43 protein-coding genes, 1 tRNA gene and 1 other RNA gene (2 of these 45 cut by a window edge) are annotated in these 57,671 nt (G+C 32.4%); 25 read left to right on the plus strand and 20 right to left on the minus strand.

What is annotated here, in order from left to right; genetic code table 11:
* Both H7355_RS04125 and H7355_RS04130 read left to right on the plus strand, forming a co-directional pair.
* Positions 1–170: the 3' portion of a tetratricopeptide repeat protein gene (locus H7355_RS04125; RefSeq protein ID WP_222435657.1), read on the plus strand. 1,003 nt of this gene lie to the left of the window's left edge; only the last 170 of its 1,173 coding nucleotides appear in the window; the start codon falls outside the window, past its left edge; its stop codon occupies positions 168–170.
* 130 nt (positions 171–300) lie between these two features.
* A complete protein-coding gene (locus H7355_RS04130; RefSeq protein WP_186645460.1) occupies positions 301–2,088 on the plus strand; it encodes an FAD-binding oxidoreductase in 1,788 nt (595 codons plus the stop codon).
* Here H7355_RS04130 and H7355_RS04135 read toward each other — a convergent pair.
* Positions 1,978–2,850: an SDR family NAD(P)-dependent oxidoreductase gene (locus H7355_RS04135; RefSeq protein WP_186645461.1), complete on the minus strand. Its 873-nt coding sequence runs from the start codon at positions 2,848–2,850 to the stop codon at positions 1,978–1,980. The two genes, H7355_RS04130 and H7355_RS04135, sit on opposite strands and share 111 nt — an antisense overlap.
* The gene (locus H7355_RS04140; protein ID WP_186645462.1) at positions 2,807–3,673 is read right to left on the minus strand and encodes a lysophospholipid acyltransferase family protein; all 867 of its coding nucleotides are present in this window, start codon (positions 3,671–3,673) and stop codon (positions 2,807–2,809) included. The genes H7355_RS04135 and H7355_RS04140 overlap by 44 nt, the downstream gene beginning before the upstream one ends.
* 198 nt (positions 3,674–3,871) lie before the next feature.
* On the opposite strand from H7355_RS04140, the gene H7355_RS04145 reads away from it, so the two are divergent.
* The 3 genes from H7355_RS04145 to H7355_RS16195 all read left to right on the plus strand — a co-directional run bounded on the left by H7355_RS04145 (position 3,872) and on the right by H7355_RS16195 (position 6,620).
* The gene (locus tag H7355_RS04145) at positions 3,872–5,056 is read left to right on the plus strand and encodes a hypothetical protein (RefSeq protein ID WP_186645463.1); all 1,185 of its coding nucleotides are present in this window, start codon (positions 3,872–3,874) and stop codon (positions 5,054–5,056) included.
* 170 nt (positions 5,057–5,226) lie between these two features.
* Positions 5,227–6,090, plus strand: a complete 864-nt coding sequence (locus H7355_RS04150) for a ParB/Srx family N-terminal domain-containing protein (protein WP_186645464.1) — start codon at positions 5,227–5,229, stop codon at positions 6,088–6,090.
* A gap of 455 nt (positions 6,091–6,545) precedes the next feature.
* Positions 6,546–6,620 (plus strand): hypothetical protein, encoded by a 75-nt coding sequence (locus H7355_RS16195; RefSeq protein WP_186645964.1) that lies wholly within the window; start codon positions 6,546–6,548, stop codon positions 6,618–6,620.
* A gap of 197 nt (positions 6,621–6,817) precedes the next feature.
* Here H7355_RS16195 and H7355_RS04160 read toward each other — a convergent pair whose 3' ends face one another.
* A complete protein-coding gene (locus H7355_RS04160) occupies positions 6,818–8,308 on the minus strand; it encodes a fatty acyl-CoA reductase (RefSeq protein ID WP_186645465.1) in 1,491 nt (496 codons plus the stop codon).
* Positions 8,309–8,460: 152 nt separating this feature from the next.
* On the minus strand, positions 8,461–9,492 hold the full coding sequence (locus tag H7355_RS04165; protein ID WP_186645466.1) for a hypothetical protein: 1,032 nt from the start codon (positions 9,490–9,492) through the stop codon (positions 8,461–8,463).
* 243 nt (positions 9,493–9,735) lie between these two features.
* Between H7355_RS04165 and H7355_RS04170 the strand changes: the two genes are divergently transcribed.
* From H7355_RS04170 to H7355_RS04185, 4 genes are all read left to right on the plus strand, one after another.
* Entirely contained in the window at positions 9,736–10,035 is a 300-nt protein-coding gene (locus H7355_RS04170; protein ID WP_186645467.1) for a hypothetical protein, read from the plus strand.
* Complete coding sequence (locus H7355_RS04175; RefSeq protein WP_186645468.1) at positions 10,035–13,313, plus strand: aminotransferase class I/II-fold pyridoxal phosphate-dependent enzyme; 3,279 nt, start codon at positions 10,035–10,037, stop codon at positions 13,311–13,313. Before H7355_RS04170 ends, H7355_RS04175 begins: the two co-directional genes overlap by 1 nt.
* Positions 13,313–15,283 (plus strand): acetate--CoA ligase, encoded by a 1,971-nt coding sequence (gene acs, locus H7355_RS04180; RefSeq protein WP_186645469.1) that lies wholly within the window; start codon positions 13,313–13,315, stop codon positions 15,281–15,283. Before H7355_RS04175 ends, acs begins: the two co-directional genes overlap by 1 nt.
* Positions 15,284–15,401: 118 nt before the next feature.
* Entirely contained in the window at positions 15,402–16,430 is a 1,029-nt protein-coding gene (locus H7355_RS04185) for a terpene synthase family protein (protein WP_186645470.1), read from the plus strand.
* Here the strand turns inward: H7355_RS04185 and H7355_RS04190 are convergent.
* Entirely contained in the window at positions 16,358–17,473 is a 1,116-nt protein-coding gene (locus H7355_RS04190) for an ATP-binding response regulator (protein WP_186645471.1), read from the minus strand. The genes H7355_RS04185 and H7355_RS04190 overlap by 73 nt on opposite strands.
* Before the next feature lie 173 nt (positions 17,474–17,646).
* On the opposite strand from H7355_RS04190, the gene H7355_RS04195 reads away from it, so the two are divergent.
* A complete protein-coding gene (locus H7355_RS04195; protein WP_186645472.1) occupies positions 17,647–19,452 on the plus strand; it encodes a 7TM diverse intracellular signaling domain-containing protein in 1,806 nt (601 codons plus the stop codon).
* A 353-nt stretch (positions 19,453–19,805) separates the two neighbouring features.
* Positions 19,806–20,804: an aspartate--ammonia ligase gene (gene asnA, locus H7355_RS04200; RefSeq protein WP_186645473.1), complete on the plus strand. Its 999-nt coding sequence runs from the start codon at positions 19,806–19,808 to the stop codon at positions 20,802–20,804.
* 71 nt (positions 20,805–20,875) lie between these two features.
* Here asnA and H7355_RS04205 read toward each other — a convergent pair whose 3' ends face one another.
* On the minus strand, positions 20,876–23,251 hold the full coding sequence (locus tag H7355_RS04205; protein WP_186645474.1) for a helicase-related protein: 2,376 nt from the start codon (positions 23,249–23,251) through the stop codon (positions 20,876–20,878).
* Between the two features lie 103 nt (positions 23,252–23,354).
* Between H7355_RS04205 and secG the strand changes: the two genes are divergently transcribed.
* On the plus strand, positions 23,355–23,741 hold the full coding sequence (secG, locus tag H7355_RS04210; protein ID WP_186645475.1) for a preprotein translocase subunit SecG: 387 nt from the start codon (positions 23,355–23,357) through the stop codon (positions 23,739–23,741).
* A 45-nt stretch (positions 23,742–23,786) separates the two neighbouring features.
* Here the strand turns inward: secG and H7355_RS04215 are convergent, their stop codons facing one another.
* The 3 genes from H7355_RS04215 to H7355_RS04225 form a co-directional block, all read right to left on the minus strand.
* Positions 23,787–25,421, minus strand: coding sequence for an SGNH/GDSL hydrolase family protein (locus tag H7355_RS04215; RefSeq protein WP_186645476.1), 1,635 nt, complete (start codon positions 25,419–25,421; stop codon positions 23,787–23,789).
* 200 nt (positions 25,422–25,621) lie between these two features.
* Positions 25,622–26,815 carry an acetyl-CoA C-acyltransferase gene (locus H7355_RS04220; RefSeq protein ID WP_186645477.1) on the minus strand — a complete coding sequence of 398 codons (1,194 nt, stop codon included), beginning with the start codon at positions 26,813–26,815 and terminating at the stop codon, positions 25,622–25,624.
* Between the two features lie 23 nt (positions 26,816–26,838).
* Positions 26,839–29,214, minus strand: a complete 2,376-nt coding sequence (locus tag H7355_RS04225; RefSeq protein WP_186645478.1) for a 3-hydroxyacyl-CoA dehydrogenase/enoyl-CoA hydratase family protein — start codon at positions 29,212–29,214, stop codon at positions 26,839–26,841.
* A gap of 98 nt (positions 29,215–29,312) precedes the next feature.
* Here H7355_RS04225 and H7355_RS04230 point away from each other — a divergent pair, with 98 nt between their 5' ends.
* The 5 genes from H7355_RS04230 to H7355_RS04250 all read left to right on the plus strand — a co-directional run bounded on the left by H7355_RS04230 (position 29,313) and on the right by H7355_RS04250 (position 36,949).
* A complete protein-coding gene (locus H7355_RS04230) occupies positions 29,313–30,371 on the plus strand; it encodes a glycosyltransferase family 9 protein (RefSeq protein ID WP_186645479.1) in 1,059 nt (352 codons plus the stop codon).
* A gap of 213 nt (positions 30,372–30,584) precedes the next feature.
* Positions 30,585–33,578: a PAS domain-containing hybrid sensor histidine kinase/response regulator gene (locus H7355_RS04235; protein ID WP_186645480.1), complete on the plus strand. Its 2,994-nt coding sequence runs from the start codon at positions 30,585–30,587 to the stop codon at positions 33,576–33,578.
* Between the two features lie 15 nt (positions 33,579–33,593).
* Entirely contained in the window at positions 33,594–34,256 is a 663-nt protein-coding gene (locus H7355_RS04240) for a response regulator (protein WP_186645481.1), read from the plus strand.
* A gap of 475 nt (positions 34,257–34,731) precedes the next feature.
* Positions 34,732–35,736: an iron-containing redox enzyme family protein gene (locus H7355_RS04245; RefSeq protein ID WP_186645482.1), complete on the plus strand. Its 1,005-nt coding sequence runs from the start codon at positions 34,732–34,734 to the stop codon at positions 35,734–35,736.
* Complete coding sequence (locus H7355_RS04250) at positions 35,726–36,949, plus strand: hypothetical protein (protein WP_186645483.1); 1,224 nt, start codon at positions 35,726–35,728, stop codon at positions 36,947–36,949. The genes H7355_RS04245 and H7355_RS04250 overlap by 11 nt, the downstream gene beginning before the upstream one ends.
* Before the next feature lie 11 nt (positions 36,950–36,960).
* On the opposite strand, the gene dnaE is transcribed toward H7355_RS04250, so the two are convergent.
* From dnaE to ssrS, 6 genes are all read right to left on the minus strand, one after another.
* Complete coding sequence (gene dnaE / locus H7355_RS04255; RefSeq protein ID WP_186645484.1) at positions 36,961–40,620, minus strand: DNA polymerase III subunit alpha; 3,660 nt, start codon at positions 40,618–40,620, stop codon at positions 36,961–36,963.
* A gap of 22 nt (positions 40,621–40,642) precedes the next feature.
* Positions 40,643–41,242 (minus strand): DUF507 family protein, encoded by a 600-nt coding sequence (locus H7355_RS04260; protein ID WP_130606222.1) that lies wholly within the window; start codon positions 41,240–41,242, stop codon positions 40,643–40,645.
* 105 nt (positions 41,243–41,347) lie between these two features.
* Complete coding sequence (locus H7355_RS04265) at positions 41,348–42,376, minus strand: tetratricopeptide repeat protein (protein WP_186645485.1); 1,029 nt, start codon at positions 42,374–42,376, stop codon at positions 41,348–41,350.
* Entirely contained in the window at positions 42,373–42,942 is a 570-nt protein-coding gene (gene rsmD, locus H7355_RS04270; RefSeq protein WP_186645486.1) for a 16S rRNA (guanine(966)-N(2))-methyltransferase RsmD, read from the minus strand. The genes H7355_RS04265 and rsmD overlap by 4 nt, the downstream gene beginning before the upstream one ends.
* A gap of 10 nt (positions 42,943–42,952) precedes the next feature.
* Positions 42,953–43,837: an aminotransferase class IV gene (locus tag H7355_RS04275; RefSeq protein WP_186645487.1), complete on the minus strand. Its 885-nt coding sequence runs from the start codon at positions 43,835–43,837 to the stop codon at positions 42,953–42,955.
* Positions 43,838–43,917: 80 nt separating this feature from the next.
* Positions 43,918–44,101: non-coding RNA, 6S RNA (gene ssrS, locus H7355_RS04280), on the minus strand.
* A gap of 168 nt (positions 44,102–44,269) precedes the next feature.
* On the opposite strand from ssrS, the gene H7355_RS16120 reads away from it, so the two are divergent.
* Positions 44,270–45,844, plus strand: a complete 1,575-nt coding sequence (locus H7355_RS16120; RefSeq protein WP_186645488.1) for a sigma 54-interacting transcriptional regulator — start codon at positions 44,270–44,272, stop codon at positions 45,842–45,844.
* Here H7355_RS16120 and H7355_RS04290 read toward each other — a convergent pair.
* Positions 45,841–46,497 carry a hypothetical protein gene (locus H7355_RS04290; protein WP_186645489.1) on the minus strand — a complete coding sequence of 219 codons (657 nt, stop codon included), beginning with the start codon at positions 46,495–46,497 and terminating at the stop codon, positions 45,841–45,843. The genes H7355_RS16120 and H7355_RS04290 overlap by 4 nt on opposite strands.
* 220 nt (positions 46,498–46,717) lie before the next feature.
* Here H7355_RS04290 and H7355_RS04295 point away from each other — a divergent pair, with 220 nt between their 5' ends.
* The 5 genes from H7355_RS04295 (at position 46,718) to H7355_RS04315 (ending at position 52,517) form a co-directional block, all read left to right on the plus strand.
* Complete coding sequence (locus H7355_RS04295; RefSeq protein WP_186645490.1) at positions 46,718–48,085, plus strand: hypothetical protein; 1,368 nt, start codon at positions 46,718–46,720, stop codon at positions 48,083–48,085.
* Positions 48,086–48,138: 53 nt separating this feature from the next.
* A tRNA-Leu gene (locus tag H7355_RS04300) sits at positions 48,139–48,225 on the plus strand.
* Positions 48,226–48,354: 129 nt separating this feature from the next.
* On the plus strand, positions 48,355–49,071 hold the full coding sequence (gene rph / locus H7355_RS04305; protein WP_186645491.1) for a ribonuclease PH: 717 nt from the start codon (positions 48,355–48,357) through the stop codon (positions 49,069–49,071).
* 11 nt (positions 49,072–49,082) lie between these two features.
* Entirely contained in the window at positions 49,083–50,450 is a 1,368-nt protein-coding gene (locus H7355_RS04310) for an ATP-dependent 6-phosphofructokinase (RefSeq protein WP_186645492.1), read from the plus strand.
* 39 nt (positions 50,451–50,489) lie between these two features.
* Positions 50,490–52,517: an ATP-binding protein gene (locus tag H7355_RS04315; RefSeq protein WP_186645493.1), complete on the plus strand. Its 2,028-nt coding sequence runs from the start codon at positions 50,490–50,492 to the stop codon at positions 52,515–52,517.
* A gap of 22 nt (positions 52,518–52,539) precedes the next feature.
* Here the strand turns inward: H7355_RS04315 and H7355_RS04320 are convergent, their stop codons facing one another.
* Positions 52,540–52,776 carry a hypothetical protein gene (locus H7355_RS04320; protein WP_186645494.1) on the minus strand — a complete coding sequence of 79 codons (237 nt, stop codon included), beginning with the start codon at positions 52,774–52,776 and terminating at the stop codon, positions 52,540–52,542.
* Between the two features lie 670 nt (positions 52,777–53,446).
* Here H7355_RS04320 and H7355_RS04325 point away from each other — a divergent pair.
* Positions 53,447–54,049 (plus strand): hypothetical protein, encoded by a 603-nt coding sequence (locus H7355_RS04325; protein WP_186645495.1) that lies wholly within the window; start codon positions 53,447–53,449, stop codon positions 54,047–54,049.
* A gap of 98 nt (positions 54,050–54,147) precedes the next feature.
* Positions 54,148–54,675, plus strand: a complete 528-nt coding sequence (locus H7355_RS04330) for an SET domain-containing protein-lysine N-methyltransferase (protein WP_186645496.1) — start codon at positions 54,148–54,150, stop codon at positions 54,673–54,675.
* Positions 54,676–54,700: 25 nt separating this feature from the next.
* On the opposite strand, the gene H7355_RS04335 is transcribed toward H7355_RS04330, so the two are convergent.
* The 3 genes from H7355_RS04335 to H7355_RS04345 all read right to left on the minus strand — a co-directional run.
* Entirely contained in the window at positions 54,701–55,822 is a 1,122-nt protein-coding gene (locus tag H7355_RS04335; RefSeq protein WP_186645497.1) for a M12 family metallopeptidase, read from the minus strand.
* A 405-nt stretch (positions 55,823–56,227) separates the two neighbouring features.
* Entirely contained in the window at positions 56,228–57,577 is a 1,350-nt protein-coding gene (locus H7355_RS04340) for a TldD/PmbA family protein (RefSeq protein WP_186645498.1), read from the minus strand.
* 20 nt (positions 57,578–57,597) lie between these two features.
* Positions 57,598–57,671 carry the final stretch of a TldD/PmbA family protein gene (locus tag H7355_RS04345; protein WP_390808028.1) on the minus strand. 1,372 nt of this gene lie beyond the right edge of the window, so the window shows 74 of its 1,446 coding nt (coding positions 1,373–1,446); its start codon lies off the right edge, out of view; it ends in the stop codon at positions 57,598–57,600.

Below are 57,671 nucleotides of genomic sequence, written 5' to 3' on the forward strand. Positions count from 1 at the left end.
TTCGTGAAGATCCTAAAGACACAAAAGTTCTGTTTAATAAGGCATTGTGTTATATTGATATGAATGAATTTGCAAAGGCAAAAAAAATATGTCAAATGATAATAAAAATTGAACCAAACCATGAAAAAGCAAATAGAAAAATCCGCGAGCTCGATGCGAAAATGAAATAAGTAAATGGAAAAAAAGTAAAAAAATGAATAATTGATTTGAAAATAAAAATACTTTATAATGTCTATTCTAAGATTATCTTTTAAGTGGATTTTCTGTTTATTTATCTAATTTCAGTGGAGGAGAAAATATATGATGAAATGGTGGGGCTGGGGTGATATTAATAAAACATTTCCAATTGAAGATAAACCAAATCTTTGGCCTTGGATAAAAAAAACAATTTCAATTTCAGAGAATAATAAAATCACTGAACCTGTTAAGAGAGAAGATATTATTCTGAGTCCTGCAAATATAAATGATGATTTTTTAAATGCTGTAAAACAATTTTTAAAAATAGAACAAATTAGTTCTTCTGAAGATGATCGATTGCTCCACTCATATGGAAAATCATATGCGGATCTCTTCTATGTGCGCAAAGGAGTCGTAAAAAAATCTCCTGATATTATTATATATCCATCTTCACATGATGAAGTTGAAAATATTATTAAATATGCACATCAATACAATGTGTGTGTCATTCCATTTGGTGGGGGAACAAATATTGTTGGTGGAGTGGATCCTCGTGATCAAACTGTGACTGAAAAAGGACCTCGCTGCGTTGTTTCCTTAGATATGCGGAATATGAATAAACTTATATCAATAGATCCACAATCGCAAACTGCTGTTATTCAGGCGGGTGCACTTGGTCCAAAGTTAGAAAAAGATTTATCTGACAAAGGATGGGCATTGGGACATTTTCCAGACTCTTTTGAATATTCGACTTTAGGTGGATGGCTTGCCACTCGCTCTGCAGGTATGCAATCCGATGCCTATGGAAAAATAGAAGATATGCTTGTTTCGTTAAAAATGGTCACTCCGACAGGAACTATCGTAACAAGAACCACTCCAGCTTCGAGTGCTGGTCCAGATATCAATCGACTTATTGTTGGGTCTGAAGGAATATTAGGTGTTATAACAGAAGCAACAATGCGCATACATAAATCACCAGAAGTTAAAGATTATCGTGGTTATCTTTTCCCAAATTTTGAAAAAGGTGTGGAAGCTATTAGGGAGTGCATCGATAAAAATTGGGTACCAAGTATGATTCGCTTTCAAGATGAAGGTGAAACTCAACTGGCATTTAATTTAAAATCACCAAAAAAAGGAATCGAATCGATTGTCCAAAAACAATTAAAACGAATATTATCTATGACGGGTTACAGTCGTCCTTGTATCATGGTCGTAGGTTTTGAAGGTGATGCAAAACAAGTTCAAATAATTGCTAACGAAGCAACAAAAATTCTTAAGAAACATAGGGCCTTCTCATTAGGAAAAGGGATTGGCAAAACATGGTCAAAAGATAAATTTAACGTTCCTTATTTGCGTGATTTTATTATGGATTACGGTGTAATGGTGGATGTGGCAGAAACAGCAGCAGTATGGTCAAAATTATTGAACGTGCATAAAAAAACAATTGAAGAAATAAATAAATATTTCAAATCACATGGAGACGGTTCTGGGTATATTGGCTGTCACATTTCACACACATATAAAACGGGCGCATGCCTTTATTTTACCTATGCTGCTAAGCAAATAGTTGGAAAAGAAATAGAGCAATATTATGGTTATAAGAAATTAATAACAGATACTTTTATGAAAAATGGGGCAACTCTCTCTCATCATCATGCCGTTGGTTATGAACATTCTCCGTGGATGGAAAGTGAAATTTCTCAAACAGGTATTAAAGCATTGAAAGGTGTGAAGAATGCTTTGGATCCCAAAAATATTTTAAATCCTGGAAAAGTTTTTCCAGTTGATGAAGAATTGCGTTTAGGCGTTTTTGGGATTGACGCCCCTGAAATTGTTAATCAAAGTAAGAGCCGAATTAAGAAAAGAAGTGGGCAGACGAGTCGCAATTTGCACGAAGATTCTATTGGTTAGACCTGGTATACAAATTTTGTCTCCTCGCATAAGAGCTTTGTAACCTTGTTCTGCAACTAGGTCAGGCTCCATCCCTTTTTGATTGAGTTGGCTCAATTTGTTATTAATATTTTGTGCATAGCGCCCGACTTTTGATCTCACTCTAAATTCAGTCTTTGTGATTCCGGGGCATAATAAAGTTACTTTAATTCCGTCTTTTTTAGTCTCATATGCGAGAGAAGATGAAAATGAATATAAAAATGATTTGCATCCACCATAAACGGATTGAAATGGAACTGGAGTGAATGAATAAACAGACCCTACATTTAATATATATCCAGATTTTCTTTTTTGCATGTTCGGTAAAATTATTTTTGTCAGAGCAAGTGTGGTGCTAATTTGTAGATCAACCATTTCAAGCTCTTTATTTATTTCAGTTTCTTGAAAAGCTCCATGTACGCCAAATCCTGCATTGTTTATGAGTACATCAACATCAATGGCTTCTTCTTTTAAATAATTTGCTATTTTAATGATAGCCTCTCTTTTTGAGAGATCTGCAGTTAAAACATATACTTTGGTATTATATTTATTTGATAGGTCATACTCTATTTGATTTAATCTTTGTGTGTCACGAGCAATTAGTAATAAATCATAACCCTCTTTTGCAAACTTGACAGCAAATGAATGTCCTATACCACTCGTTGCTCCTGTTATAACGGCTAAGGGTTTTCTGTGTGTGTCAATTATGCGTGGTGTTCTGCTTTTGATTTCCATAAATTTCATTGCGTTTAATAACTCCTGATTTATGTTTTGAAAAATAAAGTTCTTCTTGCTTTTTAATTGTCTGAGCTATTTGATTTACAATTTCACTACAGCCCTCTTTTCCTGTTAATGCTGTTTGTGGTGTTATAACTTCCATTTTCATATAAAAATTTGAGCCCTTAATCGGGTAATTTGAATAGCTCTCTTGTTTATCTCCTCTAATATAAACGCAGAGAACTCGACATTTGGGGACGCATTGAATAATTTTCCCCACACCATAAGTCAACTGATTTGGATCAAAATTTCCAGTTCTACTTCTTTTCCCTTCAGGAAAAATAGTAACAATTTCTCCTTTAATCAGAAGTTTTTTGCAAATATCTAATATTTCATTGTGATGAATCGGTGAGGCATCTCGGTGAATAAAAATACATTTACAAAGTAATGCAATCAAACGGTAGCGTTTCTTTTTTCCAAAAAAATCTCCAGCAGGTAAATTCCATGAAAAATAATTAAAATGAAATTGATACCAAATGAGTGGGGCCAATGCCCAAATGATAAGGCAAGAATCTATAAAAGTAAGGTGATTTGAACATATTATAATTGGATTGTTACTTTTTGTTATTTCTTTAAATTGTTTACGAATAGTCTTCATTTCATGTATCTTATAGCGCATAATATATTTAAATATGAGAATGATTCCGCCACAAAATGGCATAAGAACAAGGAAATTGATGATTCGTTGAAATTTCAATCGCTCAACAGTATATTTTACGAAAATTGAAGAGTTGGAATCTTTCAAACGAATAACTTCACTAGGAGCTTTCGAACTTTGATTTTCAGTCATATTGACTTCCTCCAAATTGAATTCATAAATTATATTATTTTAAGTGAGATTTTGAGTAAATCATTTTTTAAGATATTTAAGAGATGAATGATCGATCAGACATTCTTAGCTGATTCATTTTATATAGAAAAGTGTCTGATTGTGATATAATTTTTCAAGTCTTCAAGCTGTTTCGAGCGAAGTTCAAAGGAGATAGATATGTTCAAAATGAAGAGTCACTTTATAGCGGTTTTTGTAGCTTTAATTTTTTCTTTTAATAGTGACGCTTTGGAACAAGGAAAAAAGAATGATAAATCAAAAGCAGGAAATTTATATACTTCCATGGATGATATGAGAAAAAATTTGGAAAATATATTTCCATTTTTATTTTCCGAGCAGGACTTTAAAGACCCAAAAAATAGCAAGTTTATTTTGATTAATTTGGTTGCAATAGCAGATGGGGCGAAAAATGCGGAAAGCCATGCGCGGATGAAAGAAAATATAGCTGCTAAAATCAATATAAGTATTTTAGTAGATAATTTAAAAAGAGCAGAGTTTAGTTTTAAAAATAATAGGAAATCAAGTGCCCGTTATGTATTAAAATCAGCTATTCAGTCGTGTATAGCGTGTCACACGGCTCCTTCTGGCAGCCAAAACTATTTATTTAATAATAATGAAAAAATGTTCGCTCAATTAACAGAGAATGAAAAAATAGATTATCTGTATACAACTCGTCAATTTGGTGTTGCGGAGAAGATTCTTATTCAACGAATCGATGATTTTGAAAAAAATAAAATCCCTTGGATAGATATGCAAAAAACTCTTAATTATCTTGCAATTTATTTAGTCCGAGTGAATCCGTCTGCGGAAAGAGGGTATGAGGTTTTCACTAAACTTGCGAATTCCAAAAAGGTACCAAAAGAAGGAAGAGATGAAATACTTGAATGGGCAAAAAGCTTTAAGCAGTGGAATGATGAAAGTAAAAACAGTTTTTCTTTTAAAAGCATCGATATTTTTGCGAAAATTGATCAAGACATAGGAATGGAAGCGCAAGAAAACACTTTGGCTTTTGACCCAGCATTTACAATAAATAGAATGCGTTATTATAGTCTCATATATAGTCAACTTGAAAGTAAAAAAGATACTCCAAAAGAAGTTCAAGCTAAATCTCTTTATTATTTGGGTATTATAAACAATGCATTAGAGCCTTTTGCGTCATTAAATATTGGGGATGCATATTTAAAGGCGTGTGTTATCGTTTATCCTAAGTCGGATATAGCCAAACGCTGTTACTTTGCTTTTGAAGAAAGTACTAAGTTACAGAATTCTGGGTCAGGAGGAGTCTTTTTGCTCCCAGAGGATCTGAAAGAATTGAAAAATTATAAAAACCTATCTGGCCTCTAATTAAAATAAAAAGTAATAATATAAAATATATAGACAAAATTCTTCTTTATAAAATAAAACTTCAAATTTAATTCTTGCTAAATTATGGATAATTTGTCTATATGATTTTCGTAATTTTGTATAAAAATCTACAAAATTGCTGATAGTTCATAAAAAATGGAGTTTCTTGAATGAATATGAAGGCAAAAGGCTTGATTTTATTATATATTTCAGGGGCGAGCTCATTAGGAGCAATAAGTTGTACTGTGCCGACAAGCCATGTCATACAAAAATTACATTCAACACACACAGAGTGTGTTGATTCTGTAACTAACCAAGTAATCACATATCCAAAATGTTCTAATACTTCAGAACCTGGGGAAATCTGTTCTATTGCGTTTGCGGACATTCGTCCGACCCAGTTTACTTACGGTGATTCGTATGTCTTGGACATAAAACAGCGATTTATCGGTAAACCAGCTAAAGCACAAGAGTTTTTATGTGAAAAACCCCCTAGTTTGGTCATTGGCCCGAAAAAAGCTGAAGGTTTCTATTTGACCGATGGTCATCATAGAATGAAACTCGTCGAAAAACTTATGAAAGAAGAATCCAATATATTTACTATCTTAGTGCAGGTTGATAAAAATATTTACCTCAGCAATCCTAATATGGAGCAAGCAGCATTCTGGGATGAAATGTTGAAAAACAATGACGTTTATCTCAAAGATAAAGGAATATTTCGCAGTCCAAAAGAATTGCCAAAAAGAATTTTTGAAGTAAAAAATGACCCCTTCCGTTCTTTAGCTGGATTTATAGCTGATGACAAATCAAAATTCTGCTTCGACACATCATTGCCTTCTTATGGTAATTTTGCTGAGTTTTATTGGGGGGATTATTTTAGAGAAATTAAAGGATTTGAACATTATACTGATGAGAAAAATTATCAGTCTGTAAAGGAAAGAATTCAAAATTATCGTTTGCCAGGATCTGATAAAATCGTAAATATATGTAAAGTTTCTGCAGCAGAGAAACTTCCTGGATATATCAAAGATTAAAAATATAAATTTATAAAATTGCAATCAACACTGGTCTAAGATTTAATAACCTAGGTGCTTAATGAACTGAGGGTATTTTTTTATGAGTCTTATTAAATTTTATACTTTTTTTAAGGTTTAAACAGATTAAAAATCTCTGGGAGTGTTCAGATCTCAGCAGGTTCTTTAAATTGGATATTAAAAAATACGATAGGTATTGAAAAGGATAAATTAATTATAGTTGATCTGCGTGAAGAGGAACATGGTTTTATCAATGGATCACCTGTTACGATAATTAATCAATCACGATCTACGAGTGATTTTAAATCATTTGAAACTAAAAGTTTTTTGTCGGAAGAATCGATGTTGAGAAACTATAAAATTGCATATAAAAGATTTAAGGTGAAAGATCATGAACTTCCATCAGGAGAAGAAATAGATGATTTTCAACTATTTCTAAAAGTATTTATGATACCATGTGGCTGCATTTCTATTGCCATGCTGGAAAAGGAAGAACTACCACTTTTTTAGTCATGTATGATATGCGTTAAAAACGCCAAAAAAGTTTCTTACAAAGATATTATGGAAAGGCAAGGAGCTCACATATTATTGAGGCCAGTTAAATTACATAAAAAAGATCTAGCTAAAAGAAGAGAAAAGTTTTTTAAAACATTTTATAATTATGCTCGGATTAATAACAATAAAACCACTGAAAAATGGTGGGTATGGGTAACTAAGATTAAAGATATTAAGTGAGTTCTTTCTTTTTAGTTGAAAGAGACTTCATTTGAGAAAGACACCACCTATTTAGACCAGGTATATGTATTTCTCTCCAATATCTATCCCAATTTATTTCAGTTGGATTATATGCAAACTCTTTTTCAGCCACACGGTGTGCCATTAAGTTTTCTGATTTGAAAGTATAATTATAGTCGTAAATAAAAGGTTTATAGACATTCATTATAACATCTATGCTTTTTGCTTTTCTTTTTATAATTTCGAGTTTATTACTAATTCCAAATCTTGAAAGCATATAAGATGAATTCTTTTCTAATTTCATTTTATCAATAAAGAAAGAAAATGTTTTTTCTATCTTAGTCAGACTCGGACCAGAAAAAATATGTTTAGGAGAAATAAATTTTATTTTTGGGTATGGAAATAAAATTCCATCTAATCTTTTTCTTTCAAATGTCTTATAATATTGACAAATATAATCAGTTGCCAATGCAACTGATAAAGGATTTAATGCAGAAGTAGAACTATGATATATTTCTAAATGTTTGTGACTCAAAAGTGCTGAACCTGCGATTGTTAAACCTCTTGCAACATAATCAACTGGAATTATATCTAAATTATGATTTGGCTTAGCTACTAAAAGGCGATATCTAGAACTTAACATTTGGATAAAAGGTGCTGTTCCATTAAAATCTTCGTTCCATCCAGGAAAAGGATATTTTTCTGCTGATTCAACAATACTGGGTCGGAAAATACAAAGGCGATCGCGAGGTAATTTTTCAGATAAAAGAATTTCACCAAGAGCTTTGGTATATGTGTAGGTATTCGGCCATCCCAATCGCTCTGCTCTTAAGGTGCCAATTAATTTTAATTCTTTATCTGTTGCACTTCTTGAACGTGCTCCTAGGGATTCTTGCATCCCCCAATTGTACTCATCTTGTGCAGAGAATCTTGCTCCATTTGGAGAAATATTCTTAGATAATTTTTCAGAAACCAATCCATCTGCCATTCCTGCAACGTAACAGGTTGAAACGTGCAATAATTTAGCTTTTTTAGTTGATAAAATAAATTCAGCTATATTGAGCACCCCTCCTGAGTTTGTTTGTAACATTTGATCGAGAGGGGCTGAAAATCTTAAATCAGCTGCGAAATTTACTACGAGATCTGTATCTTCTATTAATTTTGCTAATACAGCTTTGTTGAGTCCAAGTTTTACTGAACAAATATCACCTGTTATGGCTTCAATATTTTTAAGGCTCTCAATATTATTACCAAATTTTTGATGTAATTTAACAAAAGCGGGACTTTTAGCATAAATTTCACTAAATCGTAGATTGCCTTCTTTGCCTTTATTGGGGCGCACTAAAATGTATATTTTTTTTATATCAGGAATGAAATCGACAAGCATGGAAAGCCAAACCTTACCGATAAATCCACTCCCTCCTATGAGAAGTACAGTTTTACCTCCAAAGCTTTCTTGAATGGAGAGATCAGATATCTTCATATATGGAACCCTTTCTTGTGCTTTGAACTTGCTTCATAAGTCTATTCATTGGCAAGATTGATTTTTCAGCCGTCGGTTATAAAGTTTCGCAATATCGTAAAGTTAAAGGTTGTCATAACAGCGATACTCTTTCAAGTACAAGCTGTTTCTTCTTAAAATTGCCAGCTCGCAGCTATGTTGACATAGGGAGATATCCAGTTACGAGCCGGCAAGTCTGCATCAGCATTGGCTGATGTGTTCGTTGAGCTGAAGACTGAGGTTTGTACATCGAGACCAAGAGAGCATAGAAATGCATATCGTCCAGCTTTATCTCCTTGCTGTGATTCAAATGACGAAGTTCCTGCTACGCGAATGCCAAAGTTCTGTTCTTGCTTTTTAAGATTGATGTTATCGTAAACAAAATTTATATTGTTTTGAATATAGAACGGTTCTACATGCGCATAGACACGAATGGGTGCAATCAATCCCGTATCTTCTGAACCCCAATTTGCAACTTCAAGGTCACCCGGAAGAGAAATTTGATAAGTAGGATATTTTTGTGAAATTCTATAAAAATATCCAGCGGACTTTGAAAAATTTGCATGATTTGTTGAGCTTGTTAATATGCTGTTTGAATCCGTTGTTGTAGCGTTGTTTGCTTGGTAAGTCGCAAAAGAAATTCCAAATAAAAATACTGGAGTAATTTGCGCAGAATAATTGACTTTTAAAGAAATTCCTTGGTCAGCAATTGTATTTCCGTTGTTTGAATACGAAATGCGTCTATATCCAATTTGTGCATTCATAAAGCTTTTATTATCGACATCTCTTAATATTTGAAAACCGCCGAAGACATCAATAAGATAAAGATCTCCGCTTTCCCAATTGGGATCAAAGTATTGACGTAAAGGTGCATATGCCATGCCAAAAACATCTCCACCCAAAACGAGTCCTCTGGTCAAACCAAAAGTGCATTGATCATAACTGCAAAGAATTTCTGCTTCATCTGGGAAAGAAGAGGGAGCGAGCTTTTGCGCAGCTAAGGAACGTGGTGCGGATTTTAGGAGAGGGGTAATTGTTTTCGAATAAATTTTATCATTAGGGGTATAAACGGGGCGGCCATCGCTGTTGGATTGAGCAATTGCACTTGAACTGATTGCAAGTGTCAAACCTACTAGATTTATTTTATTAAAGGCAATTAATTTCATATTTTTTCCTTTTTATAATTTAACAGTTTCATGAAAATAACCGAAGTAGCCTTGCTAAGAAGCGGTTAGAAGAATCTTTGCAATCTTATACAGTGATTTTTATAGACTCTCAAATTTAAAGCTTAGAAACTAAGAAAAAATAAGGGTGCATAAGATAAACTCCTATTCTAATAAATTGATTGGTGTTTAAATTTATGTCATAATTGTAAAGTATCATTTAAATGTAGAGGAGATTTTAATAGCATGTTAATATCATTAGATTCCATTTTAAGTCTCAATATACCATATGATTTTGTTCCTTCATTTGTTTTTTTTTATTGGTTAGCAAGTGGTTTGATAATTCAAGCAATATTAATGTTTATAGATATTACCTTACCTCTTGGATTTTTTTCACACTCTAAAGGAACTGTTTTAACACGAAGAATTTTATACTTTGTAGCTGGTGGAGCAATTCTCCCTATGTTATTTTGTATCGTACCGCCTATTCTAATTGCCAGTTTTATTGGTAATTTTTGTGAAGAAAAATTTAATAGGAATAAGTAATGAAGTCAGTAAATGAAGAGCAAAAAAAAAATTGGAACTTTAATATCGATCAATTTCTACACAATTGTACTCTATCTTCTTCACATGCTTTTGAAGGATTAAAAAATCTTCTTCAATATTTGGAAGATCCACAAACTCGAGAAAAAGCAAGAGTTGCTCTGTCAGAATTAAATAAATATTTTTTAAAACTAGAATCAAGTCATGACGCAATAAGTAAATATTATTTTTCTATAGATAAATTAATAACAGATGGAGAAGAAAATAGTCCAAATAGTCTGTTACTTCTTCAATTACCAAGTATTTTTATTCCAGAAGATTGGTCATTTACCTTTTATGAGGGACTCACGCGCTATCCTATATCAGAATTTCATCACAGAACTTTAGCAGAATTAGGCTGTGGAAATGGTTGGATTACAATTGCTCTGGCAAAAAAATGTTTTCCCCAATTTATATATGGGTTAGATATCAATCCAAGAGCAATTGTCTGTGCCAAAATTAATTTATATTTAAACGGACTTGATGAAAGAGGCAAACCTTATATCGATTCTGAGGGCAAAACTCTTTTTGATCGAGTTCAATTTCAAGTTTCAGATTTATTAGAATATTGTTTAAGCAATCACATTCAACTTGATAAAGTGATAGGATGTATTCCACAAGTTTTAGCTCCAGACTCGCATTCATTGCCCAATATTATTCATGATAATGTTGAAGATGAATCTTTGTTTTCATTAAGTAATTACTGTTCAAAACAAGGCTATATAGAAGATCAATTTGGTTTGGGTCTCATAGCAAGAGCTGTCGAAGAGTCTTTAGAAATTATGAAACCCGCTGGTAAAATAATATTAAACTTAGGGGGTAGGCCTGGTAAAGCTGTGCTTGATCGTTTGTTAACTCGGCGTGGATTTAAAACATCTGTCGTTTGGAAAACAAAAATAGAACAAGCAGGAGATACTGATATATTACCATTAGTTGAAATAGAGCAAAGTACATCTCATCGCTTTGAGTTTTATATGGGTGCTAATTCTGAAGAATCCATTTCAGCTCGCACTGCATATATTTATGCAATGAATGGTGGGAATGTATTTCATTCACTGCAAGTTGTAGAAGCAGAAATGCGCGACAACTTAAAAATGAAAAAAATTCTCCGTCTTTTAAAAAAAGAAGATTATATAGCAGCTCGCAGTGGCTTTGATTTAACCTACTCGGATCGCTCTCTCGTAGATGAAAAAATATCATTTTTGGCAAAATTATCTGAAAAATTAAATAATGAAGATGCTATTGAATATCAGGATGTTCGCGGAGAAACTGGTTTTAGAAGACATATCGCTGAGTATTTTCGAACATATTGGCGTGTTCCAATAACTGCAAAGAGTGTTGTTATTGCTCCTTCACGTTATACTTTTGTAAAAAATATATTATCAATGTATAATGTTGAAAAAGCCTTAGTAGACAAAGATTTCTATCAAGATTTACCTGCAGAGTGGTTAGATCTTTCTACTCAAAAATCTAAAAATATGTTTATTTTGGAATCACCAAAACAAAGCGAATTACTTTGTAAATTAATTGTCAATTTTGAACCACAAGTGGTTATTTGTTCTATTTCAGAAGCGGAGTTAAGAAGTCAAGATTCTTTTAGAAGATTAATTGAAACTTCACAAAAATATGGAGTGAGGCTTTTTGTAGATTTTAGCAATGGTATGGAGTTATCGAGTGCTCCTTTGGTCAATGGAATATTTGAATATATTTCAGAACAAAAACTACCTATGCATGTTTCATTATTTTGTGGACTTATTCGAAATAGAATTTATTCCGATTTAGAAATTGCATTTTTAATAAGTGAAAATGAAACTCTCTTATCAGCTTTGTGTAATGTTGCCGAAATGACTTTCAGCCGAGCATCACTCATTATTCAAGAATACTATAACACAATTTTATTTGATTTACTTAACTTCCATGTCAGGAATACGAAACGTGAAAGAACTTATGTACCACGCTTGCCTCAGCCAGAGGGAATCCTATTTTTAGAAAAATTTAGGGGATTTTCAGACAATTGCAATCGATCCTTTCATCACCCTTCTATATTTTATTCTCATCCTGCTTTAGATAAAAATTCAGTCAGACTTGATTATGGTGAAAATGTTTATTCGTCACCAAACTTTTTAAAAGCTGCAATTTTTGAAGGATTTGTTAGACAAAATATTGCTCAACTTGAATTGCAAATGGAGCCAGAAATATTAAATTATATTAATTTTAAGTTCGATCTTGGAGATGCAAAAAATGAAAATATTGTTGTTGCCAATGGGGTTGCCCCACTTTTTTCTGGAATTTCTGAATATTGTGCATTAAATGATCATATCTTATTATTTCCTTCAGGATCCTATGGTTATTTTATTGCTTCTGCGCAGTTTTATGGAACAAATATATTGAGTTTTAAGACTTCTGTAAAAAATAATTTTAAAATTGATACAGGGGATTTAAGAGAAACTTTAATTCAGCAAAACAAAAAAGTTTGGATATTTTTAAATGCACCTGTGGTGAATCCTACTGGAGCAATTTACACACAAGATGAAATATTAGAAATTTTTAAAATTGCTGCTGAGTTTGATTCCGTCATTATTATGGACACTATTTTTTCTGGATTAGAATTTCAAGCAGATTATAATAAATATAGTATTTCTAGAATTATAATGCAAATTGAAAAAGATTTTGGAAAGGATAAATTATCATTTATTTTATTAGGCGGGGTTTCTAAAGAACTTGCAGCAGGAGGATTGAGAGTTGGCTATGGCTATGGAAATAAACTATTTTTACAAACAGCATTAAGAAAGGGGATAACAAATTCTTTGCCAATGAATATTAAGTATGCAATCAAAAGAATTTTTAAAACATTAAATTTACAAAGTGAGCATGTAAAAAATCATTTTGCAAAGCAAAGATCATTTCTTGAAAAAAGAGCTACACGTTTAAGCAGTGTATTACAGCAAACGGGTTGGAAGCCTTTGTCATCAAATGGTGGGTTATTTTTAATTGCAAAACCTGAAAATATAATAGGCAAAAATATTTTAATTAAAAAAGAAAATATAGAAACTAAAACTGCTATTAATGGTAAAAATATTCATGAAATATTATTTAATTCAACAGGACTTCTAATAAATGGTGCGGATTGGATTGAAGTCCCTGAATATTGTCGATTTGTTCTTTCTGTGTCTGATTATGAATTCGATAGTGCAATTGAAAAATTAAAATTATTTTGGAGTTTAATTGCTATGGAGGAATAATGTCTAAGAGTGACAATCAAAAACCATCTATTGAGAATTTGCTACATGAAAATAGAAAATTTAAGCCTCAGAAGAAATTATTTTCTAATTATTTTTTGCAGGATATGTCGCATTATTTGAAATTATATAAAAATTCAATCAAAAATCCTGAGGCATTTTGGGCTAAAATGGCTCTAGAACATTTAGATTTTTTTAATAAATGGAAAAAAATTTTTGAATGGAAAGATTATAAGGCCCAATGGTTTTTAGGTGCTTCTTTAAATGCTTCTTATAATTGTGTAGATCGGCATGTACAAACAGACAGAAAAAATAAAGCTGCCCTTATATGGGAAGGGGAGCCAGGAGAAACTCGCACTTTAACATATTTACAGCTTTTACTAGAGGTCTCGAAATGTGCAAATATGTTAAAAGGAATTGGTTTGCATAAAGGGGATAAAGTTGCAATTTATATGCCGCTTATTCCTGAAGCTGTCATTGCAATGTTAGCCTGCACAAGAATTGGAGTTGTGCATACAGTTGTGTTTGGCGGATTTAGCAGTTCATCTTTACGAGATCGGATAATTGACTCCAATTGTAAAGTACTTATTACTGCAGATGGAGGCTTTCGCAAAGGTTCTGCAGTGAAAATGAAAGAAATGGCCGATGAAGCTCTGAAAGAAACTCCATCAATAAAAAATGTTATTGTTGTTAAAAGAACTAACGAAAAAATAAATATGTTACCTAAACGAGATATTTGGTGGCATGAACTTGCAATGAATTATTCTGATTCTTGTGTTGCAGAAAAATTACCCTCGGAGCATCCTTTATTTATATTATATACCAGTGGGACGACTGGTAAGCCAAAAGGATTATTGCATACCACAGCTGGATATTTATTGGGAGTTACCTTAACAGCTAAATATTTATTTGATCTTAAAGAAACAGATATTTATTGGTGCACTGCTGATGTTGGTTGGGTCACAGGGCACAGCTATCTCGTTTATGGTCCTCTCAGTTGCGGTGCAACAGTTTTTATGTATGAAGGCGCTCCTATTTATCCTGAACCAGATCGCTTTTGGAAAATGATAGCAAAGCATAAAATCACTATTCTCTATACTGCACCTACTGCTATACGGTCATTTATTCGTTTAGGTAGGGAACTACCACAAAAACATGATTTATCGAGTTTAAGATTGCTCGGGACCGTTGGCGAGCCAATCAACCCCGAAGCGTGGATATGGTACTACGAGGTTATTGGTCGAAAAAAATGCCCGATTGTTGATACCTGGTGGCAAACAGAAACGGGTGCAGCTATGATTGCCCCTTTTTCTGGAGTGACACCGACGAAACCTGGCAGCGCGACACTGCCTATGTTTGGTATTGAGCCCATAATTCTTAATAAAGATGGAAGTCCTGCTAAGAAAAAAGATGGAGGGTTTTTATGCATCAAAAAGCCTTGGCCCTACATGGCACGCACAATTTATGGTGATCATGAACGTTATAAAAAAACTTATTGGCAAGAAATTGAGGGAGTCTATTTTACTGGGGATGGTGCTCACCAAGACAAAGATGGTTATTTCTGGATAATGGGCCGGGTTGACGACGTGATCAACGTCAGTGGGCACAGACTTGGGACAATGGAAATTGAAAGTGCAGCGGTAGAGCATCCTTTGGTTGCAGAATGTGCAGTCGTTGGCCGCCCCGATGCAATTAAGGGACAAGGTATTGTTGCTTTTATAACTCTAAAAAAATCAGCAAATATAACTCCCATGCTTAAGGAAGAGATAGCAAAATTCATCATTAAGCAAATAGGAGCTCTCGCACGACCAGATGAAATTCGTTTTAGTGATTCTTTACCCAAAACTCGTAGCGGTAAAATAATGCGAAGACTACTTAGAGAGCTTGCAACAACGGGTGATATAAAAGGTGACACAACGACGCTTGAAGATTTTTCAGTATTGGAAAAATTAAGAGAAAAAGATGAAGATTAGGTATATTATGCCTTTGAGTGATTTTTAACACATCGTGCAATTAATTCTTAGATTCTAACTCTATAAACCTATAATATTTCCGAAATAATTAATTGATATTAATTGTTAAGGAGGTTTAATGAAGATTAATACTGAAAAATTAATTAAAAATGCAAGAGAAAAACTTAATTATCCATTCCCCCATTTAATCAATCCATTTTTGGAATCTGCTGAAAATCCCTCAATCAATTGGCTTAAGGAATATAATTTAATTGAGAATAAAGTTGAATATGATAAAGCTGTTGCATTGCGAGCTTGGGTCGTCGTTTCCTATGCATATCCAAATGCTTCTTTTGAAATGCTGACACTTTTTGCAGACTGGATCAATTGGATTTTCTTAGCAGATGATGAATATGATGAACAACTTTTAGGACAAGATCCGATTAAGATATCAAAGGTTCTTGGAGCATATTTTAATATTATTTGTTTTAAGGAAACAGACTATAATAATAAAATAACAATCGCCCTCAAAAATTTAATGGCTAGATTAAAAGAAAAATCTAATCCTCGCTGGCTTGCTCAATATCAAAAAAGTATGGAACAATATTTTGAAGGATGCTTAAAAGAGTCTTTTTATAGAGCTGCAAAAGAGGTTCCAAATCTAATTGATTATTTAAAATTGAGACTTTTATCTGTCGGAATGTATTCTTTTTTTGATATGATTGAACTAACTATGAGTGGAGAACTTCCTCAATATTTTAAAATTTCGCCTGAATATTTTTTATTTAGAGATATGGCATCAAACGTTTGTGGTTGGGCAAATGATATTTATTCATTTCCTAAAGAATTTCGGCATGGTGAACCCTGTAATTTATTAACTTCACTGATGTCGCATGAATTGATTTCTTTTGAAAAAGCTTTTGAAAAAACTGTTGATTTGCATAATCAAGAAATCAATCAATTCATAGAACTTGAAAAAAGGGTTATAGCGGAAATTATAGATGAAAAGGAAATGCAACTTGTGCAAGAATGGATCGACGGATTAAAAAATTGGATGGTCGGGGCTTGGTGTTGGACACTTGAGTCAGGTCGTTATCAAGTTGATTTAAACGATGCGACAAATCGTGTATTTTTTGAAGACTCATCGAGTGAGAGAGTTCCTTCGTGAGCTTCAAGAATTCTTTTACTTAGACTCAAGCCTACTCCTGTACCTTTTCCTCTATCTTTGGTTGTAAAAAATGGATCCATAATACGATTTCTTACATTTTCAGGAACCCCACATCCAGAGTCAGTAAATGCGATTTCAATATTATGACCATTTTTACAAACGTCGATATGAATCCACTTATCTGGCGACTCAATTGAGGAAAGAGCATCGCAGGAATTTTGTAGCAAGTTTAAAAAAACCTGCATAATTTGTTCTGGAAAGCATTTAATATAAATATCATTATCGCAATTTATAATATATTTTATCATGCCTAATTTAAGATTCTCTTCAAGTAAATCAATTGAACTTTGAATAATAGACATGAGACAAACATTTTCTTTTTCGTCCTCAGAATGGTTTTTTCTTGCAAGCATTTTCATACTTTTAACTATACGATAGGTCATAAGAGCGTGCGCATGTATTTTTTCTGAGATTTGAATCATTTTTGCATATTTATCGTTTTCGTCATTTTCTTTTTCCAAATATTTTTTGAGAACGTAAGAGGAGGTTGTTATGTATGAAATATGATTATTGATATTATGTGAAATACCTGTTGAAAGTTCAGCAAGTAAGGTCAATTGGGCATTTTCTGAAGTTTTTATCTCATTAATTTTCTTCTGTTCTTCTATTTGACCATGTTCTTCTTTAATCTTAGAAAATTTTTTAATCCCTCCTAAAATATCCTTCATTTGGAATGGTTTTTTGAAGAGTGCATCCACACCCAGATCGTAGGCTGTTCCAATTGTAACATCAGAATAAGCAGTCATATAAAAGATCACTGGGTTATAATCCTTATTTTCCTTAATCTGTTGAATAAATTGAACTCCATCGCATTTTGGCATTTTAATGTCGGAAATTATAATATTAGGGAAGTGTTCTTGACAGATTTTAATACCCTCAAGGCCATTCTGAGCGCTGTAAGTTGTATATCCTTCATTGCGGAAATGCATTTCAAGGTAAGTACATATCATCTCTTCATCATCAACTATAAGAATGGATGTCATATAACTTCCTTATATTAAAAGAAAAAGAGATGAGGTTTCACTCTTTTTTGATTAATCTCTCTTCTTTTCGGAAGATTTAAAGCTAAATAAAGATGATTTTTATAAAAATATCTTAATTTATTTAATATTATTACGAAAATATATAAAGCATATATTCTATCAAAGGCTTATGAATGAATATTGATATAGAATCAATTCTTCAAGTTTTAAGCAATCCATATTTAAATCCAGATATGGAAAAATTTATTTGGATTTTTATTGGCATAACTTTTACTGTTGCCATTTATTCTTTTAATCTTTTTATTGTTATGAAAGATTATAATTACTTAAATTATTTTCTACATATATTGTCTATCAATTATATAAATTTTTCTATAACTGGTTTTGGTGAAAGATATATCTGGTTTAATTACCCTGATTTTACGAAATTAAGTTTACTTTTGTCCCATGGATTAAGTGTGATTTCAGTTATTGTTTTTACAGATTATTTTCTGAACTTAAAAAAGAATAGTAAATTAATTCATAATTTTTTTAAATACTATCTCATTCTTCCTGTAAGTATGATGATAGTAAGTTTTGTTAATTTTAATTTATCTCTAATATTTATACCTTTTATGGGTATTTCACTTTCATTGGCTCTCATTTATATTCCAATTGTTGCAATAAAATATAAATTACCTGGTTCTGTCTTTTATTTATTATCTATGTTTTCTATCTGCACGGGAGGGGTGCTTTATTCTATGCAACTCTTAGGTGCTTTTGAAGGAAACATATTTGTTAAGTGTTCATTGCAAATTGGGGCAATAATTGAAGCGCTCTTTCTTTCATTTGCATTGACAGCAAGAGTGCGAGCTTTACAAAAAGAAAAAGAATTTATTGCAAAACAATCTGCAATACAGTCGAAAAAAATACAAGAATTGGTTGAAGTTAGTTTTGATTGTTACTGGGAAACAGATAAAAAAGGGTATTTTAGATATTTATCTGAGAATATCTATGAACAACTTGGATATGGTAAACGAGAAAAAGTCATAAAAAAACCTGAGGATTTATTTGCAGAAGGTGCACCATCAGAACTTAAAGATATATTTATAGAATCTATTAATGCTAAAAACCCTTTTCGTGAAATCGAAATTTTAACCCAGACAAAAGAGGGTAAGTATCTATGGTTGAAGGCAAATGGCACAGTAAAATTAAATGAAAAAAATGAATTTGATGGATTTATTGGTGCATTTATAAATGCGACTGAATCTAAAAATAAGCAATATGAGGAGTATATTTCAACCAATACTAAAAGTCTTGCGCGCGTTGCAGGTGCGATAGCGCATGAAATAAATAATCCTCTAGCTTTTTTACAACTCTGTATAGATTTAATGATGTTTAAAAATCCAGTAAAAAATGCGAATAATGAAAGTGAAAAAACTTTTATAGACAATTTAAATAAGATGCGAAATAGTACGATCAGGATTTCAGAAATAATCAGTAAGATTCAGAAAATGGTAGTTGATGAAGCGAGTGTTATGCCTGGAAAGCATTTACTTTCTGAGTCTGTAAATGAAGCGCTCAAATTTTGTGATGGAGAATTAACTGCAAACAAAATAAAATGCGAATTTAAAACTCCTAAATTTGAGAAAGAAATTTATACTAAAAAAGATGATATTACCAATGCAATTATTCATATTTTGCAAAACTCAATTGAAGCATTAACTGAATCCATAAATCCGGTGATAAAGATTACATTAGAAGAAATAGTAGAAGAGAAAGAAATGGTATTAACAATATATGATAGTGGGAAAGGTATACCAATTTCATTGCGTTCTAGCATTTTTGAACCCTTTTTTACTACAAAAGAATTCAAAAATTTGGGCTTAGGGCTGTCTCAAGCTATGAATTATATTGAAAGAAGTGGTGGGTCATTGACTCTGGACCCTCTTTCAAAAGAAACCAAATTTATCATAAAATTCAAAATCCCGAACAGTTAGGCAATTTTAATAGTAAAGTGCTTGACAGAAGTACATTCTTCTTTTATGACAAGAGAGCCTCATTTTTTTTCGAGGTAAAACTGTGACCTATAAAGGTAATTGCAATGAAACATTTTAAAATTAAATTAAAACGAGATTGTGTAAGCACTTTAAAATCTTGTTCTTTTACAAACTTCATCCCTTCTGTTTCTTCATTAAATTGCAATTCTAATAATAATCAAATCAATTCTAATAATAATTAATTTAAAATTTATTTAAAAATATTTATAAAAATTTAATTGAATAAAATATATTTATTCACATTAATATCTGTGTGACTTAATTAAAACAATTTTTTTATTTGAGGTGTTTCTATGTCTCTTAGTGTTATTTCGTGCTCAAAATCTCCTTTTTCTGCTGTTGAACTTAAAAAAACAGAAAAGCAAATTCATTTTCTGAAGACTTTTTTCGCAGAAACTCTTGCTGAGACATTACATTTGTCTAAAGTTTCTTCACCACTTTTTGTAGAAGCAGGTACAGGAATTAACGATGATTTAAACGGTGTAGAAGCTCCCGCTTCATTCTATATTCCAGAATATAGCCCAACAAAAAGAATTGAAGTTGTACAGTCTCTTGCAAAATGGAAAAGAATGATGCTTAAACATTATGAATTTTCTGTGGGAGAAGGCCTTTATACAGATATGCGAGCTATTCGTCCTCAAGATGTAATAGATGCAACACACTCTGCATATGTGGATCAATGGGACTGGGAATTATGTATTGCAAAAGAACAGCGTACTCTCGCTTTTCTTAAAGAAACAGTGAAAAAAATATATACAAGTATCAAACAAACTGAAGCACGTTTTGCAGCGGTTTTTCAAGATACTAAGCCTATATTACCAGAAGAAATTACTTTTATTCATACTGAAGAACTTGAAGAAATGTACCCAACTTTGAGTGCAAAACAGAGAGAACATGAAATATGTAAAAAACACGGTGCCGTTTTCTTAATTGGCATTGGTGGTGCTTTAAAAAGTGGTTTACCCCATGATGGGCGTGCACCTGATTATGATGATTGGACAACACCATCCACCGAGAAGTTCAAAGGTCTGAATGGCGATATTTTAGTTTGGCATCCCGTTTTAGAAACTGCATTCGAGCTTTCTTCTATGGGAATTCGTGTCGATATTGAGGCATTACAAAAACAATTAAAAATAACAGGTCAAGAAGAACGTTCTAAACTTTTATTTCATTCAATGTTGTTACAAGGAGAGTTACCATTTTCATTGGGAGGCGGAATTGGTCAATCGCGTCTTATGATGTTTTTACTTAGAAAAAGTCACATATCTCAAGTACAAGCAGCGGTATTTTAATCATTATTAAAATAACGAAAAAGGGGAGATAAAAAAGTAAATTTTATCTCCCCTTTTTTTTAACTAGAAAATTAGTGATCATTCTTTTCTAATTCATTTTGCTTTTCGTTCGGTTTTTTAAGAATTTTAAACCGATCTAACATAAGCGAAAGGGTTGGAAGGTTCTGTTGAATATTTGTTGCAAGTGAATCTTTAGCAGCTTGTGCAGCAGACTGAACAGCATCTTGAACCAAAGTAACAGCAATTTCAAACAGACCAGCACGTTTTGGCATCGATTGGGATTTTCCAGTGAACTTTTCATTGCGCTTATCTGAAGCTGATTTAGCTGCCATTTTAGCTGCATTGATAGCTTCTTTTGCTCGTTCATCGCGACGAATGTATTTGTCATTCGAACGATTTTGGCTGTCAAAGGAGCCTTTACGTTGTTCAAAGCCTTTTTGTTGTGGAGCTGTGAATTGAGGTTTCTGTTGGCTCGTTTGAGATAGATTTTCATCTCTCTTTTCAGGTGCTTTACGAGGCTGTAATTTAAGCCCTTCTGTGCTTTGTCCTGCTTGAGCTGCACTTTGTTGTAAATCAACTGATGAAGCCGTTGTAGGAGCAGTTTGAGCAGCAGTTTGAGCAGCAATTTGAGCAGATTTTTGTGAGAAGCTCACAGTTTCAAAACGTTCAATTGGTTTTGTTACTGCTGGACGAGTTGAAACGTCTCTATTTGTTTGAACAGTAGGAGCTTCTTCCTTAGCTGTGCGTTCGTTTTCATATACGACACCAATTCTCTTCACTTTTCCGTCTGCTTCCAGAGGATAATCCGAAGTGTCTTTAATATTGAAGTAATTTTTATCGGGTTGAGCGATATGAATTTTAAACCCAAGTGAATCTTCAATTGCTCCCATGTTGTACCCATAATCTTCACAAATAAAGGAAACCGATATTGGGTTTTTAGATGCTTCTATCCGACAGAGGCGATCGACAAATGTTTTCGGTGAGTCGGGTAGATCGAAATTGTAAATGCAATTGAGTTTTTGAATGCCTAAACTCTTGGAAATACAATCGGTTGCAACGATAATTTGCACTTCGTTTTGTTTGATTGAGTTCAGTAAAGCGATCTTTTTTTGCTGACTCAATTGGTTTGTAATGAGCTCAACTTTAATTCCGTTCCCATGCAATTTATAAGCAATCCATTCTGCTACAGGTTTCGTATTTGCAAAAACCACAGCACAATTTGGTTTGTGATTCTTTAAATGGCCCAAAAGAACTTGAAATTTTTGCGTCGCTGATAGTGCATGAGCAAATTGTTTAGGTGAACGTTCTTTAATTTGTGATGGGATCAAAGATACATATTCTGGATCTTCAAGGAATTTGAATGCAATTTCTCTTACGCTCGGTGTATTTTCGTTAGCAATAATAATTTTCTGTGTTCTTTCTTGTGGGAGAGAAGACAAAATTTTCTCTAAATCATCTGAAATATTTTCATTGGCAAAACTGTTTGTCGCCATCATAAGACAGAGACCGACGTTTGATATTTTTAAGAAGTTTAGATCTTTTGCTTTAGTGAGCATTTTTGGGGTAGCAACCAGCACATCGAGTTCTTTGCTCAAAATTTCACTTAGATTTTCATCTGCTTGATTTTCATTGAGCTTTAAAAATGAAATGCCTAGTTGTGCAAAAATCACTTTGCTTGCAGCAAAAATTTCGTCAACCTTCTTTTGTGAAGGGCAAATAAACAATACGGAAGGCAACTGAGGAGAGCCTTTTGGCAAACTTTCTGCAAGAATTTTGCTCGCAGCAGTTACGACTCCTATGATATAGCCGTCGCTTTCCTCGAGTTTGGTTAAGAGGAGATCGGAACCTCGCAAGGCTGCAGGGAGTGCGTTTTGCATGGTTTCTGAAGGCTCTGATATTCCTAATTTTTTTATAGCTTCTATGATAGAATCATTTGCTATAAGGCTTTCAAAGCGAACTTTCTTTTTTTCTTCAGATAAAGATGAAGGTAATGTGTATTTAGGAGCCTGCGTTTTTTCAGGCACGAGTATTTGTGTTTTACTCTCTACCCTCTTTTGCGCTGGTTCTTTAATTAACTCTACTTCAATCTTTTTAAGCTCTTTTGGGTTCTCTGCCTCAATTTTTTCAATATCTGAAAAAAGTGTTTGAACAGGTAGTTCAATAACTTTTTTAACCTGAGATTTTGCCTTTTTGGCAGTTTTGGCCGGAGTTTTTACTTTTACGGCTTTCTCTTTCTTTTCTGAAACAGTTTTTGCTTTTGGAGAAGTCGCTTTTTTAGGAGCTGCTTTTTCCACTTTTGCACGAGAACTTGATGTTTTCTTCTGCTTTTGAAGAGATGACTCTGCCTTTGGAGTTACTTTCTTCGACCTTATTCCAGAGGACTTTGGTTTCACTGTTGCTTCGACTTTAGATTCTGAAACTTCTTTTTTTTTGGTCATGCGCGTCATTTAATAAACCCACTTGGTGAATCGAACTTGAGAATTCTTCATTGCTGTGCAATACATTTCTATCTTGAGCAGGCATGCAGCCTTCTACATTGAGGATACTAAGATGATTTCAACACTTCTGACAACTCTTTTAATCATAGATGCTTTAGTTTTGATAGTTCTTATCATTGTTTTGCAGCAGGGCAACGAAGGTGGCCTTGGTGGAGCCTTCGGTGGTGGGAACTCAGCAGGTTTTTTTGGGGCAACAGGGGGCGTAAAACTCATTGTAAGAGCCACTTGGGTTTGTGGGATTCTCTTTTTTGTTTTAGCAATGTCATCATCTTGGATAAGAACAAGTAACAAATATGAACTCAATAAGCTCTTAGAAAAGTCTTTGACAGCTCCAAGCGTTCCAACTGAGGTGCCAACAGCAAAAACGGAACCTATTTTGCCTACACCGCAACCGCTCGAAGAAAAATCTCAAAAAGTGCCAGCAAATCCTGCAAAATAGAATGAAGACCTCAGAATTATATGCTTTAGAGGTCTTTTTTCCCCATCAATTGTACTTAGCTTTTAAAATTTCTAAACAATAATTTTTATAGTTTTCAAGAGAAGGCAGCTCTTTGGGTATCAATCCTTTGTCTTCAAGGCCTTTTCTTGCCATAAAGCTGATCCAGCAGTGTGCATAGCTGCTTGGATGTGGGTTATTCCAGAAAATGGTTGTAGGGCTTATTTTATCGAGCCCATCATATTCGCTTTCATTTTGCTTATGACAAGAATTTTTTAAAGCAAAAGAATTTGCACTGTAGTCGCTTTTAGTCAGTGCTTTTGCTGCTCCAATATAGCCACCTGTATAGCATTCTTCTTGAATAAATTTATTTGTTCCAGGAATTGGATATTTTGAATTTAAAAGTTGCACACCATAGTTAAAATCACTTCCATCAATAATGCTTTTACCATCAATGAAAGCATTAAAACCTTTAAAAATATCAATGAAAGTTATATCTATTTCTTTATTGATTATTTCAATGTCTTTAATTTTTGAGCTTAAATATTTATTATGACTTTCTATGACTTTTGTTATCTTTTTTGAGAACGAAATTTTATTAGCTTCATCAGTAGGATTATCAAGATCTTTTATTTTATAGCGTGCATCTAAAACAACTGGTGTTCTCCCAAAATCAGGAAGATTAATTATTAAGAAATGCCGAGCGCCTTGATTATAAAGTAAATTTATTTGTTCGATAACATCTTCAACAGAGCGTTTGTAAACAGTGTTTGATCCTCCAATATTATTTGGGTTATCAAAAAACTCTTGAGTCAAAATTGGACTTTCAAGTTTTGATATATAATCATTTGCACCAATCCAAATAACGTAAAGGATATCATTAGGGTTACTTATTTCTGGAGATTTAGCCTGATAGGAGTCTTGGGTTAAATATTTATTCAAGTAATTATTTATATAATCTTTTGAACTGCCTGTGACAAAGTTTCTACCAAGAGAAGACATATAGTTTTTCAAGTTTTTAAAATAAAAATCGTTTGTCCCATCAGATTTTGCTCCGCCATATGCAAAATTTAAAACAGGATATTTAGGGCCTTTATTGGGTTGCATATCTGCAAGAAAGTCAATCCAATTGTAAAAATCAGTAAAGCGGCCAAAAAAACCAGGATAACCAGGCATATATTTTGTCCAGCGCTTTAAATTCCCCGTGTCTGATAAACTATCACCAAATAAAACAATTTGTTTAATTCGTGCAAAGTTATTATTATCCTTTAAAAAGCGAATTGGATATTCGAATCCATCAAAATTTGAAGTGGCCGCTTTGAAATCTAAAAGCTTATATGTACTTTTACTAGGCCACAAGAAAGTTCCTTTTTTGACAGCGTTTTGGCAGTATTGGATGGCATTTGTGCGTGATAAAGTGTCTTCAATAAAAAAACCATCTATCACGGAACCGTTTAGTTTTACATATTGATTATCATTATTTAAAGCCCAAAAATAGTTCGTATTTGCCCCGATATAAAGTTTACTAGGAGTCATAAGAGAAGAGTTTTTATTATATGGTCCTTTGTCAGAATCATAATAATAGCATGCAATATAAAATGAACTCGCAAAGGAGAGGCAAGAATAATAAAATAATGAAATTATAAATAATAATTTCAAAATGCGAAGAGAAAATAAAAACATAATTTATCTCCAAAACATCTATACTTAAACTCTTTTTTACGAGTCAAAATTGCAAAAATCATATACATTTTTGCAATTTGCATGGCGTATAAATGAATCGGATTAAATTAAAAAAAATAAATTTGTTTTTATAAAAGAAAGATTAAATTATAAAAAAAATCCCCCGATTGGGGGAGTCTTAATTATCTGAAAAGATAGCACTAAACCATTTCTATTAAACCAGCAGCACCCATACCTGTCCCTATACACATAGTGACCATACCGTATTTCTTTTTATGTCTTCTCATACCATTGACAATGGTTGCTGTGCGGATTGCACCTGTTGCTCCGAGCGGATGGCCAAGAGCTATGGCCCCTCCGAGGGGATTCACTTTTTGGGGATCGAGTCCTAAATCATTAATAACGGCAAGGCTTTGGGCAGCAAAAGCTTCATTTAATTCAAACCAGTCAATTTGATTTTGTTTAATTCCTGCTTGTTTTAAGACTTTGGGTATAGCTTCTTTTGGACCAATACCCATAATTTCGGGGGGGACTCCGGCAACTGCAAAACTGACAAAACGTGCAAGGGGCGTAAGATTGTATTTTTTAATTGCTTTTTCGCTGGCTAAGAGAATAGCTGCAGCTCCATCACTCATTTGTGAACTATTTCCGGCTGTTACACTGCCTCGTGCTGCGAAAACGGGCTTAAGCTTAGCCAGTGCTTCAAGAGTGGAATCGGAGCGTGGTCCTTCATCGTTGACGATTAGTTTATTTTGTCGAATGATTTCGCCAACAGCACCTGGTGAGTTTTCAAAAACTTGGTAAGGGAGGATTTCATCTTTAAATTCACCATTTTTGATAGCTTCGCTGGCTCTTCTATGACTTTCCAAAGCAAATTGGTCTTGCGCTTCCCGAGTGATTTTCCATTTATCAGCGACTTTTTCGGCTGTGATGCCCATTCCGTATGCGATTCCTACATTTTCATCCGTAAAAAAACTTGGATTCATAACAACCTTATGACCCATCATTGGAATGAGACTCATGCTTTCTGTGCCCGATGCAATCATAAGATCGGCTTCACCCAATTTAATTCTATCAGCTGCCATTGCAACAGCTTGAATACCTGAAGAACAAAATCGATTTATTGTCATTCCTGGCACAACATTTGGTAGACCTGCTAAAAGTAAAGAAATACGGGCAACGTTCATTCCTTGCTCAGCTTCTGGCATTGCGCAACCTGTAATCACATCGCCAATTTCTGCAAGGTTTAAATTTGGAAATTTCTGAATAATTCCTTTTAGACAATGTGCGAGTAAATCATCTGGTCTTGTTGTTTTGAAAAAACCTCGAGGCGCTTTTCCTACAGGAGTTCTTATTGCTGCACATATATAAGCTTCTTGAATTTGTTTTGACATATTTGACTCCTTTAAAGAGATAATTAATTTCTAAGAGGTTTACCATTTTCCAGCATATATTTAATACGCTGTTGTGTCTTTTCTGTTCTTAATAATTCCATAAAGAATCTAAATTCTAATTCAAGGAGCCATTCATCTGTAACAATGTTACCTTGATCAATGTCGCCACCGCCTAAAATTGTTGCTACATATGAGCCAATTTTATGGTCATGTTCTGAGATAAATCCTCCTGCAAGCATATTCACAAGAGCTGCTTTAAATGTTGCTGTTCCGCCTTTACCTGTTACGAGAATGTCTTTTGTTTTGAGGGGTGGACGATAGCCAGCTTCATATAAAGATTTAACTTCTTGAGTTGCTACATACAAAAGTTCATTTGGATTAAAAACGATTGTATCGGATGGACGGAGATACCCCAATTCCTTTGCATCTTCAGCGCTGCGGGATACTTTTGCCATTGCAATATTTTCAAAGTATTTTTGTAAAAATGGAAAAATATTTCCACCTTTAGCTTCTTTTGCTGCCCGGAGTGTGAATTCTTTACAGCCTCCGCCTGCCGGTAAGAGCCCCACGCCCACTTCAACAAGCCCCATATAAGTTTCAAGTGCAGCTACAGCCTTGCTACAGTGCATGACAAATTCACAGCCTCCACCCAGTGCAAGTCCTTGAACAGCGGCCACGGTGGGAACGAGCGAGTGTTTTAAAGCCATTGATGCATCTTGAAAGCGTTTCACCATTGTTTCTAATGTGTTAAAATCATTTTCTTTTAGTGCTTGTGTGACTTGTGCAAGATTTGCTCCAGCACTAAAGGGAGCTTCTGTTTGCCAAAGGACAAGGCCTTTGAATTTTTCTTCAGCAATTTTTACGGATTTTATCACGCCCTCAAGTACGTCTGAACCGATGGCGTGCATTTTACTTTTGAAAGACAAAATCGAAACTTCGTTGTCTTTTGTCCAGAGTCGAACTCCATCATTTTCATAGACAGTTTCACCATAAGTGGCTTTTTCGCCCAGAACTCTTTCTGGATAAAATTGACGTTCATAAACAGGAAGCTCTCTCCTAGGTTCTTTCTTTTTCGTGCTGGGTGAATAGCTCCCATCGGGGAAGTGAACTTCGCTCCGTCCATCAGTCACCCAAGCAGGCAATGGAGTTTTGGCCACAGTTTTTCCAGCGGCTATGTCCTCATTTATAGCGTCGGTAATAAACTTCCAACCAGCTGCTTGCCATGTTTCAAACGGTCCCATTGCCCAACCGTAGCCCCAGCGGACAGCTAAGTCGAGATCGCGTGCATTATCAGCAATCTCTTCGAGTTGAACAGCACAATAGTGAAATAAATCTCGGAAAATAGCCCATAAAAATTGTGCCTGTGGGTTTTGTGAGTTTTTCAATTGCTTAAATTTTTCACTAGGGTCTTTTAATTTTAATATAGCTGCAACGTCAGAATCGACTTCAGGTTTGCTCAATCTATATTCTTGTGCTTTGAGATCGAGTACATGAATCTCTTTACCTACTTTTCTAAAAACTCCTCCTCCGGCTTTTTGTCCGACAGCTCCTTTAGAAATAAGAGCTTGAATCCAGGTAGGCACATTAAAAATGGAATGCCATGGGTCGCTTGGAAGTGTGTCGGACATGGTTTTTATCACGTGGGCGAGTGTGTCGATCCCAACCACGTCAAGTGTTCTGTAAGTCGCACTTTTTGCTCTACCAATAGATGTACCTGTGAGAGCGTCGACCACATCAAAGCCCAATGAGAACTTTTCAGTGTGGTGCATAGTGGCCAACATGGAAAATACACCAATTCTATTGGCAATAAAGTTAGGAGTGTCTTTTGCCCGTATCACTCCTTTGCCGAGAACGGTGGTCAAAAATTCTTCCAAATTGTCCATGGTTTTTAAATTTGTATTTTTTTGTGGAATAATTTCAACGAGAGTCATGTATCTCGGTGGGTTAAAAAAGTGAATTCCACAAAAGTTTTTTCTTAATTCTGCTGGAAGAACCTCTGCAAGCGAATTGATCGACAAACCAGACGTGTTGGTTGCAAAAATAGCATGTGCAGCAATTTTTCCACTGACTTTTGTATAAAGATCTTTTTTCCAATCCATTCTTTCACTAATAGCTTCAATAATTAAATCACAGTCAGAAAGTTTATCGAGATCATGCTCGTAATTTGCGGGTGTGATATAATTAGCTTTAGATTTAACCGAAAAGGGTGTGGGTTCTAGTTTTTGTAAAAATGCGAGAGATTTCAGTACGATTCCATTTGAATTTCCATCTTTAGCAGGAAGGTCGAATAAGACCACTTCGACATTGGCATTTGCCAAATGCGCTGCAATTTGTGCACCCATAACACCTGAACCTAAGACAGCAACCTTGCGGACGAGATACCGATTGTGACTTGCCATTTTTCACTCCATATACGAGAACAAATATTAGAAAATAATTTCAGAAAGCGCCTAAGTGTATTTCTTTAACTTAGGTTTGACAACAGGGAGCAATATAGATGGCAAAGTACTTAGTTTTGAAACTAAGAGCAATGGGTGATACGGTTATTCTATCATCAGTCATTGAGTGCATAAAAAAAAATGATAAAAATGCTATGGTTGACGTTTTTGTAGAATCGGATTGGAAAGCTGTATTTATAAATAATTTGTCTGTAAAAAATATATTTTTATTTAAAAGATTTAATTCAAAAATAATGAATTTTTTATATACAAAAATTTATCTTGTCTGCAAATTCTTATTTTATTTTAGAACAAAAAATTATGATTATGTCATCAATTGTAATGCAAGTAATACGAGTTCACTTTTGTCATTTCTGACTGGTGCAAAAAAAAGAGCGAATCATTTTCACAGTGCTCGTCGAAAAAATAAATATTCTACTGTTATCATTCCAGATAAAGGAAAACATAAATCATCGATTGAAAGAGATCTAGACACTTTAGTTGGTTTTGGATTTTCTATAGAAAACTGCGCAAAAACAAAAATATATATAGATGAAAAAGAAAAACTTTGGGCTATAAGTTTTCTCAAAAGTAAATTAACAAATATTGAAAAACCTATACTTATGCTTGGAATTGGTGCAGGACGGAGAACAAAAATTTGGCCACCCGAATATTTTGCAAAAATTGCAGAGTATTGGATTGAGAAAAAAAATGGGGCAGTTGTTGCTATCACATCATATGTTGATAAAGAAATTATTGCTGAATTATTAAAAACCTTACCAGTAAAATACCATCCCGATTTTATGCATACGAGTGAATGCAGTTTAAGGGAGCGATTTTGCATCCTTTCAAGAGCGAATATTTTTCTTGGCAATGATTCTGGCTTAAAGCATGCAGCTATCGCTATGGGAGTAAAAACTTACACGCTGTTTGGGCCTGAATCACCTATAGAATGGCATCCATATTGTAAAGAGCAGCATCCAATCTTTTTTATAGAAAATCTACTTTGTAGGACTGCGACAGGGCGTAGCTGTTCCATTGAAAAATGTGAAGTTGAAAATAACAAATGCTTAACTCATTTATACCCTGAAGATGTATTCAAAAGTTTAACAATTTGATATTATAGGGTTTAATACCATTTTGACAGCAAATTTAAAGATAATTTAAGTCAGAAAAATCTCATTGAAACATTTCTTTATAAAATTATAATTAGAGTAAACAGAGCAATCGGAATTTATCTATTTTATTTATAAATTCTAATTAATTATTATATTAATTTTTGAAATAACGTTAATTGAATTAAATATTTTACTTTTTAAAATGGGGTATAAATGCTATTAAGGAAATCCATAGAATATTATGTGAAAAATAATTCTTTGAATTCGTATGTTATTATATCAATTCTTTTTTTTCTTTTTACTATTATTTCGACTTCATTTTATTATTTTAATAAGTCATTTAATTATAGATATTATGAAGATTTATTAAATGAGAGAAAATCTATTATTTTTCTTAAGGAAATTCAAGTAAACTTAGATGCATATAATGCAATCCATTCGGATTTAAAAGTACCTACGAATTCAGAAAAAGTTCTCTCTTTAGAACAAAAAGCTGTTGAGCCTTTTCTGCAAAACGAGAATTGTTTCTTTTTGAATTCAAAAATTTCAAATTCTAATATAGTAATTAGCAAAAATAATGTAGAAATTTATAGAAAAAATGTAAAACAATGTTTAGACTATATAGATGAAGTTTATGATCAAAACGTAATTAAATTTAAGGAAAATTCTCGGAATATATACTATATAGAAATTGTACTCATTTTCATTTTTTTCTCTTTGCTAGTATCATTTGTAATGTATGGTTATTTTATAACTAATACATTAGATAAATTAATTAAAAATAAACTTCTATTTTCAAAAATTGATCTTACAGTTGCAAATTCTGAAAGCTTAAGTCATGCTATAGAAAAAATTATGAAGATTATTGCAATTCGTATGGGATTTAAAATGGGAATTTATTGGGAGATGAATGAAAATAATCTTGTATATAAAGGAATTTATTCTAAAAAAATAGAATTAAAAAAATTCATACTTGAAAATAAATTAAATCTGATAGAAAGGATGAATGTTCCTAAAATATACGATGGAGAAAATAATATAAAAAGTGATGAAAACATAATTGGCAATAAACTTTACTCAAATTTTTCTATAAGAAGAAGAATATTAATTCCTCTCATGTATGATGGAAAATATTATGGGTTATATGAATTTTTTGGAAAAAACTATATTGGAGTATTCCAGGAAGTTAATTTAAGCTTATACCATAAAATTTCTAATTATTTAGGTAGACTATTTTACAAAAATAATTCTTCAGTGGAATTGAGTGAAACAAGAAATCTTTTGGAACAGCAAAGGTTTGCTCTAGATGCTTCAGCCATTGTGGCAATAACAGACATTAAAGGAACTATTAAGTATGTAAATGATAAATTCTGTGAAATATCAGGTTATTCACGTGAGGAATTAATTGGCTTTAATCATAGAAAAATAAATTCAGGATTTCATTCTAAAGAATTTTTCAAAGATCTTTGGAAGACAATATTGTCAGGAAAAGTATGGCATTCTGAAGTTAGAAATAAAAGAAAAAATGGATTATTTTATTGGGTAGATTCAACTATTGTTCCTATCTTTAATGCAGAGAATAGAATTATTCAATTTATTGCAATAAGATTTGATATTACTCAAAAAAAGGAAATGGAAGAAGGTCTATTTAAAGCAAAGGAAGAAGCTGAAAACTTAGCGAGATCAAAAGGATGGTTTATATCGACCATGAGCCATGAAATTAGAACTCCTTTAAATGTTATTTTAGGTATGGTAAATTTATTAAGTGATGAAATAAAAAATGAAAAGTCTAAAAAATATTTTGAAGTTATAAATATCACTGGTAATAATTTGATTACAATTTTGAATGATATTTTAGATTTTTCAAAACTTGATGATCATAAATTAGAGCTTGAAAAAATATCATTTAATTTAAATGATACAATTCAAGAGTGTGTATCCATGTTTGGAATAAAAGCTCAGGAAAAGAATTTAATTTTAAACACTGATATTGATGAAAATTTGCCAAAATGGATTCTTGGTGATCCAGTTAGAGTCAAACAAGTACTCATTAATTTATTGAGCAACGCTATTAAATTTACTGATAAGGGCTCAATTGTTGTTCAAACGAGAGTTTTAGTAGAAGAACAAAATTCTTACCTTATTAAAATTTCAGTTATTGACACTGGGATTGGTTTGAAGCCTGAATCACTCAATAAAATTTTCTTTTCCTTTTCGCAAGCAGATGGATCTACCAATCGAAAATATGGGGGAACAGGATTAGGGCTTGCTATATGTAAAGGTATTAGCAAGGCAATGGGAGGAGATATTTTTGTTAAATCCTCCTATGGCGAGGGATCGACTTTCTCATTTGCATTTAAAGCAATTGCTGGAGAACCTACTCAAATAGTACAAAAAGAGCCGTATATAGATTCAAAGATGGCGATTAAATTTCCACTCAATATATTAGTAGCAGATGATAGTGTAAATAACCAATTTATAATGTGTAAATTTCTAGAAAAATTGGGCTATACTCCTGACATTGCAAATAATGGCAATGAAGTATTACAAATTGTAAATTCAAAAAAATATGATGTTATTTTTATGGATTGCTATATGCCAGAATTAAATGGTTTCGAAACAACACAAAAAATTTATCAAACATATCAAAAAAAGAATTTACCTTGGATTATTGCTTTGACTGCAAATGTAAGTAATGAGGATCAGATTAAGTGCAAGGAAACTGGTATGCATGATTTTATTGGTAAACCATTTAATATGGAAAGAATTATTGAATCATTAAATCGTCTCATTTCTAATAGAGAAATATCAGAAAATATTGAAGACGATAGCAATTTTAATGATATTAGTTTAGAAAATTATTTTATTGCTCTTGATAAGGACAAAATATTGACTCACTTTTCAGATGATTGGCAGATTTTGTCGAGATATATAGAATTATTTTTTGTCTATTTTCCAAAAATGATTATCTCTATAGATGAATCAATTGAAAGAAAAGAATCTAAAAACATAGAGATTACAACTCATAAATTAAAAGGAAACGTGGGAAGTTTCTTTGTGAATGATATTGTAAATGATTTACAAATTCTTGAAGATATGGGTCGTAATGAAGACTATAAAGGTGCAAAAAAACTTTTTATTAAGGTGAAAGGCAAATTAAATGCGCTTTTGCTTGCTTTAAAAAATTTATTAGAAACAAAAACTTAACATTAGAAAGACATTATGCAAAATTCAAATAATTTGAAAAAAATTTTAGTTATAGATGATAGTGAATTAGATGCTTTTTTTATAGATGAAGGATTAAAAAATAAAAATTTTCAATGTTTTATACTTGAAAAAACCGAATTAGTTATGCAAACTATTGAAGATAATTCAATTGACATTATTTTATTAGATATACTTATGCCAAATTCAGATGGGAATGATATTTTAAAGAAAATCAGAGAAAAATATAATAAATTTGAATTGCCAGTTATAATGATTACATCCTTAAATGATCATAAAAATTTAGACAAATCTATAAAGCAAGGCGCGAATGATTATATAACAAAGCCCTTTCATATAGATATAGCTATAGCTAGAATAAATAACCAAATTGTTTTAAGTGATCTATATAAAGAGAATTTACAAAAAAAAGAAATTGAAACGATTAACTCAATAATTATAACTTATAATCATGAAATAAATAATTCACTTGCAATTGCTATGCTCGCTTTAAATCGTATAGAAAATAAATTAGATGAAGATGATTTACAATTATTTTCTAAAGCTAAAAATGCGCTTAAGAGAATTGAGGATACTTTGAAAAAAATTAATGAAATTGAAAATAAAGGTATATCTTGGGAAGTCTATGCACAGGATAAGAGAAATAAAATATTGAAATAAAACATAATATTTAATCTTAGTTATACTACCATGTTATCTTAAAAATACAATAAATAATTTTATAAATTTTAAAGTTAATCATAATATCTTGAATGGATAATTTAGTTAATCATAATATCTTGAATGGATAATTTAGTTAAGCTTAATCTTCGGTTCTTTTATAATTTTAAGCTACCAAAAAAATAATGTTAATTAAATAAACTCAAAAAAATCAGTACCTTGACAGTGGTAAATGAATAATTTAAATATGAGAAGTTGAAAGTTGTTTTCAACGCCTTATTAAAGTAAGGATTAATAATATATTCCATATGGAGATTTTAGTAATGAAAAAAATCAAAAAAAGTGAAAAACCAACAGCAAATACTTCTTCCGTTGTTGGAAGTCCTCGTTGCGGATAATATTCAATACGACATTGACTAAATATTTTTAAAAAAAATATTTAGTCATATTTTTTAATGCGAGCTTGTAATTAAATATGGAAAAAAAATATATTATTCGCCCTAAGTTTATACATAATTTATGGACTACCTATGAGAGTAAGAAAGATTTTAGCTATTTAACTTTTATAGATAATGACTATGAGGTTCCAATTAAAAAAGCAGACGAGTTTTTAAAATTTAGGGGAGCCTGCACCGGACATAATTCCATTGATATCATATCAAAAAGAACAGGTGTTGATAAAAATAAAATTATAGAAATTGTTAAAGAATTTGATGGAATTGGTATGATAAGACCTAATGAAATTCCTATGGATACTTTTTCTGATGAACAGGTTTATAATAAATTTTATGCCGCATGCAATCTTTGGACAGAGCAATTAGACGATACCAGTCTATTTACTTTAATCCTTGAAGGTAAACAAACTTTACAAACATTTCACGGTTTTTTGTTAGAGACATATCATTATATTAAAATCTTTCCAGAAATTATAAATTCTGCATGTAAAGCCACTGAGGATCAAGAATTAAAGGAAATTTTATATAAGTACTATAAACAAGAATTAGGGCATGAAGAATTTATTTTACGCTCGCTTCTTGAACTTGGTTTTACACGGGCTGAAGTTGAAACTTCTGTTCCTCTGGTTTCAACTCAAAATATTTTAGGATTAATGAAGAATCTATTTACAGAATATCCTTTTTCGGTTTTCTTAGTGGCTCGTATGATTGAAGCAGAAGGTTTTGATGACAAAGCTGCCCAGAATACGAATGAAAAAATTGCAAAAATATTTGATATTCCACCTCACGTTTTAAAAACATTTTTTGAACATAATAAGATTGATTATGAGCTAGGGCATCATAAGTTATTAGATGATCATAAAAGATTTGTTCATTTAAATAACAAAGAAGATGCGCACTTTATTTTAAATGCCATGCATGATATCAAGCATGCATTCGATCTGCAAAAACTAGAAATAATTAATTATTATAATATCTTAGGCAATTATATTCCAAGGCAAAAGGTAGACTTTTTTGGGGTTTAAAATACTAAGAAATCCATCTATTCGATTGCTATTATTATTATCATTCATATCTGGAATCGGTATGGGTGTGTTTTTTGAGGCCTCAAATTGGCTTATACTAACCTATGCAAAGAGTTCTTCTCTATTAGCAATCATGACAATGATAAGTTATTTCGTAAGCTTTCTGTTTTTACCTAAAATTGGTCAGTTCATAGACAGTGTTTCTAGGAAATTAATTTTAAAATATATATATGGGTTTAGTCTTCTTTTTTTAACTGTTTTTCTTTTGTTACTCTATTTTAAAATAATAAATGAGTTGCACCTGTCTTTTATCTTAGCTGGATTATGCATATTTTTTAGTTTTATACGCTCATCAGATCAAATTGTTAGAAATGCATATGTGCGTGCAACTTGTACAGAAGAAAATTTTGATACAGCCAATCGCTCTCTCGAAGTGGTACGCCAAGCAATTACATTATTCGTTGGTTTAGTTGGCTTTTTTATCTTGGAATACAATTCAGTTCTTACCATTGTTAATTTAGCTCTAATTACTTTTATCTTATCTTTTATCCTAATTTCATTTTTAAATAATGATAACGTCTTCCAAGGAACCACAAAAGATAAAAACATATTCTTTTCTTTATCTTTATTCAAAAATCATACTCAAATAAAAAAAATAGACGTACATTTGAGAACCATTTTTATTATTTCCAGCTTTCCATTTGTCCTCATAATGGCGGTTAATTTATTGGTTTCTGCCATTTTCAAAAGTGCAAATGCGAGTTTTCAAGCTTTTATTTTATCAACGATTCCCTATGGATTAGGCGCAATCTTAGCTGGATTTATTAGGTATAAAAATGAAAATGGTTTCCTCAAAAACTTTATAAAAAATATGCTGTTTTTTATAATAGCATTACTAATGCTCGTTTTAAATCAAAATATTTTTATTATTTATATTGCGAAATTTGTCTTAGCATTTTCCCATGCATCTATCCGAATAAGTCGCTCTACTTATTTAATGCAAAATATTCCCAATCAATATTTTGGAACAATTAGCTCATATTATGAAACAATATCAATCATAATGATTGCAATCTTGTCTCTGATGGCAGGTTTTTTGGCAGATTTTTTTAACGTTTATATTGCATTAAGTATGATTTTTGTATTCGCAATCGTAAGTATTTTATGGGCATTTAAATTAAAAATAGATTTGCAATTAAAACAGAAAATTTGAAATTAAAGCAATTATTCTGCTATTTGATAATGGTAAACCCGTTCGACTCGAACTAAGCCTGGCCAAGCGTTTTCGATTTCTAAAATGAAATTATCAGTAGGTGTGACGTAGTGATTTCCCATTTTAGCTTTTAATCTGAGTTTATGATTTGGTATAGAAATATCCATATAAAGAGGAGTTTTACCTTTGTTTGTTAGAAGAATGTGAATAAGCTTTTGTAGATTTTCTTTGCTCTTTATAAAGTTTTCTTCAGTAGCAAGAATAATTCTTTTTACAAGTTCAATTCTTTTGTTGGAAACGCGATCAATACTTTGGACAATGCCTTTAACTGTTCCATCCTCAATGCCTTTTTTAATTTTACATTCCACTACGAGTGCATCGCCCATTTTTACCGATTCAGTGAGTGCAGCATATTGTTTACTGAATAACGTTACTTCAAGTTCACCATAGCCATCTTCTAATTTTAAGACTAAAAAAGCATTGCCGTCTTTGTTTTTTTTCTCTTGGTTTAATGTAACAATACCTGCGACTTTCACAGTTTTTCTCTTATAGTCAGGAACTTCATCTGGTTCTAAATAAAGAATGGCTTGATCTAGAGAAATTTCTGAGATTTCTTTTAAGTCAGCACGAATAAGATCGGCTGGATGGCCTGACATATAAAAACCGAGGGTGGCAAACTCATGCGCCAATTGCTCATAAAATGTCCAAGGGCGAGTTGGTTTTATTTGAATCGGTAAGAGTGCATTTGCTATTTTTGTCGGACAATTTTCGGAACGCACTTTTGTGGGGAGAATATTGGGGAGAAATACAAAGTCACTTTGGTTTTTCTTATTATTTTCTACTATAGGATAGCTATTTGCTCCAGATACTTTTGGATTTATTGTTGGAGTCTCATCTGTAAACATAGCAAATATATCAAAACTGGTACTTTCTTCACGCTCAGCTTCTTTTGCAATTGTTTTGAGCCATGTATCTGAATTGGCTATAAGCTCGGCTCGATTGCTAGCGATTGAATCGAAAGCGCCAGCTTTTATAAGGCTTTCCATTACTTTTTTATTTAATTTTCTAGCATCTAATCGAGCAATAAATTCTGGGACAGTGGTAAAGATACCGTTTTTTTCACGTTCTTCAACGATCATATTGATAATGCCAGATCCAAGTCCTTTAACGGCACCTAAGCCAAATTGAATAATTTTATCCGCAGGAATGCTAAATTCGAAACGAGAATAATTGACACAAGGAGGGCGAATGGCGATTTTCATTCTTTTACAATCACGAACGTAACCCACAATTTTATCCGTGTTATCTAAGTCACAGGTCATTATTGCAGTCATAAATTCAGTTGGATAATATGTTTTGAGCCATGCTGTTTGGTACGTTACCCAGCCATAGGCGGCTGTGTGACTTTTATTAAAACCATATTCTGCAAATTTTGCCATGAGGTCGAAAAGTTCGGCGGCTTTCTGTGGATCGTGACCATTTTCTGTTGCACCAGAAACAAAACGACTTTTTTGTCGTTCCATTTCATTTTTATCTTTTTTCCCCATGGCGCGTCTCAATAAGTCCGCTTCCCCAAGTGAATAATTAGCTAAAACAGCAGCGATTTTTTGCACCTGTTCTTGATAAACAATGACTCCATATGTGTCACTTAAAATGGGTTCAAGTTCAGAAAATGGGTACTCAACTTGCGTCTCACCATGTTTGCGTTTGACAAAATCGTCAACCATCCCTGAGCCTAACGGGCCAGGGCGAAAAAGGGCAAGAACCGCAATAATATCTGTGAAACAGGTTGGTTTTAAGTTTGCAATGAGTTTGCGCATACCATTGGACTCAAGCTGAAAGATACCTGTCACATGGGCAGTCGAAATCATTTCATAGACTTTAGGATCTTCGAGTTCAATACTGTCAATGTCAATTTCAATATTGTGTCTTTTTTGTGTTAGTTTTACAGCATTATCAATAACTGTTAAGGTTTTTAATCCTAAAAAGTCAAATTTAATAAGACCAATTTTTTCAGCATATTTGTTTTCAAATTGGGTGAGAAGTTGTCCATCTGTTTCAAGCAAAGGGCATCGTTCATCGAGTGCACGATCGGATATAATAACCCCAGCAGCATGTATCCCAAGAGAACTAAGAGTACCTTCTACTTCCAGAGCGCTTTCCCATAAATTCCTTGCGCGTTCATCGGAGTCGAGTCTTTCTTGAATTTTGGCTTCTTCTTTGATGGCTTGTTCAAGAGTGATACCAGGGGATTCTGGAATCAATTTGGCAAATTCATTGCTCTCATGAAAAAACCAGCCATTGATACGCGCAAGATTTTTGAGCGCATTTTTTGCCATCATTCGCCCAAATGTAACTATTTGTGAGACAGCTCGATTTCCATATTTTTGATAGACATAATTTAGAACATCTCCTCGTCTATCTTGGCAAAAGTCCGTGTCTATATCGGGCATTGAGATGCGGTCTGGATTTAAAAAACGTTCAAATAAAAGATTAAAGCGGATGGGATCAATATTTGTAATACGCAAAGCATAGGTAACAATACTGCCTGCAGCAGAACCTCGACCAGGTCCAACAGGTATTTTTTGTTCTTTTGCCCAATTGATAAAGTCTTGAACGATTAAAAAATAGCCCGAAAATTTCATTTTTAAGATCACCGAGAGTTCATATTCAAGGCGTTTTTTATATTCATCCCAGACATTTTCATTAAATGATTGACCCATCCAATGGGCAACTGCGCCTTTACGTGCTTCTAGACCTGAGCGTGAAAGACGGACTAGGCAGTCATCGGAAGTTTCATTTTCTCTTTGCCGGTAATCAGGCATAAATATACTTTTTGTGTCGATTTTTACCTGACATCTATCAGCAATTTTTTTTGTATTTTGCAATGCTTCTGGATAGGCGGAGAACTTTAATTGCATCTCTTCAAATGTTGGCAAATGAAAATCTATTGAACTTGGGATCCCTCTTACATCCGATTTTTGCAATTTATGCTTAATTGCAAGAAGTGACATATGGGTTTCTTTATCGCTTTTATTTATGTAATGCACATCTGCAGATGCAACAATACTAATGTCGTTATTATTTGCCAATTGAACGAGTTTTGGAATCAGTTCTTTTTGTTCTGGAATTCCATTGTCAATAAGTTCGATAAATAGATTTTTTTTTCCAAAGATCTGGATCAATTTGTCCAGATAAAATTGTGCACTCTTTTCGTCATTATTTAATAAATGCGTAGAAAGCTCACCTTTTAAACAGCTTGTTAAACAAATTAATCCTTTAGCATGCTGAGTGATATCTGCGAAAGTAACAGAAGTAGAGTCTATAAATACATTATTTTTTCCAGTTGTATTTGCAATTGTGCACAGTTTAATAAGATTTGCATAACCTTCACTATTTTCAGCAAGTAATATTAAATGAGAAACTTGTTTCTTGTTTTCAAGATATAAACTTTCAACATTTATTTCATAGCCAATAATGCCATTTATTTTTTCTGCCTGACAAGAGAGATAGAATTCAAGCACACCATGCATGGCATCATGATCTGTGAGTGCAGCCGCTTTGGCCCCTCTTTTCGTGAGCTCTTTTACTAATTTTTTGACTTTTATGGAACCGTCAAGAAGGGAGTACTCGGAATGGATATGGAGGTGGACAAATTCTTCTGGCTGCACGTGTTATTATTCTCTTTTGTACTTAGCCGCCCACAGTTGTTGTTTCATCAGATGATTTTTGATTGGCAATACGTTGGCGGACTTCGTTGTAGCATTTATCGAATGCAATACACCAAGCGTGGTTGTATGATTCTTCACCACTCTTCTTATTCACTATTTTTTCGACGGCTTCAATGATGCGGTCGTCTTCAACACGAAAACGATGGATTGCGCGGGCAATACAGTTTTGTACTTTCATATCTTCACTAAAGAAATCGATACCATCTATTTTCCAAATGGCTTTTAAAACTTTTTCTGCGAGGGAGTCAGCACGTTCTGGCTCATCACCTAGAATCACGCGTTTTGAGCGTGCAAGGCGAACTTTGACTTCTTCAACTAGGCTTTCAAAGCTTTTGCCAGAGGACTTAGCTATTTGGCTTTGGGCAGACACGAGGCGCTCTGCTTCACGTGAGAGACGGTCTTCAGTGCGGGAGTCATCTTCGAGAACATTCGAAATTTGTTCAATAACTTTCTCTTCAATCCGTTCTTCGGTATCATAGTCAAGTTCAATATGTCCTGAACTCTTAAGAACTTTAAACACACGTTCTGCGAGTCGTTCGAGTTGTTCTGATGAGAGTTTCATCGTGAGATACCTTTCTTATGGGACGCTTTGTCATTTTACAAATAAACGCTGAGCTTTTTTATGAAGCTCAATTAGATATTATAGTTAACCAATCTAGCGCATGCGTCAATCAGATTTCTTACCTTGGGTAAATTTTTTGGACTCGAGTAAATTTAGAGAAGCTTGCGCTTGCTTATTTTCAGCTTCAAGATTTTTATATTCTGAGCTAATTTCTACAAAGCGTTTATAATAAAAGGCTGCTTTTTTAGGATCATTATTGGTATAAATTTTTCCTAAGAGATAGAGAGCTTCCGGATAGTTTGGTTCAGAAGCATGGGCTTTTTCGAGTTTATTTTTAGCAAGAAGTGTATTATTTGCTTTTATATCACATTTTGCCGAATCTGTTAAAGTAGACGCTAAAAATGGTCTATATTTTAAAACTATTTCATATATTTTCTGTGCTTTTTCACAGTTATTCACTCCAGCATAAGCATTGCCAAGAACATTTAATAGCAAGATTTTTTCGGTTTCAGCAGTTGTTTGATCTTTACTTACAATGCGGAAATCGGATTTTTCAAATTCTTGCATAGCTTTAATGGCTTTAGTGTAGCGTTCTTTTTTAATATCAATGCTAGTTGAAATAAGGAGTAATTGTAAATCAAGCGGGTTTTTTTCAAAATTTCTCTTAATCAATTTTTCAGCTTGATCATATTCACCAAGTTTTAAATAAACCCAGCTTAAAGATTTTTGCACTCTTAGTTCAGCTGGAGAAATATTCAGGGATTGTTGATATGCTTTTATCGCATCGTTATCGTTACCTAGAGCTCTATTTGCTTCTCCGAGAAAATAAAAAAGTTCTGCATCTTTTGTATAATAGGATGATACATCTTTTAACAATTCAATAGCTTCTTTATATTTTCCAATTTTTACAGATACCAACCCAAGATTTCTTTTAGCGGTTGTTGAATTAGGTTCTTCTTTTAAAGCAAGCCGATATTGATTAGCAGAGCTTTGAAAATCACCTTTTTCTGCATATTTGTTTCCAGAAATAATATAATTTAAACTTTCTGATGATATTTTTGTACTTGAGCAACTACTAATAAAAATTAATATAATAAAAGAAAATAATAAATTAACAAATGTTTTTTTTATCATATTTCTTCCCTTTTTCTCCATATCTCAATTTTTGTTTTGCCATAGATGCGTTCGTCATCTTTAGACCACCCTTTAATATTCGATTGTATCGAAATTTCGAGATCTTTCCGCATTTCAAAAATGACAGTGCAATTTTTATTACAAACTTTTGCTTTTTCTAATTCCTCAAGGGAATGGGCGTACCAAGGAGATTTATAAGGAGGATCTGCAAAAATGAGATCAAATTTTTCTTGGGAAGAATAGGATGCAAGAAATCTTGTCACATCTGATTTGACAATTGAATAGGCTGAATTGGGAACTTGCAGAGAATCTAAATTCATTTGAATGCATTGAGCAGGTTCATGATTCTTTTCGACAAAAGTGACTCTGTTTGCCCCTCTACTCAATGCTTCAATACCTAAAGATCCACTGCCAGAGAAGAGATCGAGCACATTCACTGCATGTAATTCTTGAGCAAGCATATTAAAAATGCTTTCTTTGACCCGATCTGAAGTTGGGCGAGTGATGTCATTTCCTGAGGCTGTTGTTAAATTTCTTCTTTTATACTTTCCTGCAATTACTCTCATGCAATTAACCTTATTCCATTTGATCTTCTAGCACTTTATTTAATTTCTCGAAAAGTTTTTTCTGAGAATGAATATCAAAGTGAGTTGTATCTATTTTGTTTACAGGAACTATTCCTCGAATAGATGAAATAATGCCGCAGCCAATGGCTTCAGCAAGATTATCTAGATTTAATTCTTTCCAAGCGAAATGTAAATTTGTTTTTTGCATGCCTTGAATAAGTTTAGATAAAGTAGTTCCTGCAAGGCAACTCCCTTTAAAAGAAGCAGAATATACATTACTCTTCTCGTCAAACCAGATAAAGTTTGCTGTAGTGGATTCAGTGATTAAATTTAAATTATTATAAAAGAGTGCGTCATTATAACCTTCTTTTTTTGCAATTTCAAGACACATTAAATTATATAAATAAGAACAGCTTTTTATGTCGATTAAACCTTGCGCTCTTAAATCTGGTAAACATTTTAATGAAATGCCATTCATATATTGCTCTTGTGATGGTCCAACAGCATTTCTGCAAATTATGATGACGTTTGGGTTTGGTAAAATTTCGTTCGTTCTTTTGATGCTTAGATCAAAAGAATTACCACCTGTTATAATAATTCTTAATTGCACTTTAAGAGGTTTTGGATCACTTAATTTATAATTGATTTCAGCGCAGTGCTGGCACCAATCTTTTAATAATTTTTCATCTGGAATTTTAATAAATGAACTTTCACAACTGAGCTTCATTCTTTCAAAATGACTTTCCCACGAAATAATTTTATCGCCCTTTACAAGCAAAGTTTCAAAAATGGAATGACCAAATAAAAAACCACGATCGGAAATTGGAATTTTAGCTTCATGTAATGGAGTAAATGTTCCATTAATACATGAAATTCCATTATGTTGATTTGACATATTGAATCCTTTTTCTAATATAAAAGAGCATATTTCTCATTTAAGATTAATTTTAATATTAATTGGAGGGAATTTTGGAATGAACACCTTGGGCAGTTATGAAATAGGAGAAACCCACTCTTTAAAAGTGGATGCTTCTGAAATTCCTTTTAGGCTTCCCTCGATCGTACAAGCCGGAGGGCATGCTCACCAAGAATTTTTCAGCTTCCTGTTACGTTATTTGTAGGTTCTGCCACATTGTTACAAGAACTACCCAAGGCTAAAAGCATTATGCTTACAAAACAGATGATCGTCAAGAGGGAAAGAAAAATAGGATCATTCCTACCTATTTTTGCCTAGAAGTGTCTCATATTTTTACAAAGTGAATAAAGTTTTAACACATAAATACCGACATAGGGATCATGTCCAATAACTTAAAGCTGAGGAGTTGTTGTGATTGAAGAAAGTGATATTAATTTCGAAGATTTTGAGAAACTAAATATAATTAATAAATTAAGGCAGATAATCGGGAATTGGTGGAATATTCAACTTAATTTTACAGATGAAAAAGGTGTATTGAAAGGGGTTCCGCAAGGAAAATTTTTTAATGCAAAAAATCCAGTCTGCAAACTGATTACAGAAAGCGAAAAAACATTTCCAGACTGCGTAGATATTGCTTCAAAAACAACGATAGAATCGGAGGAAGCGGAAGCTTATTTACTATCGACATGTCATGCTGGTTTTAGTACAATGTCATTGCCATTAAAATTAGGAAAAAAATATTTAGGTTGTATTTTTGCAGATGGCTTTTTAATTGAAGAAACAGTCGATGAACAAAAAGATCGACTTAGAATGTATTTAAAAAAACACTTCAATGGAAATACAAAAGAATTAGAAGATTATATTGCTAAACTACCCGTCTTATCTTTAAAAGAAGTTAGTTATTTAAAAGAGCTGCTTGAAGTTGTGCTTGATGAAATATTAAATTTAAGAAAAACAATTTCTGATAATACAGAGAGTTTTCATGCATTGTCAAATAATTTAAAAACTCAGTGGACATTTGAAAATATAGTCGGAAAAAGTCAAGCGATGCAAAATGTTTTTAAATTGTTGTTAAAAATAAAAGAAAGTGAAGCGACTATACTCATAACAGGAGAAAATGGAACAGGAAAAGAAGGTATAGCTAAATCAATTCATGTGAACTCTAAAAGAAAAAATGAAAACTTTATTGTCCAAAATTGTGGAGCAATAAATGATAATCTCCTTGAGACAGAACTATTTGGTCACGTGAAAGGAGCATTTACCAATGCAATTAAAGATAAAAAAGGATTGTTTGAACTTGCCGATAAAGGAACTCTTTTTTTAGATGAAATAGGAGATACTTCACCTTCAATGCAAGTTAAGCTCTTGCGAGTTTTGCAAGAAGGAACATTCTTGTCCGTGGGAGGTAGTGAACAAAAAAAAGTTGATGTAAGAATCCTTGCTGCTACAAATAGAAATTTAGAACAAATGGTTAAGGATGGTACATTTAGGGAGGATTTATATTATCGGCTAAATGTAATTAATGTTAAACTTCCTCCACTTCGAGAAAGAAAAGAAGATATTCCAATTTTAATATCAAAATTCTTATCAGATTATTCCAAATTAAATAATGTAAATATAAAAAAAATCAGTGCTTCTTGCATATATAAAATGGAGAAATATGATTGGCCAGGAAATGTAAGGGAATTGCAAAATGAGGTTGAAAGGCTGTGTGTTTTATCTGGAGATGAGAAAGAAATAAAAGATGATCTTCTATCAGACAGAATTTACGGTGTTCAAGAAAAAGAAGATATTTTTAAGACCATAAATACAAGTGGAACATTAAAAGATGCTGTAGAAAATCTCGAGAAAACTATGATTTTAACTTTTCTCGAAAATGAAAACTGGAATAAAAGTCGTGCAGCAAAAAAATTAGGTATAAGCAGAGCAAGTTTAATTATGAAATGTGAGAAATATAATTTTGAACGTGTTAGAAAAGAAAACTAAATATCATTTTCATATAACTTCTTTTCAAGAATATATTGTAGAGATTTTTCATTTTGTGCGTTTAAAGAAAATCTTTTTTTTGATTTAAGCTCATACTTATAAGCTTCTTTTTCGGCTTTAATTGTCCCGATTTTTTTATTTTGATATCTAAAATCATTATTATATAATAATTTATTTAATAAATTGTATTCAATTTCATAAAAATAATGATATAAAAAATTTATAAATTCTATTTTTACAAATGACTGGTTACCATGAATTTCAACTTCATGAGCTAATGTTGAGCCTAGTAAGCCCCAATTCTCAAATGCTTCATCTCCAATATAAATATTTTTTTTGGGAGAAAAAATCATTCCTGACGTTAAACCTCTTACGTTCAAGTTAGGATCATAGACTGGTTGTTTAGAGTTTTTATTTTTATCTATTGAGAAAAGAGCCATAGCAAGTTGTATGCATCGGTTGCTTTTTTCGGGTGGTGAACTTGGGTATAAAACAGGAATTTCGATTAAATTTTCTTGTATATTTTCATATTGCCTTTTTTCTCTGTAGTTCAATAAAAGACAATAAAACATTATTGATATGAATAATAAAATTGGTGCTATTCTAAAAATAGAATAAAAAATATTTGTTTTAATGATTGTATTTATTTTCATTTTTTTAGTTAAAATGGCTGCAGAATAGGCAGTCCATATCCTCTAAAACATATAAGAAAGATCTGTGCCAAAAATTTTTAAAATATATCACAAAAAAATCAAATATTTATAAAGTATTAAAAATCTGAGGATCTCTTGAACTGTATGGTTTATGAACACTTTTAATTATAGGTGTTAAATATTTATACACTTATTCATTTCATTATAGGCGATATTTTATATGGATTGGAAAAGGTTTAAAATTATTTATATTTGTTATTTTTTCATTGTTTTGCAAGGAAATAGTTATGCTATGAACAGAAAAGAGCTTATAAAACTGTCATCTGAAATTGTTGAATTATATGGAAAAAAAAGTGCAAAAGTCATTACAGATTTAGATAAAGAGAAAATGGAACAGAAGTTTTATGACATCAAAGAAATTGTTCAAGCGGATTTGAAAAGCGGCGATAAAAATGCAGCAATTGATATTTACTTATTTTTAAAAGGTCTGCTTAAAAATGATATAACATCACTACAATCACTGATCTCAGCAGATAATATCGAAACTTTCGCCAAGGACTTAGCACAACTTATTGATTACTCTGGGGCTCAAAAATTATCTTTTGCTCTAAAAGAGAATAGAATCGCTTATAAAACATCTATACATATAAAAAAAAATATAGAACAAAAAAACTGCCAAGTCTATTGGAATGGAAAACTTTTAGAAAACAAAAAATCTATACTTTTACCTGTTGGTGTTCCTGTTTATATTAGTCTATTTTGTCCTAATAATTTATTTGAAGTAAAATATATTCAATCTTCAGAAACACAAACTAAATTAGCAGTTGTTTTTGACCAATTAAAAAAAATACAATTTAATAATAAAAGTATGATGCCAAACCCTAACAAATACAATTCACAATATTTATCGTTAACTTTAAATAAAAGCACTCCTAAAAGTCAGCTTGATAAAATTAAATCAACAGAAAATATGCATGACATTCAAACTAATATTCAAGATAAAAGTAGACAGAATCTCTCTAAAATAGAATTAATCAATCTGGAAAAAGCTGAAAAAGTTTATTCTTCTTTACGAATTGGGAGTGGTTTTGCTATGATTTATGATTTTGGTTCTCTTAAAAAATTAAATACGACACAATTTGGTTTATCCAAAGGCTTTATTTTTGCTTGGGAGGCCTTTATTCAGTTTAAAAATTTTGTATTTTTATTTAATTACGCAAAATTCAATGCTGAGAATTTAAATTCAATCGTATTTACTAATGGTAATTATAATGATAATATTACATATAATTATGCAAGTAAAAAAATTTATAGCTATTTTAAAACGTCTTTGGGATATCGCTTTATTCTAGATGATATATTTAAAAATTATAATATGAATGTAGATACATTAATAAATTACTCTAGAATAATTTCAACACAACCCTCAACATTTTCTCAGGGAATTGGTTTCCAAATTGCTTGTGGCTTATCAAAGCAAATTATTTCAAATTTGAATTTGGAATTTAGTCTCGGTAGCGCTTATTCGTTCGGTACGTTAGGAGGATTCCAAGTTATTTCTTCCACCCGCTTGGTATACCTTTTTTAAAATCTGAATTTTTCTTGACAACTCAATTGCCTACTTCTAATTATTATCCTTATGCGGAGGTGGCGGAATTGGTAGACGCGCTCGTTTCAGGTGCGAGTGATCGCAAGATCTTTGGAGTTCGAGTCTCCTCCTCCGCACCATTTTGCTCCTAAAATTTTCTAACTTCTTTTCTTTCCCTATTTGCATAAATTTTTTATTGTGCCACTTTCTAGGATTGAGACGGATCATTATCGAAAACGTCTATTTTATTTTTTATTGAGGTAAATTCAATGTCACTTCGTTCACAGGGTCGTAGCGCTTCACAACCTCGGCCACTCAAAATTACTCCAAAGTTTTTAAAAAATCCAATGGGTTCCGTACTTGTTGAGTATGGCGAGACACGTGTTTTATGCACTGCAAGCGTTGAAGATTCCGTTCCAAATTGGATGCGCGGCACTCGTGGCCAAGGTTGGGTCACTGCTGAGTACTCATTGCTTCCTGGTTCAACTCATGATCGCACTCGTCGTGAGCGCCAACACCTATCTGGCCGCACACAAGAGATTCAAAGACTTATAGGTCGTTCGCTTCGCTCCGTTGTAGATATGAAACTTTTGGGTGAGCGCACTATCATTCTTGACTGTGATGTATTGCAGGCGGATGGTGGCACACGCACAGCTGCAATTACAGGTGGATATGTTGCATTAAAACTAGCAATAGAAGCCCTTATTAAACAAAATAAAATTAAAACAAATCCGTTGCGCGATGCAGTTGCTGCAGTGTCAGTAGGAATTATAGAAGAACAAGTTTACGTCGATCTTGATTATCATGAAGATCAAAAAGCAGATGTCGACTTAAACGTTGTTATGACTGCAAGTGGACAACTTCTCGAAGTTCAAGGGACAGCAGAGAAGCGCCCTTTTAATCGTGATCAATTGAACAAGATGCTTGATCTTGCATCCGATGCTTTGAAAGAAGCTTTTGATGAACAGAATGCTGCATTTGCTTGAGGTCTTAGAAAATGGAAACCACAGAAATTAAACCAGAAATCTTCTTAATTGAAAGCCTCACTGAGACTTTTGGTCAAGCTACATTGCCTTCACCTCTTAAAAATTCATTTCAGACCGGAAACTTTGTTGAGGATGGAAAAGATAGGGTTTTGGTAGATATTTCTTTGGAAGGCCTTTTAAAAGCTTCTCGACCTGATAGCGGAAAAATTGTTTTTCAACCGCCAACTTTTGAGTTGGCGGGACCTAGAGAAAAAATATTTTGGAATCCTGAGAATACTAAAGTTGCTATCGTAACTTGTGGCGGTCTTGCTCCTGGATTAAACAATGTTATACAAAATCTAGTTACATTTTTATCTGATCGTTATCGAGTAAAGAATATTTACGGCGTTCCTTATGGATATCAAGGGTTTTCTCATGACCCACAAACCAAACGTTTCTCTTTTGGCTGGCGTCGACTCGATCCTTTCTCTGTGCAAAATATCGATTTTGAAGGAGGAAGTGTGCTTGGTACAGGTAGAGGACATTCAAACCATGTCGCAATTGTTGACGCACTCATGCTCCGTGACATTAATATTTTATTTACGATCGGTGGCGATGGTACCTTAGCTGGTGCAAACGCTATTCACGAAGAAATTAAGCGCAGAAAAGTTCCAATTACTTTGATCGGAATACCTAAAACAATTGATAACGATGTTCTTTGGGTTAGTAAAACATTTGGCTTTGAATCCGCTGTTGGCAAGGCTGTGGAGGCTCTACGCTGCGCACAAACAGAAGCACGCTCAGCTTTTCATGGCATTGGCCTCGTTAAAATCATGGGACGTAACTGTGGAGCTCTCACGGCAACAGCTGCAGTTGCAATGAATGATATTGATTTCGTCTTAGTCCCTGAGGTTCCCATTAAACTGGAAGGACCGAATGGTTTGCTTAACACAATTGTAAAAAAAGTGATTGATAAAGGTTATATAACCATTGCAGTTGCTGAAGGCGCTGGTCAAGATCTTTTCCCACCATCTGAAATTGAAAAAGACGCCAGTGGCAATATTAAATTAAAAGATATTGGAAAATTTCTTCAGAAGAAAATTGTTGATGAATTTAAAGCAAGAAATATTGAAACCACATTAAAATATATAGACCCAAGCTATATGTTACGTTCTCAAACCACATCAGCGGATGATTCCGTTTTTTGTGCAAAATTAGGTCAAAATGCTGTTCATGCTGCCATGGCTGGAAAAACCGGTTGCATGATAGGATATGCGCATGAACGTTTTACACATGTTCCTTTAGCTGCCGTAGCCGTAGGGAAAAAACGCTTAGACACAAATGAATCTATTTGGTTATCCGTTCTTGCTTCGACGGGACAGCCTGCGCATTGGGAATAATTTATTTAAAGTTTTTTCTGAACGGAGCTAATTTCTTTAATGAGTTCCAAATCAAAGACACTTAAAATTTATTTTATTCAGGCCATCCTTCTTTCAGCGCTTGTTCCTTTTATTTTTTCTATTTGGTTATTATGGACAATATTACAGAGCTCAAATGAAAAAATAAAGATAGCAAATGATCATCTTGAGCAAAGCTATTTACTTCAACTTGTAGATACCTTTCATAAGATTCAAAGTGCTGCCTATATGGTTGCACTGTCTGAAAGTCTTAATTCATATTTTCAATCAACAATTGACAATGAATATACGCATAAAAAACAACTGGAAAGTGTAATTCAATCTGCAAGGAATGCGCTGTGTTATAAAGAAACTCGTTGGGTTATCTATGGCTCACGTGGAAAAGCATTGATGCAGATTCCAACACAAAATTTTTACCCGACGCAAATGCCTAATATTGGCAATGATTCAGAATTTAGTATCAATGTGAAGCGGACTGAAATCGAGTTTATTTTACCACTTTCTTATCAACTCAATCCTGTTTCAAAAAGATTAAAAAATAATTTAGGGTTTATTTATATAACAGTGCCTATTACTGAAATAAAGCGTCAATTTCCAAACTTGATTCATATCTATAAAGTATCGAGCAGTCTAGATATCAAAGATTTTAAGGTTTTATTTAAACTAGAAACACAAAAAGAAAATAATCTTTATTTCTTATATGTTTATATTATAATTATATTAGTGCTCTTATCTGTAGCTATTTACTGGGGTGTTAAGTTATTTCAAAAGAGAATTGTTGAGAAACTTTTGTCATTGAGGGCAAGGGTCTTAAATGAAATGAAATACACAGATAAGCGTAAAATAAATAATGAACTTGATTCTTTATCAATAACTTTTGAATTTTATCTTAAATACACTATGTTTTTACAATATGAAATTAGAAAAAGTTCTCAACTTGCTGCTGTAGGCAATTTAGCCCACTCAATTGCCCATGATGTGAGAAGACCCTTTTCTAATCTTTATTTTTTCTTGCAGGAATTAAAAAACTGCAACCAAATTAAACAAGTTGGATTTCTTATAAAGGAATTCGAACCAGCTTTTACGGAATCAAAAAATTATATCGAACATTTATTAAATGAAGTTATGGATGCTGGTATCACTAAACTCAATATCTCCGAGAAAGTCAAACTCGAAGATCTTCTCTTTAAGACTTTTTTAACTGTAGGTAATATTAAAGAAAACAAGAAAATCGAAATTGAATATGAATTTTCGCATAGTTTTTATTTAGATATCGATGAAGTAAGAATAATGCGAGTTATTTTAAATATTATTTCGAACGCAGTTGAAGCTATCCTTGAACAAGGTAAAATTTGGATTCATACAGAAGACATTAAAGTTGATAATCTTGATTATGTAGAAATATCTATTGGTAATTCAAACTCGTTTATCGAAAAAGAGTATTTGCAAACGATATTTGATCCATTTTATACGATGAATAAAGAAAAAGGGACGGGTTTAGGTCTTTCCATTGCGCAAAAAATTATAAAATTACATGGTGGCGAAATAGAATGTTTTTCAGAATTTGACAAAGGTGTAGAATTTATTTTTTATTTGCCTGCAAATAAAGAAACATATAATCCCTACTTTTCTAAGCTACCCAAGAAATTAATAGGTAACAAACTAAAAGCCATTCAGACTAAAACGAATATGGAAAAATCAACTTTTGTCTTAATAGATGATGATCCATTAGTTGGAAGATCTTGGAAAAGATATTTAGGTAATATAGAATTTATAGCTTTTTCATCTCCTGAAGAATTTTTTAATCATGTGAATAAAACAGAAAATTTTGTTAAAAATATTTCAATTCTTGTTACAGATTATTATTTCGGCTCAAAGTCAGATTATGATTTCTTTGTCTTTGCAAGGAGCTTACGAGATATATATTTTAATAAAATATTTTTATCAAGTGATGTTCAAATAACTGATTATAAAATGTTAGATGAATTAGGGATTGTAAAGATAGATAAAAGACCCCATTCTATTAAAGAACTATTGTCAATTATTTGATAAGATCTCGAAATGAAGGTAATCAATGTAATTCGTTAATATGATAGTTAATTCTTTTTTCAATTTCTTTCTTAATATATTTATAAATACATGTTAACTCATGTTTTTCACATTTATCATCGCATAATTTATAATGTAGCTCAAAAATATACTCAGATTTAAAGTATTTGTAAAAATGTTTTAAATCATCAAGTGCTAAACCACGAATAGTGCAGCAAGGATTTTCATAAATTTGATTCAATAATGTTTCATAGTGCATTGTCGATCCTTTCAAAAGACGTTGACTAAAATATTGCTTATTAAAATACTCTGATATTAAAATATAATATTAATTTTAAGTAATATATTTTTACTTTACCGCTTTATAATTGGAAAGTCAAAGTAGCAGCCAAATCGTGGTTTTGGAAAAATTTAAAATACTTAATCCATATAATAAATTAAATAAGTTAAAATTTCATCATTTGTGGTCCTTCCAAGAATACATAGATATTATCGAGTTAATTAGCATTTTGAAGATTTAAAATATCTTACCATTTAAAAAAAACAATATGCTTTTAGAGCCATCTAAAATCAAATCAGAAAAAAATTATTGAAATTAATAATTCTTATTTTAATTTTTTCTGAGTTAGAGAAAAATAATTTTAAGAATTAAATAAGTTCTTATATAAAGATAATACGATAATATCTTTCTGTATGTAACTTACGACAAAAAAGAAGTGTGGTAACGTTACAGTTTTTTGATATCTGAATGAAAGATTCAAGTCAAGATTGAAAGACTTAAATTTTGGCAATAAATTGTAGTTAACTTTAACTAGTTTTTGACTTTCTGAAGTAAATGAAAGAATATCTCGCCGATTGGTTTTTGGAATTATTCATTTAATTCATAATGTGATTTAAACTTAAAATTTTCTTAATGAGAATCGGTTCATATGACGCAAAAGCAAGAAAAAGACGAAATAATATTAAGAATAAAGCATATTAGAAAAAATATATTAAAAATGCCTGCGCAAAAACTTGCTGAAATTGCTGGCATTAATGTCAATAGTATTCGGAATTGGGAGAGAGGGAAGATAGATTTTTTAACAAGTATTTCTATGAATAATATTATCAATGTTTTTGAGTCGGCTGGAATTTTTGTGACACAAGATTGGTTGCGAACAGGAGAAGGTGTAAGTCCTTGCAGATATTCAGAAATAAAAGACATTACCATACTTGGATTTGAAGAAGAAAATCTATTTCGCAGTATAAAGAAAAAGATGGGGCAAGATGTTATAGTCGTCAGTATCCCAGATGAATCTATGGCACCAATGGCTCATACAGGTGATCGTATAGGTGGTGTGATAATAAAAGATGATATTGAAAAAAATAATGATAAAAATTGTATCGTAAAGTACGATGATGAAAAAATAATAGTGAGAAAGTTACAAGTGCAAGCAAATGTTTACTCTTTGCACTCATTAACCGAAGATGAAGTTATTTATCCAAAAGAAATTAAGTGGATTGCCCCTGTATCGCGCAGATGGATTTATTAGATGTTACTCAATATTCTTGCCTAATTATAATAATAAATATATGGTCAAAAATGTATTCTGATATGTTTTATAGAAAATGAAAGGACTATATATTAATTATGTATATCAATGATATTAATAATTATAAACAAGAATTTATTTTTTTAGATCTTAGTAATAATTATTTTGAAGTAAAGAAATCACAAATTCATGGATTTGGCTTATACGCTCTTAAATATTTTCAAAAAAATATGAAATTAGGACCCTCTTTGATTCACAAATCAATAGATAAATATTTTATAAAATATTTAGGTAATCAATTTAACCCTAAATTAAAATGGGATTACTCTCAAACTTCTGCAACACGATTCATTAATCACAGCTTGATTCCTAATGCAAAATTATATATGAAAGAACCTAGCAATGGAATTATTTATGCAAAAAGCCTGAAAAATATTCATCCAGGTGATGAAGTGACTTTAAACTACATTGGTACACTTTTAATGGCAGAAGATCACTCAGATGATGAGGTTATAAGATATTATTGTGGTGTTCTTAAAGTTTCAAAAGAAAATCTTTTTAAACTAATGGAGAGAGTTCGGGTCAATCATCTAGAATTCAAAAGGGATCGCTCTTATGTGAATTAGAGCAATCCTTTGTAATAAATAAAAATTAATTTCGAGTACATTTATCAAATTTATTTTCCCAAGTCATAAAACATGAATATGGAACTTTGCTTTTTCTCATATGAAAATACTTTGTATTGGGTTCTATATAGTTTGCAGTTCTGTGAGCAGAAACAACAATCCATTCATAATCTTTTATTTTAATAGGGTGATAAATTCCTGAATTAACGAACTTTGGATCGACAGGCACAACTTCAGTGTGAAATGGTTTATTATTATAACCAATATAAGTTAGGCGATAATAAGTTTGACTGTCCAGAGCGTAGAGTAAAATATTCTGGTTATTTAAAAAGTTTTTCTTTTCAATAATATTTGTTTTAACAACTACCTTTTCGGCTACTATATTGTTATTCGTATTTGGCATAACTGTGGTTTTAGGAATTTCTGTTTTAGCAGGGCCATATGCTTTTATAAGTCCCTCCTTATCTCCATTACTTAATTCCTGTGCTCTTGTGATAATTTCGTTGGAATTCACTCTTTCAAGCACAGGTAAAATGAAATACTGTTGAGTATTTCTGTTGTAAAACTTTTTCCCAAAAGAATAGGTATGGTATTGCATAACAGAATTTATATCATATTCACCAAAGCGGAGAGTTTCTTCGCCATATTTTGAGAAATTATCTCTATAGATTTCATTGCTTTTAACATTATGGCGATAAATTTTGACATGAGCATCCCGGTCAGAACGATTTTGTTCGTGATGAAAACCGAGAGCATGCAACAATTCATGTTGAATTGTTCCCTTGGATAAACAACCTTGTGAGTTGAGTGAAACAGCTTGGCCTGGATAGCGCATTCCAACGGAGCTTGAACAACCTTTTCCATTTATTATTGTGATATGATGACCAGTAAAATTGTGGTTTACTGGGGTAAATGTAATATTAGCAATACTTTCAAGGTAACGCATTTGCTCTTCAATTTTATTCATCTCTAGTTCAGTGAAATGATAGTCTTCTATGCGGTAAGGAATGTTACCATTTGTCCAAAAGTATTCACTAAAAGTTGGTGCGCTGCGTTTACTTCGACTTTTTGCATCAGCAAGAAGTGGGATGGCAGCACTTAAATATATAATCGGGGATACTAAATATTTATTTATAGAAATCTTCATATTCATTATTCCTACGTGATTTTTGTTATATAGTTAATTAATTAAAATAATATATATATTATATAGGTAACTTAAGATTAAATCTAGGTAAACTGAACTCAGCATTTTGATACATAATGGTCTATAAATCTATTTGCAACAGAATTTTGATAATTTCATAAACGGAATAAAAAATAAACGTGCTTAATTTTGTTTAAGCTCATTATATTATTTGAAATAATTTTTATGAGAGTTGTGTATAATTATAATGAGTTTTTACTCACTTTTTATTTATTTGGATGTAGATCGTGATTTTTTTGATTTTTCGTAAGAATTCTTTATAAAAATTAATATATATCAATAGGTTATTGAAATATGTTAATTGTTTCTGTAACACTTATGGCGAATTATTTTGATTTATGTGAATTAGAGGCCAGTAATTGAAAGGCTTTTTATCCAAACGGTAGGAGAAATTCCGTTTGGTACAACAACTTCTTCATCATCGATATAGCAAATATCTTTTAGTAGACTTAAGAAATCTCCAGCAACCGTTGCTGCTTCAATACTTACTTTTTGTTTGTCATTTATAAAAAAGCCGTCAAAAGGAAGAGAGAAAGATCCCTGTAATTCATTTACACCTGCATGCAATGCAGAAACAGACTCAATATAAATAAGATTATTTTCATTTAGATAATCTTTTTTTTCAATATTCTTGTGACTGCGTTTAATATGTAAAAAATGGGGAGAAACTGTTACTTTTGCCCCTATGTTTGCATGACCTGTAACCTCATAACCCATTTTTTTAGCCGTATAGCTACTATGGATAAAGTTTTTCAGAACACCATTTTCGATAATCGTCAGTTCCCTTGTTGGTGTGCCTTCTTCATCAAAATAACTTTTGCTTAAATTCTGTGGATGTAAAGGTGAATCAATTAAACAGAAATCATTAGTTGCAAGAGTTTGACCAATGCTGTTTTGATGGCATAAACTTTTTTTATCAAGAATATTTTGTGCATTCATGAAATTTGCAAACGCATTTATTAAATCAAGAAAAGCTTCTGGTGAAAAGACAACAGGATATTTTCCATTTTTAATTGACGCATAATTTAGATGATCATTTGTTTTTTTTATAGCTTTTTCAGCACAGCTCAAGATATTGAGATTTGCAAACGAGCTTGCTATTTCTACATGACCTGACTGCCGAGGCTTTTTATCTTTTGCATGCGCGAGAGGGTAAAAATAGCAGAGGGAAATTTGATTCTCTTCCATTTTAACAGCGCCTTCACTGTTAAAATAAAAACGCAAAGATTTTGCTTCAGAAACTTTATTATAAGGAACACTTTTAAAATCAATCGATGCATTGAGGATCTTTTCTTCTGCTGAAATTGCTCCTTGCATGAGTGCCTGAATAGGAGTGAGATCTTTTATTTCTTTTTTCTCTTGATTTTGCTTTGTTTCGCTTTGACATTCAGGGCTAAATTCATAAATATTTTCAAGAGAGCCAAATTCTGCTGAGGATTTGGCTAATTCAAATGCTTCAGTCAGACCTTCAGTGGTTAAATTAGATGTGCGGGTGACACCCATTTGCTGATTTTTGTTCCATACTCTTAAAATAAGTGAAGAACGAATGGAAGAAGTTAATGAAAATGGTTTTTTATCTTTTGCGCTTGCTGAACTTTCTTCTTTTTCTGTGCCAAAAATATCGAATTTTTCAATGTTAAGATTGCTTGCAATTTTTTTTATATCATTAACGAGTTGTTCAATTTGAAGTGACATTTTATTTCCTTTTTAAAAAATTATCGGCCACCGACAGTAATCGAATCGACTTTAATATGTGGTTGTCCAACTGTCACATAAACACTTCCACTGA

The organism is Fluviispira vulneris, assembly GCF_014281055.1.
Lineage (GTDB): Bacteria > Bdellovibrionota_B > Oligoflexia > Silvanigrellales > Silvanigrellaceae > Silvanigrella > Silvanigrella vulneris.

What these genes read in the sequence shown, in the direction of transcription:
- acs (WP_186645469.1), top strand. Translation starts at nt 13,313, where the DNA reads ATGTCTAAGAGTGACAATCAAAAACCATCTATTGAGAATTTGCTACAT.
- asnA (WP_186645473.1), top strand. Translation starts at nt 19,806, where the DNA reads ATGTCTCTTAGTGTTATTTCGTGCTCAAAATCTCCTTTTTCTGCTGTT.
- rsmD (WP_186645486.1), bottom strand. Translation starts at nt 42,942, where the DNA reads ATGAGAGTAATTGCAGGAAAGTATAAAAGAAGAAATTTAACAACAGCC.
- H7355_RS04165 (WP_186645466.1), bottom strand. Translation starts at nt 9,492, where the DNA reads ATGAAATTAATTGCCTTTAATAAAATAAATCTAGTAGGTTTGACACTT.
- H7355_RS04245 (WP_186645482.1), top strand. Translation starts at nt 34,732, where the DNA reads ATGGAAAAAAAATATATTATTCGCCCTAAGTTTATACATAATTTATGG.
- H7355_RS04170 (WP_186645467.1), top strand. Translation starts at nt 9,736, where the DNA reads ATGTTAATATCATTAGATTCCATTTTAAGTCTCAATATACCATATGAT.
- H7355_RS04275 (WP_186645487.1), bottom strand. Translation starts at nt 43,837, where the DNA reads ATGTCAAATCAACATAATGGAATTTCATGTATTAATGGAACATTTACT.
- H7355_RS04295 (WP_186645490.1), top strand. Translation starts at nt 46,718, where the DNA reads ATGGATTGGAAAAGGTTTAAAATTATTTATATTTGTTATTTTTTCATT.
- H7355_RS04220 (WP_186645477.1), bottom strand. Translation starts at nt 26,815, where the DNA reads ATGTCAAAACAAATTCAAGAAGCTTATATATGTGCAGCAATAAGAACT.
- H7355_RS04205 (WP_186645474.1), bottom strand. Translation starts at nt 23,251, where the DNA reads ATGACGCGCATGACCAAAAAAAAAGAAGTTTCAGAATCTAAAGTCGAA.
- H7355_RS04340 (WP_186645498.1), bottom strand. Translation starts at nt 57,577, where the DNA reads ATGTCACTTCAAATTGAACAACTCGTTAATGATATAAAAAAAATTGCA.
- H7355_RS04150 (WP_186645464.1), top strand. Translation starts at nt 5,227, where the DNA reads ATGAATATGAAGGCAAAAGGCTTGATTTTATTATATATTTCAGGGGCG.
- H7355_RS04315 (WP_186645493.1), top strand. Translation starts at nt 50,490, where the DNA reads ATGAGTTCCAAATCAAAGACACTTAAAATTTATTTTATTCAGGCCATC.
- H7355_RS04145 (WP_186645463.1), top strand. Translation starts at nt 3,872, where the DNA reads ATGTTCAAAATGAAGAGTCACTTTATAGCGGTTTTTGTAGCTTTAATT.
- H7355_RS04325 (WP_186645495.1), top strand. Translation starts at nt 53,447, where the DNA reads ATGACGCAAAAGCAAGAAAAAGACGAAATAATATTAAGAATAAAGCAT.
- H7355_RS04265 (WP_186645485.1), bottom strand. Translation starts at nt 42,376, where the DNA reads ATGATAAAAAAAACATTTGTTAATTTATTATTTTCTTTTATTATATTA.
- H7355_RS04130 (WP_186645460.1), top strand. Translation starts at nt 301, where the DNA reads ATGATGAAATGGTGGGGCTGGGGTGATATTAATAAAACATTTCCAATT.
- H7355_RS04160 (WP_186645465.1), bottom strand. Translation starts at nt 8,308, where the DNA reads ATGAAGATATCTGATCTCTCCATTCAAGAAAGCTTTGGAGGTAAAACT.
- H7355_RS04195 (WP_186645472.1), top strand. Translation starts at nt 17,647, where the DNA reads ATGAATATTGATATAGAATCAATTCTTCAAGTTTTAAGCAATCCATAT.
- H7355_RS04260 (WP_130606222.1), bottom strand. Translation starts at nt 41,242, where the DNA reads ATGAAACTCTCATCAGAACAACTCGAACGACTCGCAGAACGTGTGTTT.
- H7355_RS04335 (WP_186645497.1), bottom strand. Translation starts at nt 55,822, where the DNA reads ATGAAGATTTCTATAAATAAATATTTAGTATCCCCGATTATATATTTA.
- H7355_RS04225 (WP_186645478.1), bottom strand. Translation starts at nt 29,214, where the DNA reads ATGGCAAGTCACAATCGGTATCTCGTCCGCAAGGTTGCTGTCTTAGGT.
- H7355_RS04330 (WP_186645496.1), top strand. Translation starts at nt 54,148, where the DNA reads ATGTATATCAATGATATTAATAATTATAAACAAGAATTTATTTTTTTA.
- rph (WP_186645491.1), top strand. Translation starts at nt 48,355, where the DNA reads ATGTCACTTCGTTCACAGGGTCGTAGCGCTTCACAACCTCGGCCACTC.
- H7355_RS04215 (WP_186645476.1), bottom strand. Translation starts at nt 25,421, where the DNA reads ATGTTTTTATTTTCTCTTCGCATTTTGAAATTATTATTTATAATTTCA.
- H7355_RS04230 (WP_186645479.1), top strand. Translation starts at nt 29,313, where the DNA reads ATGGCAAAGTACTTAGTTTTGAAACTAAGAGCAATGGGTGATACGGTT.
- H7355_RS04185 (WP_186645470.1), top strand. Translation starts at nt 15,402, where the DNA reads ATGAAGATTAATACTGAAAAATTAATTAAAAATGCAAGAGAAAAACTT.
- H7355_RS04175 (WP_186645468.1), top strand. Translation starts at nt 10,035, where the DNA reads ATGAAGTCAGTAAATGAAGAGCAAAAAAAAAATTGGAACTTTAATATC.
- H7355_RS04135 (WP_186645461.1), bottom strand. Translation starts at nt 2,850, where the DNA reads ATGAAATTTATGGAAATCAAAAGCAGAACACCACGCATAATTGACACA.
- H7355_RS04240 (WP_186645481.1), top strand. Translation starts at nt 33,594, where the DNA reads ATGCAAAATTCAAATAATTTGAAAAAAATTTTAGTTATAGATGATAGT.
- H7355_RS04190 (WP_186645471.1), bottom strand. Translation starts at nt 17,473, where the DNA reads ATGACATCCATTCTTATAGTTGATGATGAAGAGATGATATGTACTTAC.
- H7355_RS04310 (WP_186645492.1), top strand. Translation starts at nt 49,083, where the DNA reads ATGGAAACCACAGAAATTAAACCAGAAATCTTCTTAATTGAAAGCCTC.
- secG (WP_186645475.1), top strand. Translation starts at nt 23,355, where the DNA reads ATGATTTCAACACTTCTGACAACTCTTTTAATCATAGATGCTTTAGTT.
- H7355_RS04235 (WP_186645480.1), top strand. Translation starts at nt 30,585, where the DNA reads ATGCTATTAAGGAAATCCATAGAATATTATGTGAAAAATAATTCTTTG.
- H7355_RS04320 (WP_186645494.1), bottom strand. Translation starts at nt 52,776, where the DNA reads ATGCACTATGAAACATTATTGAATCAAATTTATGAAAATCCTTGCTGC.
- H7355_RS04140 (WP_186645462.1), bottom strand. Translation starts at nt 3,673, where the DNA reads ATGACTGAAAATCAAAGTTCGAAAGCTCCTAGTGAAGTTATTCGTTTG.
- H7355_RS04290 (WP_186645489.1), bottom strand. Translation starts at nt 46,497, where the DNA reads ATGAAAATAAATACAATCATTAAAACAAATATTTTTTATTCTATTTTT.